The sequence below is a fragment of the Mycobacterium lehmannii genome (assembly GCF_001499925.1).
Classification (GTDB): domain Bacteria; phylum Actinomycetota; class Actinomycetes; order Mycobacteriales; family Mycobacteriaceae; genus Mycobacterium; species Mycobacterium lehmannii.
This window is the reverse complement of record NZ_LQIR01000002.1, coordinates 1-57,005: the sequence shown is the minus strand read 5'-3', so window position 1 is coordinate 57,005 and position 57,005 is coordinate 1. Positions and strand designations below refer to the sequence as shown.

The following is a 57,005-nucleotide window of genomic DNA, read 5'->3' as shown; positions in this document are numbered from 1 at the left end:
GCCGACGCTCAGCGCACCACCTTGATCCGCGATGCGGTCATCGTCGGTGTGTCCATGCTGGTCGCGCTGATCATCGTGGTCCTGGTGGCGCGCACGCTGGTGCGACCGCTGCGGCGTCTGCGCGACAGCGCGCTCAAGGTCGCCCACGAAGACCTCGGCGCAGAAATCGAGCGGGTGCGAGCCGGTGGTGACGCCTCGCAGATCACCCCGATCCCGGTGCACACGACCGAGGAGGTGGGCCAGGTGGCCCATGCCGTGGATGAACTGCACGAGCAGGCCGTCTTCCTCGCCGCCGAACAGTCGCGGTTGCAGCTGCAGATCGGGGACATGTTCGAGACGCTCTCGCGGCGCAGCCGCTCACTGGTTGACCAGCAATTGGCGTTGATCGACCGGTTGGAGCGCAACGAGGAGGACCCCGAGCGGCTCGAGAGCCTGTTCCGGCTGGACCATCTGGCCGCCCGGATGCGACGTAACGGCGCGAACCTGCTGGTGCTGTCCGGCGCGAGGGTTCCTCGCGAGCAGGCCGAGCCGGTTCCGGTCTCCGCGGTGATCAATGCCGCGGCCTCCGAGGTCGAGGACTACACCCGGGTCGTTACCGCGACCGTTCCCGACAGTGAGGTCGTCGGCGCCGTCGCCGGTGACCTGGTCCACCTGCTCGCCGAACTGCTCGACAACGCGCTGCGCTACTCGCCGCCGATCTCACAGGTGCGGGTGTCGGCGGTGCACACCGCCAACGGCGGACTGGTCATCGAGGTGAGTGACATCGGGCTCGGGATGACCGAGTCGGATCTGCGGGTGGCCAACTCCCGTCTGCAGTCGGGCGGACAGGTCGACCCCTACACCGCGCGGCACATGGGGTTGTTCGTCGTGGGGCGCCTCGCCGCGCAGCACGGGCTGGTGGTCCGGTTGCGGTCCACGATCGGTGGCGAGCCGGATTCGGGCACCACCGCCGGTGTGTATGTTCCGAGCGAGTTGTTGAGGCGGCCCGGGGAGCCGCATCAGTTCAGCGAGCCCGAGTACGCCACGCCCGCCGACGCCCATTCGGGGATCGCGACGGCGCTGGCGCTCGATGAGCCGAGGCACGCCAATGGCCACTCTGATGCGCCGATCGCGGTCCTGCCGCAGCGCAACCCCGGCGCCAGCGGTATCGCGGCCACCCCGGATGAGGAAGTCGAGGAGCCGGAACCGGCCGGCCGGCCGACGGACACCTCGAGCTTCTTCGCGGCGCGGACACAAGCGGCGGAAACGGCCGATGCCGACGACTCGATCTACCAGAGCATGCTCTCGGAGTGGCTGGTCGACCCGACCGAACTCGCCAACAGCGAGGACCTGAACTGGGAATCGGTCTGGGACCACGGCTGGTCGGCCGCGGCCGCCGCTGACGAGGCCCCGGTCACCGAAGTCACCGACGACGGGCTTCCGGTGCGCACTCCGGGTGCCCGCCTCGTGCCGGGCGCCGCGCAGACCGGCGAGGTAGCATCGGCGGCTGAGTTGGGCGCCGAACCGGGAGCCAAGCAACGCGATCCTGACGCCGTTCGCGCCAGCATCAGCAGCCACTTCGGCGGGGTGCACGCCGGCCGCTCGCACGCACGAGAGACCAGAGGAACCGATACCGAATGACGTACCCGGCCCGTTCGACGCAGCGTGACTCGCTCGACTGGCTGGTCTCCAAATTCGCCCGCGAAGTGTCGGGGGTGACGCACGCGGTGCTGGTGTCCGCCGACGGGCTGCTGATGGCGGCCAGTGAGCACATCCCGACCGAGCGGGCCGACCAACTCGCGGCCGTGGCCTCCGGACTGGCGAGCCTGTCCACGGGTGCGGCGCAACTCTTCGACGGCGGCCACGTGCTGCAGTCGGTGGTCGAGATGGAGAACGGCTACCTGCTGTTGATGCGCGTCGGCGACGGCTCGAACCTGGCGACCCTGGCGGCACGCAACTGCGACATCGGCCAGATCGGTTACGAGATGGCGGTATTGGTCGAGCGGGTGGGCACCGTCGTCCAGTCGGCGCGCCGGCGCGCACGCCAACATTCGTGAGCCGCCGATAAACCAATGGGAGGGCGACGTCGCGGCCGAGCCGAGCCTGGTCCGGCCGTACATCCTGACCGCGGGCCGCACCGACTCCCGCGTCTCGCTGCCGCTGGAAGCGCCGATCGAGGCGGTCGACTCGGCCAAGCCGCCGCGCTGGCCGGGTAACGACGTGCGCGGGCAGATCGTGGCGATATGCGTCGACCGCCCGTCGGTTACCGAGATCGCTGTGAAGTTATCGTTGCCGCTCGGCGTGGCGCGGGTGCTCATCGGGGATCTCGTGACGCAGGGTTATGTGGCGGTCGGCAGCACCCTGGGCGAGTCGACCGACATCGACGAAAGACGTGAGTTGATAGGAAGGACACTGCGTGGCCTCAAGGCACTTTGAGGAGCGCCGAGCACCGAAACCCTCGGGCCAGCCGGCTTCTTCCAAGATCGTCATCTCGGGCGGCTTCGGCGCCGGGAAGACGACGTTCGTCGGCGCGGTCTCCGAGATCGTGCCGCTGCGGACCGAGGCCTTGGTGACCGCCGCCTCGGCGGGTGTCGACGGGCTGGAAGCCACGCCCGAGAAGAACACGACGACGGTGGCGATGGACTTCGGTCGCATCACCTTGGCCGATGACCTGGTGTTGTACCTGTTCGGCACGCCCGGTCAGCGCCGGTTCTGGTTCATGTGGGACGACCTCGTCCGCGGCGCGATCGGAGCCATCATCCTGGTCGACGTGCGGCGGCTACAGGACAGCTTCGCCGCGGTCGACTTCTTCGAGGCGCGTAACCTGCCCTTCCTCGTCGCAATCAACGAGTTCGACAGCGCGCCAAGGCATCCCGCCGCCGCGGTACGCAAGGCGTTGGCGTTGGGCGAGCACGTTCCGGTGATCACCGTCGACGCGCGTGACCGGCAGTCCGCCAAGGCGGCGTTGATCGCGATCACCGAGTACGCTCTGGCGAACCTGACCTCCCTGCCCGGTTGACCGAGTGCGTCCCGACGAAACACTGTGGAGCGACGAGCACTACACCGGCCGCGACTTCCGCGACGACGACCTCAGCAGGCTGCGCACCGAACGCGTGGTCTTCGACGAATGTGATTTCCGCGGGGTCGACCTCACCGAATCCGAACATGCCGGTTCGGCGTTTCGGAACTGCCGGTTCGAGCGAGCGACCCTGCACCACAGCGTATTTCGACAATGCAGCATGCTCGGATCGGTATTCACCGGAAGCCGCCTTCGGCCGATGACGCTGGTCGACGTCGACCTGACAATGGCCGTCCTCGGCGGATGTGATCTGCGGGGTGTGGATCTCACCGGATGCCGGTTGCGTGAGGCAGGCCTCGTCGACGCCGATCTGCGCAAGGCGGTGTTGCGCGGCGCGGATCTGAGCGGGGCGCGGGTGCAGAACCTGCGACTCGACGAGGCCGACCTTCGCGGCGCCAGGACCGACCCGACACTGTGGACCACCGCTGGCCTCACCGGCGTGAAGATCGACGTCGACCAAGCGCTCGCGTTCGCCGCCGCGCACGGCCTGAACATCCACGGGGAATGATGCGGCGGCGGATGCCGCGAATCGCCTGATCAAAAAACCGCAGCGTACGTGGTGTTTAAGCACACATCGGGAAAACTCGCATCCGCAATACCGAATTACTACGTTCTGTCGTATGCAGCTCACTCGGTTCACCGACCTCGGTCTTCGGACCATGATGCTGCTCGCCGCCGGCGAAGCAGAGGACCGCCGGGTCACCACCCGGTCGATCGCGGTCGGTGCGAACGCCTCGGAGAACCACGTCGCCAAGGCGGTCGCCCGATTGGCCGATCTCGGCGTGGTGAACACTCAGCGCGGCAGGGTCGGCGGGCTGACCCTGACCGCGGCCGGCCGCGAAGCGTCACTCGGTTGGCTCATCCGGCGCCTCGAGGGTGACCGGGAGGTCATCGACTGCGACGGCGCCCACCCGTGCCCATTGGTGTCGGCATGCCGGTTGCGCCGTGCGCTCGCCGACGCCAAGGAGGCGTTCTACCGCGAGCTCGACCGCCACACCATCGCCGATTTGACAAGGGATGCAGGGCTTCTCCTGATCCACGGGCCACCGCTCAAGGGCGCCGACCCAGAACCTCTTCCCCAACCCGCCGAAAGGGCCCCCCGATGACCGCCATTGCCGCCGCACCCGCTGAACTCGATCCGCAACACGCCGAGATCGTTTCGGTCACGCTTCCTCTGATCGGTGCGCACATCGACGAGATCACCACGGAGTTCTACCGCCGCCTGTTCGCCAACCACCCGGACCTCTTGCGCAACCTGTTCAATCGCGGCAACCAGGCCCAAGGTGCTCAGCAGCGGGCCTTGGCGGCGTCGATCGCGACCTTCGCCGCCCACCTCGTCGACCCACAGCTTCCGCACCCGGCCGAACTGCTGTCCCGGATCGGGCACAAGCACGCGTCACTGGGCATCACCGCCGAGCAGTACCCGATCGTGCACGAGCATCTCTTCGCCGCGATCGTCGCGGTACTCGGCGCTGACACGGTGACCGACGAGGTGGCCGCCGCGTGGGACCGGGTCTACTGGATCATGGCGCAGACCCTGATCGACATCGAGCGCGCGCTCTACGCGGCCGCGGGGGTCGCCGACGGTGACGTCTACCGTCGCGTCCGTGTCGTCTCCCGGCTCGACGACCCGTCGGGAGCGGTGCTGCTGACCGTCCGCCCGGTCGGTGGCGGGTTCCCGGAATTCCTTCCGGGACAGTATGTTTCGGTGGGCGTCACGATGCCCGACGGTGCGCGTCAGCTGCGCCAGTACAGCCTCGTCAACGCTCCGGGAGAGGACCTGACGTTCGCGGTCAGACCGGTCGCCGCCGTTGGCGATCAGCCCGCCGGCGAGGTGTCCACCTGGATCGCGTCGAACGTCTGCGTCGGCGACATCCTCGACGTCACCGTGCCATTCGGTGATCTGCCCGCGCCCACGGGGGACCAACCACTGGTGCTCATCTCGGCCGGGATCGGCATCACCCCGATGGTCGGCATCCTGGAGTACCTCGCGGCCAACGCGCCCGCCACCCCGGTGCAGGTGTTGCACGCCGACCGCAGCGACGTCAGCCACCCGCTGCGAGAGCGACAGCACGAGCTGATGGCCCAGCTGAAAAACGGCTCGCTGGACGTCTGGTATGAGGACGGCCTGACCGCTGGACGGGCGGGCGTGCATCCGGGGCTGCTCACGCTGGACGGCATCGAGTTGCCTGCGACCGCCGAGATCTACCTGTGCGGCAACAACGGTTTCGTGCAGGCGGTCCGTACTCAGTTGCTCGCGCGGGGTGTGCCGGCCACGCGGGTGCACAGTGAGCTGTTCTCACCCAACGACTGGCTGCTGTCATGAGCGGGTGCGGCCAATAGCGCCGAAACCGCATGCGGCCATCTGTCCGGAGAAAGAATGGGCAGATGGCCGCCACATGGGACACCCTCGATCGCTACGTCGTCATCTCCACCGACACCCACGCGGGGGCCGACCTGCGCGACTACAAGGCCTACCTGCCCGCCCGGCTGCACGACGACTTCGACGCATGGGCCGCGACCTATGTCAGCCCGTTCGACGACCTGATCATCGCCACCGCGCAGCGCAACTGGAGCCATGAGCTTCGGATTTCGGAGATGGACGCCGACGGGGTGGCGGCCGAAGTGCTGCTTCCCAACACCGTCCCGCCGTTCTTCCCGACCACCCCGAACATCACCATCACGCTGCCGCGCACCCGCGACGAGTTCGAGAAGCGATGGGCCGGTGTGCAGGCCCACAACCGGTGGCAGATCGACTTCTGTTCGTTGGCGCCGGCGCGGCGCCGGGGGCTGATTCAGGTGTTCCCCAACGATGTCGACCTGGCGCTCGAGGAGATCCGCTGGGGCGCCGAGAAGGGCTGCTTCGGCGGCGTGCTGCTACCCGCCGTCTCACCCGGTGACCCCAACGTCGCACCGCTGTTCCACACCCGCTACGAACCGATCTGGGCGCTGTGCGCGGAACTCGACCTGACCGTGGTTCAGCACGCCGGAGCCGGCAGCCCGCTGATGCCGATGGATCAGCCGGCGTCGAATGCCGTGCTGGTCACCGAGATGGCGATGTGGGCGCAACGCACGGTTTCGCACCTCATCCTCGCCGGGGTGTTCGAGCGTCATCCGACCCTGCGGTTCGTGCCGACCGAGCAGGGAACGCTGTGGCTGCAGGACCAGATGATGCTGCTCGACGTCATGGTGCCCTCGATGAAATCCGAAGCGGGGAACCGCACGTACGGAATGTTCGGCGGCTCGTCGATCGACGAATTGACCATGGAGCCCAGCGATTACGCCAAGCGGAACTGCTACCTGGCATCGGAGTTGACGCCGTACGAGTCGTCGACCATCGACTACCTCGGTGCCGACCACGTCATGTGGGGCAGCGACTACCCGCACGAGGAAGGCTTCGCGCCGCACTCCAAGTTGGCGATCCGCTGGGCACTGCACGACCAACCCGAGGACGTGTGCCGCAAGATCCTCGCCGGGAATGCCGCCCGGCTGTACCGGTTCGACCTGGACGCCCTCGTCCCGGTCGCCTCCGAGATCGGTCCGACGGTCGCCGAAGTGCATACACCGCTGGGCGATACGGGTTATGTCTCGCCGCCCGCGTTCGGTTACCGCCCGTTCGAGGGCGGTCTCGCCCTCAAGCGGCTCGCCCCTGCCCGAGGCTAGGTACTGCTCAGCCGAATCCGCCAGCGCACGAACGCCGTGTAGCCGATGGAGATCAGCGCCAGCATGCCCATGTCGAACAGCCATGTGCCCGCGCTGTGTTCCCAGTGTCGGTCGTTGGGCGTCAATGGGCCAGGCACCAACCGGATCAGGTCGATCGTCGAGGCCGAAGCCGCGAAACCCCAACGGGCAGGGGTGAACCAGGACATCTGATCGAGCACGATCCGGTCCGTCACCGGGATCATGCCGCCCGAGAACACCAGCTGGGACATGATCGCCACCACCAGCAGCGGCATGATCTGTTCGTTGGACCTGGCCAACGCCGAGAGCGCCAGGCCCACCATCGCCGCGGCCACCGTCGTCACCGCGATGTCGACGAACAACTCGATGCTGCGGTTGCCGATGAGCGCGCCGCTTTCGACGGCCCCGGGACCCCAGCCCTTACCGATGATCGCGATCGCCGTGACGATCGCCGACTGGACGATCGCGAACAGGGTGAACACGAACACCTTCGCCAAAAGGTATGCGGTCGTTGACAATCCGACGGCCTGCTCGCGGCGGAAGATCGCCCGTTCGCCGATCAGCGCCCGGATGGTCAGCGCGGTGCCCATGAAGATGGCGCCGACGTTGAGCATGACCAGGATCTGGCCCGGCTCGTTGGGTGCCGGGCCGCCCTGTATCGCAGGCACCGGCACGCCGAACCCGACGTCACCGGGCACGGAGAGCGACAGCACGCCCATGATGAACGGCAGCAGCATCAGGAACGCGAAGTAGCCGCGGTCGGACACCACCAGTCGCACCTGTCGGCGCGCGATCGTCGAGAACTGTCGCCGTACGCTCGTGCTCGTCGGGCTGCCCAGATCGGACGGCTCCTCGGTCGGCGGCGGCGGTGGCGGAGGCCCGTGCTGGGACAGGAAGCGTTCGTTGGCCGCCTCGGGGTCGCTGGCCACCGAGCTGAAGATGTCGGCCCAGTTGGTGCTGCCCATCGACGGGCCGATCTGGCTGGGCGGGCCGTAGAACGCGGTCTTTCCGCCGGGCGCCAGCAGCAGCACCTGATCGCAGACGTCGAGATAGGTCAGCGAGTGCGTGACGACCAGCACGACGCGCCCGGCGTCGGCCAGTTGCCGCAGCATCGTCATCACCTGACGGTCCAGTGCGGGGTCCAGACCCGAGGTCGGCTCGTCGAGGATCAGCAGCGACGGGCCGGTCAACAGTTCGAGCGCAACCGAAGCGCGCTTGCGCTGGCCGCCGGAGAGCTTGTCGACGCGGGTCTCCAGATGGTTGGTCATCTCGAGTTCCTCGAGCACCTGCATGACGACCTGTTCCCGGTCGGCCTTCGTGGTGTCCGGCGGCAGGCGCAGTTCCGCGGCGTACATGAGCGCCTGACGGACGGTCAGCTGACCGTGCACGACGTCGTCCTGGGGGACCATCCCGATCCGGGAGCGCAGCGACGCGTATTCGGCGTGCACGTTGTGGCCCTCGAAGGTCACCGTGCCCGTCGTCGGATGGGTATAGCCGGCGACCAACCGGGCGAACGTCGACTTGCCGGCGCCCGACGGGCCGATGACCGCGGTCAGAGTCCCGGGCCGCGCGGCGATCGAGATGTTGTCCAGCAGCGTCTTGTTGTTCTCGATGGTCCACGTGACGCCGTGAACTTCCAGTCCGCCGGTGCGGGTCGCGGCCTCGCTCTCGCTGCGGCGGACCAGTGTGCCGCCGGAGAAGACGAGGTCGATGTTGCCGATCGTGACCGTATCCCCGTCGCGAAGCAGCGCGGACTCCACGCGTGCACCGTTGACGAACGTGCCATTGATGCTGCGGTTGTCGATGATCTCGGTACCGGCCGCCGTCGGCACCAGCGTGGCGTGGTGGCGCGACGCCAGCACGTCGGGTACGACGATGTCGTTGTCGGTGGCTCGACCGATCTTGACTGCGCCGGGGACGTTGTCCGGCGGCCTGGTTCCCGGCCGCAGAATCTTGAGCATGCTCGTGGCGAGGTTGCCCTCGCTGGAGCGCGGAGCCGCGGTCGGTCCCATCATCGTCGCCGACTCGAGCGCCGGGGACGATATCACCTGACGCACCGGCTGTTGAGGGCTCGTATAGGCCGCGGGCTGCGGCGTGCTGGGATGCCGGGGCGGGGGAGGCGCACTCGGATAGGTCGGTTGTGGACGCGCCTGACCCGGCGGCGGACCGTACGGCCGCGCGGTGTGCGGAGCCGAGTGGGGTCCCGAAACCGGCGGGGGTGGCGGCGCGGTGGGGTAGTTGCCCGTCGGTCGCTGGTTGGCGATCGGCACCGCCACGGTCGGTGTCCGGCCGACCGCGCCCTGATGGCGGCCGATCTCGAAAGTCAGCCGCGGACCGTCGGGATTGCCGATGTTGATCGTCTGACCGTCGTGGATGTCGACCGCGGAAACCCTGCGGTTGTTGACGAACATCCCGTTGAGGCTGCCGTTGTCGATCGCCACCCAGCGGCCCTGGTCGAAGCGCAACACCAGATGCGCACGGGAGATCAACGGATGGGCGATGCGAACGTCGGCGCGCAGATCGCGGCCGATGACGACGTCATTGCCCGCCGCGAAGGTTCGGGTCGATCCGTCGTACCGAACGGTGAGCGCGGGTGAAGCAGCTCGGCTCGTCGGAGCCGGACCGCCGGCGACATTGGACATCGTCGCCAACTCTAACGGTAGGCATGTCCGACCCGGTGCTCCGACCACGAAAGTTTGCCGGTCGTACGGCGAGTCGCGCGCTTATGGCGACGAAACGTGGTCACCATAGGTCATGGTGTCTCGGGCGCCTTTCCTGGTCTTCGGCATTGGCGGGCTCTGTGTCGTAGCGGCGTTCCTGGCGCCGACGGTCGATGCGCAAGGCGCCATCGCGATCGACGCCCGTGGGTTCGTCGACTCCGAAGCCCGTTGCGAGGCCCCATGGCAGCCAGCGGCTTTGGGCCGTACCCAGTTCGCGCTCGTCGCGATCTGCGAACGTGGCAGCAGCTACGAGTACCGCGGGGTGCGGATGAGCGACGGTCTGGTGCTGACCGCGCCTGCCGTCGAAGACAGTGACGGCGTCTTCACCGTCGAGAACGAGGGCGCCACATATACGTTTTCGCCCAAGGAACTCGTCGTGACCGCCGGAGACCAGGTGCTGGTGACCGAACCGATGGTGGCCTACGTCGAGCCGCGGCCCGCCGTCGACGGCTGATAGTTGTCCGGCGCCCCGGTCAGCACACAGCGGGTGTGGCTGTAGATCGTCGGCATGCACTTGTTGCAGTGATCGCAGATCGACTGCACCGAGCTGTCGGCCTGGATGCGGTTGATCAGGTCCGGTTCGGCCAGCAGCGCGCGTCCCATCGCCACGAAGTCGAATCCCTCGGCCATCGCGAGGTCCATCGACTCTCGGTTGGTGATGCCGCCCAACAGGATCAGCGGCATCTTGAGTTCGGCGCGGAACTTCTGGGCGTGGCGCAACAGGAACGCGTCGCGGTAGGGGTACTCGCGCAGGAACTTCTTGCCGGTCATCCGGATGCCCCACCGAATCGGCGGCTTGAACGCATTTGCGAACTCCTTGACCGGCGCGTCGCCGTGGAACAGGTACATCGGGTTGACCAGCGAGCTGCCCGCCGTCAGCTCGATGGCGTCCAGCCCGCCGTCCTCCTCGAGCCACTTCGCGGTCTGCAGCGACTCCTCGATCGGGATACCGCCGCGCACACCGTCGGTCATGGTCAGCTTCGCAGTCACCGCGATAGGGGCACCTTCCTTCTCCACCGCGCGCCGCACCGCCATGACGGCGCCGCGGGCCACTTTGGCGCGGTTCTGCAGGGAACCGCCGAACTCGTCGGTGCGGCGGTTGAGCAGCGGGCTGAGGAACGAACTGGCCAGGTAGTTGTGGCCGAGATGGATCTCGACCGCATCGAAACCGGATTCGATCGCGAGGCGCGCGGCGTTGGCGTGGGCCTCGGTGACGTCGCGGATGTCCTCACGTGTGGCCTTTTTGGCGAACCGCATCGACAGCGGGTTGAAGAAGCGGATCGGCGCCAGCGCCTTGGCCTTGTTGGTCCGCGCATTCGCCACTGGGCCGGCATGGCCGATCTGCGCGCTGATCGCCGCGCCCTCGGCATGGACCGCTTCCGTCAGCCGCTTCAGGCCGGGCACCGCCTCGGGGCGCATCCAGAGCTGCCAGCCGTCGGTGCGCCCGCCGGGGGCGACCGCGCAGTAGGCGACCGTCGTCATCCCGACTCCGCCGGCGGCGGGCAGTCGGTGGAAGTTGATCAGTTCGTCGGTGACGAGCGCGTCCGGCGTCGACGCCTCGAACGTCGCCGCCTTGATGATCCGGTTGCGCAGCGTCACCGGGCCGAGCTTGGCCGGGGTGAACACATTGGGCTGAGTGTTCATGGTCTCAGAGCATGCCAGACTGTGACCCGTGGGTGCGATCACACTGGACGGCAAGGCCACGCGCGACGAGATCTTCGTCGACCTCACCGAACGGGTCGCGGCGCTGACCGCGGCGGGACGTACGCCGGGGTTGGGCACGGTGCTCGTCGGCGACGACCCCGGGTCTCAGGCCTACGTGCGCGGTAAGCACTCCGACTGCGCGAAGGTCGGCATCAACTCGATCCGCCGCGACCTGCCTGCCGACATCAGCCAGGCCACGCTCGACGAGACGATCGACGAGCTCAACGCCAACCCCGAGTGCACCGGTTACATCGTGCAGTTGCCGCTGCCCAAGCACCTCAACGAGAACGCCGCCCTGGAGCGCGTCGACCCGGGCAAGGACGCAGACGGTCTGCATCCGACGAACCTCGGCAGGCTGGTTCTCAACGAACCGGCACCGCTGCCGTGCACCCCGCGCGGGATCGTGCACCTGCTGCGCCGCTACGAGGTGGAGATCGCCGGCGCGCAGGTCGTCGTCATCGGCCGCGGTGTGACGGTCGGTCGCCCGCTCGGACTGCTGCTGACCCGTCGTTCGGAGAACGCGACGGTGACGTTGTGCCACACCGCGACTCGCCATCTCCCGGAGCTGGCCCGAGAGGCTGACATCATCATCGCCGCGGCGGGCATGCCGCATATGGTGACCGCCGAGATGGTGCGACCCGGCGCGGCGGTCGTCGACGTCGGGGTCAGCCGCGACGAGAACGGCAAGCTCGTCGGTGACGTCCACCCCGACGTCTGGGACGTCGCAGGCCACGTCTCGCCTAATCCGGGTGGCGTTGGCCCGCTGACGCGGGCGTTCCTTCTGACGAACGTGGTCGAGCGCGCGGAGGCACTGGCGGCGACGTGACGCCAAAGGAGTTCGCGCGCAAGGTTTTCGCGAGTCAGTGGCCGTTCTGGTCGGTCGGGCTGATCTTCGCCGCCGCGTTCGTCCTGGTGGTCGCGGGATATTGGCGACGCGGCGCGCTGGTGATGGCGATCGGGGTCGGGGTGGCTGCCGCGCTGCGGCTGATGTTGAGCGACGAACGGGCGGGGCTGCTGGCGGTTCGCAGCCGAGGTGTCGATTTCGTCACCACCGCGACCGTCAGCGCGACGATGCTCTATGTCGCCTGGACCATCGACCCGCTGGGCACCAGCTAACGCTGCAATCGCCGAGACTTACGATTTGGCGGGTTTTCCTCGACCATTTCCGCCAATACGTCGATCTCGGCGCGGCTGTCAGGCCAGCGTCGCCCGGATGCACACCGTGACGTACGGCAGCGCCAGCCCGGTGGAGTTGGCCAGCGCCGGGTGGGTCGCCAACAGCTCGCGCACGCGGTCCAGCGTCCTGGTGCGCACCTGCTCCGGTGAGGTGATGCAGTAGCTGCGGGACGCCACGAGGTCGATAAGCGCCTGGGGGGTCAGGTAACTGGTCCACTCGACCTGATGACGTTGCACATCGGTGAACGGTTCGGGCAGCGACACGGTGTTGCTGAACGGATCGTGTTCGTGACCGATGATCCGGCCGAGGTCTTTGACCCAACCGAGCCGCTCGTCGCGGGTGTTCCACACCAGGCCCAGCCGACCGCCGGGGCGCAGCACGCGGGCGACCTCCTTGACCGCGATCTCGGGATCGAACCAGTGCCAGGCCTGGGCCACCAGCACGGCGTCCACGCTGTCGTCGGGCAGCGGGATCTCCTCGGCCGTGCCGAGCAGCGCGGGCGTCTCGGGAAGCGAACGACTCAGCAGGTCAAGCATTTCGGGAATCGGATCGACGGCGACGACGTCGAGGCCGCGCTCGACGAGGCGCGTGGTCAACTTGCCCGTGCCCGCGCCGAGGTCGAGCACCTTGGCGGCGGCCGACGGCAGCAGCCAGTCGATCGCCTCGGGCGGATACGACGGCCTACCGCGTTCGTAGGCTGCGGCTTCCGCGCCGAACGACAGCGAGCGATCCTGTTCCAGCCCGCTCACCGAGATGCCAGCTCCAGCGTCCGGCGGATGAGCTTGTAGACCGCGTCGGTCTCCACCAGGAAGCCGTCATGCCCGTAGATCGACTCGACGACATCGAGTCCGGCGCAGCCGGGCAGCAATTCGGCCAGCTCCTCCTGCAGCCGAAGCGGGTAGAGCCGGTCGGAGGTGATGCCGCCGACCACGGCAGGCACACCACAGCCACGCAGCGCGGCCTCGACGCCCCCGCGGTTCCGTCCGACGTCATGGCTGGACAGCGCCTCGGTGAGGGCCACATAAGTGCCCGCATCGAACCGCGACACCAGCTTTCGGCCCTGATGCTCCAGATAGCTCTGCACGGCGTAGCGGCCGCCGACGCCGGGGTCCTCGTCGTCCTGCGGATCGTTGGCGAACCGGGTGTCGAGCTCGAGTTCGCCGCGATAGGTCAGGTGGGCGAACCGGCGGGCGATCTCCATGCCGAGGTCGGGGGACAGCCCCGTGCCGTAGTAGTCGCCGTTCTGCCAGTTCGGGTCGGCCTTGATCGCGGCGACCTGCGAGCTCTGCGTGCCGATCTGGTCTGCGGTGGCACGCGCGCCGACGGCCAGCACCAGCCCCGCGCGCACCCTGTCGGGGTGGCCGACCATCCACTCCAGTGCGCGGGCGCCGCCCAACGAGCCGCCCATTACCGCCGCGACCTCGGTGATCCCGAACGCCTCCAACGCGGCGATGTCGGCGCGCACCTGGTCGCGGACGGACACGACCGGGAAACGCGAACCCCACGCCTTGCCGTCGGGATGCGGTGAGCTCGGGCCGGTCGAGCCGCGGCACCCGCCGAGCACGTTGGTGGCCACCGCGCACCAGCGGTCGGTGTCGATGGGTCCGCCGGGACCGGCGACGCCGTCCCACCAGCCGGGGGTCGGGTGGTCGGGCCCTGCCGGACCGGTGATGTGGGAGTCGCCGGTCAGCGCGTGCAGCACCACGACGACGTTGTCGCGCTCGGGCGACAGCTTGCCCCAGCGCTGCACGGCGATCGACACGTCGTCGATGACCGCGCCGTTCTCCAGGGTCAGCGGGCCGATGTCGACCACGCCGATCTCGCCTTCCGCGGGCAGATTCAGGAGCGGCACCTCGACTTCCAGGTCGGAGAGGGTCATCAGAACGCCGCCGTGGCGTTCGGATCGGACTTGCCTGCGGAGCTGAACGGCTTGGCGGCGGCGAAGCCCCGCTCCAGATCGGCCAGGATGTCGTCGATGCCCTCGATGCCGACCGCCAGGCGCACCAACCCGGGCGTGACGCCGGTGGCCAACTGCTCCTCCGGCGCCAACTGCGCGTGTGTGGTGGACGCCGGGTGGATCACCAGCGACCGCACGTCGCCGATGTTTGCGACATGGCTGTGCAGGGTCAGCGCGTTGACGAAGGCCTTTCCGGCGTCGACCCCGCCCGCCAGTTCGAAGGCGAGCACGGCGCCGGTCCCCTTGGGCGCCAGCTTCTTTCCGAGCTCGTACCACGGGGACGAGGGCAATCCGGCGTAGTTGACCGAGAGCACGTCGTCGTGCCCCTCGAGGTACTCGGCGACCTTCTGCGCGTTGGCGACGTGCCGCTCGACGCGCAGGCTCAGCGTCTCGATGCCCTGGGCCACCAGGAACGCGTTGAACGGCGACGCCGCGGAACCCAGGTCACGCAGAAGCTGCACCCGCGCCTTGAGCGCGTATGCGGGCGGGCCGAGTTCGGCGAACACCACACCGTGGTAGCTCGGGTCGGGCTCGGTGAAGCCGGGGAATCTGCCGTTGGTCCAGTCGAACGTGCCGCCGTCGACGATCACGCCGGCGATGGCGGTGCCGTGCCCGCCGAGGTACTTGGTGGCCGAGTGCACGACGATGTCGGCGCCGTGGGCCAGCGGCTGGATCAGGTACGGGGTGGCGATGGTGTTGTCGACGATCAGCGGGACGCCGGCGTCGTGGGCGACCGCCGCGACGTTGGGGATGTCGAGGATGTCGATCTTCGGGTTGGAGATCGACTCGGCGAAGAACGCTTTCGTGTTCGGCCGCACCGCGGCACGCCACGAGTCGAGGTCGTCGGGGTCCTCCACGAAACTGACCTCGATGCCGATCTTGGGGAACGTGTAGTGGAACAGGTTGTACGTGCCGCCGTAGAGCCGCGGGCTGGACACGATGTGGTCGCCGGTGTTGGCGATGTTGAGGATCGCGAGGTGTTCGGCGGCCTGACCGGAGGCCAGGAACAGCGCCGCCACACCACCCTCGAGCGCCGCGATGCGCTGCTCGACGGTGTCCTGGGTGGGGTTCATGATCCGCGTGTAGATGTTGCCGGGCTCGGCGAGGCCGAACAGCGCGGCGGCGTGATCGGTGCTGTCGAACGTGTACGACGTGGTCTGGTAGATCGGCAGCGCCCGGGCGTTGGTCGCGCTGTCGGGGGTCTGTCCGGCGTGGACCTGCTTGGTTTCGAACGCCCACCGCGCGGTCGGGTCATCGTGTTCGGTGCTCATAGCTTCTCCTGTTGTGAGGGGCCGATAAGGGGCTTTCACGCACTCAGCGGTAACTGCGCACGCCGGACCTCCGCTGTCTTCTCTGGGGGCCCGTCACAACGGACCCGCGCTTGCCGGTAACCGCTTGTCAGCGGGTACTCAACCTGGTCATCACCCGGGGCACCCCACCGCGGTTGGAGGGTTGCCGACCAGCAAGCCGGGGCTTGTCGCTGGCACTCATGACCGATGAGAAGCCTATCGCACGTCACCTGCGTCGTGCCAGCGAGGCATGCCGATGGCGGGCTACCCACCAGTAGCGGATCACAGTCCTGTCGGCGGACCCCCTGGCTCACACAGAGCGTCGGGTACGGCGCAATACTGGTAGTCGACTGACCGAGGCCTGACCGATTAGCGAGCCGGAGAACCCCACATGACTGCCGAGCAGCCGACCATCATCTACACGCTGACCGACGAGGCGCCGCTGCTGGCGACCTACGCGTTCCTGCCGATCATCCGCACCTTCACCGAACCGGCGGGCATCAACGTCGAGACCAGTGACATCTCGGTGGCCGCACGCATTCTCGCCGAGTTCTCCGACCGCCTGACCGACGAGCAGCGCGTGCCCGACAACCTGGCGCGGCTCGGGGAGCTCACCGAGAAGCCGGACACCAACATCATCAAGCTGCCCAACATCAGCGCCTCGGTGCCGCAGCTGCTGGCCGCGATCAAGGAGCTCAAGGCCAAGGGCTACGACCTTCCCGACTATCCCGGCGACCCCAAGAACGACGAGGAAGAAGAGATTCACGACCGGTACGCCAAGATTCTCGGCAGCGCGGTCAACCCTGTTCTGCGGCAGGGTAACTCGGATCGGCGCGCCCCCAAGGCGGTCAAGGAGTACGCGCGTCGGCATCCGCACAGCATGGGTGAGTGGTCGATGGCGTCGCGCACACACGTGGCGACCATGAAGACCGGCGACTTCTATCACGGCGAGAAGTCGATGACGCTGGACAAGGACCGCAAGGTCAAGATGGTGCTCGAGACAAAGAGCGGCGAGACGATCGTGCTCAAGCCGGAGGTGGCTCTCGACGACGGCGACATCATCGACAGCATGTTCATGAGCCGCAAGGCGCTCTGCGAATTCTTCGAAGAACAGATCGAGGATGCCTACAAGACCGGCGTGATGTTCTCGCTGCACGTCAAGGCCACGATGATGAAGGTGTCGCACCCGATCGTGTTCGGCCACGCGGTGAAGGTGTTCTACAAGGACGCGTTCGCCAAGCACCAGAAGGTGCTCGACGAACTCGGCGTGAACGTCAACAACGGCATGTCCGATCTCTACGACAAGATCCAGGCGCTGCCCGCCTCGCAGCGCGAGGAGATCGTCCAGGACATCCACGCCGTGCACGAGCACCGCCCGGAACTGGCGATGGTGGATTCGGCCCGCGGCATCACAAACTTCCACTCGCCGAGCGACGTGATCGTCGACGCGTCGATGCCCGCGATGATCCGTCTCGGCGGCAAGATGTACGGCGCCGACGGGCGGACCAAGGACACCAAGGCGGTCAACCCCGAGTCCACGTTCAGCCGGATCTACCAGGAGATGGTCAACTTCTGTAAGACCCACGGGCAGTTCGATCCGACGACCATCGGCACCGTGCCCAACGTGGGGCTGATGGCGCAGAAAGCCGAGGAGTACGGCAGCCACGACAAGACGTTCGAGATCCCCGAGGACGGCGTCGCCAACATCGTCGACGTCGACACCGGCGAGGTGCTGATGACCCAGAATGTCGAGACCGGCGACATCTGGCGCATGCCGGTGGTCAAGGACGCCGCGATCCGCGACTGGGTGAAGCTGGCCGTGACGAGGGCCAGGGCCGCCGACATGACCGCGCTGTTCTGGCTCGACACCGAGCGTCCGCACGAGGTGGAGCTGCGCAAGAAGGTCAAGGAGTACCTCAAGGACCACGACACCGAGGGCCTCCACATCCAGATCATGCCGCAGGTGTGGGCCATGCGGTACACCCTGGAACGGTTGATCCGCGGCCAGGACACCATCGCCGTGACCGGAAACATCCTGCGCGACTACCTGACTGACCTCTTCCCGATCCTGGAGCTGGGCACCAGCGCGAAGATGCTGTCGATCGTGCCGCTGATGGCCGGCGGCGGGATGTACGAAACCGGCGCCGGTGGCTCCGCGCCCAAGCACGTCCACCAGCTGGTCGAGGAGAACCACCTGCGCTGGGATTCGCTCGGCGAATACCTCGCTTTGGGAGCATGTTTCGAAGACATCGGGCGCAAGACCGAAAACAAGCGGGCTGTTCTGCTGGGTAAGACGCTGGACTCGGCCATCGGAAAACTGTTGGACAACAACAAGAGCCCGTCACGCAAGACCGGTGAGCTCGACAACAGGGGCAGCCAGTACTACCTCGCGATGTACTGGGCGCAGGAGCTGGCCGAGCAGACCGACGACAAGGAGCTCGCCCACCACTTCGCCGATCTCGCAAAGTCGCTGGCCGACAACGAGGATGCGATCGTCAACGAACTCGTCGAGGTGCAGGGCGACTCGGTCGACATCGGCGGGTACTACTACCCGGACCCGGAGAAGACCACCGCGGTGATGCGTCCCAGCAAGACGTTGAACTCGGTGCTGGAGGGCGCGACGAGCGAGCCGGTGACGAAGCTCTAACCGCCGAGTGCCTCACGCGGCTCGGCGGCGTGGCCGTCGACGAAGGCGACGATCAGGTCGGCCACACGCTGGGGCGCTTCGTACATCGGGATGTGGCCGACGTCGTCGAGATGCGTGACCTGCGTGCTCGACGGCAGCTGCTGGGTGAAGTGGCGGGTGAACCGCGGATGCGGCAGCACCCGGTCCTTCTCGCAGATCACCAGGTGGGTGGGGCACGCGCTTTCGGCCAGTTCCATCAGGCCCGGGGTCAGCAGCGACTTCACCAGCAGCTGGTAGTAGGCCGGGCAGTGGGTGACGTCGTCGATGATGTCGACGAGGTCGTCGTCGGACAACCGGTCCGGCGTGGCGCTGATCGGAAAGTGCGCCAGCCAGCGCGTGAACGGCAGCTTCAAAACGCGTTGCCGGAACGCCAGCGTGAACACCCACACCGGGAAGCCGGCCAGGAACTTGCCGACGATCTCGAATTTCGCCGGGGTGAACTTGCTCCAACCGCCCGCCGGTGCGATCCCGGTCAGCGTGCGGGCCCGGCCGCGGCGCTCCAACTCGAAGGCCACCCAGCCGCCCAGCGAGTTGCCGACGATGTGCGCGGTGTCCCAGCCCAGCGCGTCCATTCTGCGTTCGACGTCGTCGGCCAGCTCGGCGGTGTCCAGGAACCGGTGCCCCTTCACCCCGCCGTTGTGCCCGGGCATCGTCGGGGCCAGCACCTCGTAGCGGCCGGTGTCGGCGATGAGCGGGGCGACCTTCTTCCACACGTTCTGCGACATCATGAACGGGTGTAGGAGGACGATGGGCTCGCCTGAGCCGACGTGGATCGGTGCGCGCTCGGTCATCAGCCCGACAGTAAAGGTGATACCGGCGGTACCGCAAGTGCGTCGGTATGGTCTGCCGCTGTGACCTCGCTGATCGTCAGCACCATCAACGTCAACGGCATCCGCGCCGCGGTCAAAGAGCGCTCACCGCTGAACCGCGGCGTGCTGCCGTGGCTGGCGTCGACCACCGCCGACGTGATCTGCCTGCAGGAAACCCGCGCCGACGATGGCCAGCTGACCGCCGCATTGGCGCCCGCCCTGGATGACGGGTGGCGCCTCGCGTCGGCCGAACCGCATATCAAGGGCCGCAGCGGCGTGGCCGTGCTGTCGCGCCACCCGATCTCGGCGTCGCGGCTGCTCGAGTCCGACGAGTTCGGCGGGCACGGCCGCTATCTGGAGGTCGACACCGCCGGGGTGACGGTCGCGAGCGTCTACGTCCAGACCGGCGAGGCAGAGACGGACCGCCAGCTGGAGAAGGAACGGTTCATGGCCGAGCTCGCCGCGCGGATGGCGACGCTGACCGACCGCGAGGCCGTCGTATGCGGCGACTGGAACATCGCTCACACCGAGAACGACATCAAGAACTGGAAGGGGAACCTCAAGAAGTCCGGGTTCCTGCCGGGTGAGCGACAGTGGCTCACCGAACTGCTCGCCTCGGGTTGGGTGGACGTGGTTCGCGAGTTGCACCCCGACCAGCCGGGTCCGTATGCGTGGTGGTCGTGGCGGGGCCGCGCCTTCGACAACGACGCCGGCTGGCGCATCGACTACCAGTTGGCCACCAAGGCGTTGGCGGAGCGGGCCGTCGCCGCCCGGGTGGAGCGCGCCGAGGCGTATGCGCTGCGCTGGTCGGACCACGCGCCGGTGACGGTCGAATACCGGTCGCGTGAAATGATCGGGCGATCATGAGCAGTTCGCCGAAACCCGTCGTCTTCTCCGGGGTCCAACCGACCTCCGATTCTCTGCACCTCGGCAATGCACTGGGAGCGATCCAGCAGTGGGTCGGCCTCCAGGACGACCATGACGCGTTCTTCTGCGTGGTGGACCTGCACGCGATCACGATCCCGCAGGACCCCGAGCGGCTGAGGCGGCGCACGCTGGTCACCGCCGCGCAGTACCTCGCGCTGGGCATCGACCCGGCCCGGGCCACGATCTTCGTGCAGAGCCACGTTCCCGCGCACGCCGAATTGGCCTGGGTGCTCGGCTGTTTCACCGGTTTCGGGCAGGCATCGCGGATGACGCAGTTCAAGGACAAGTCGCAGAAGGAGGGCAGCGAGGCCACCACCGTGGGGTTGTTCACCTATCCGGTGCTGATGGCCGCCGATGTGCTGTTGTACGACACCGAGCTCGTCCCGGTTGGGGAGGATCAACGCCAACATCTGGAGCTGGCACGCGATGTGGCGCAACGGGTCAACTCCCGCTTCCCGGACACCTTCGTCATCCCCGAGCCGATGATCCCGAAGGCGACGGCCAAGATTTACGACCTGCAGGACCCGACGTCCAAGATGAGCAAATCCGCGGGAACCGAGGCAGGCCTGATCGGCCTGCTCGACGAGCCGAAGGCCTCGGCCAAAAAGATCCGCTCGGCCGTCACCGACAGCGAACGCGAGGTGCGTTACGACCTCGACGCCAAACCCGGCGTCTCGAACCTGCTGACCATTCAGTCTGCGGTCACCGGCACCGACATCGACAAGCTCGTCGACGGTTACGCGGGACGCGGATACGGCGACCTCAAAGCCGACACCGCCGAAGCCGTCGTCGAGTTCGTGACACCGATCAAGGCCAGGGTCGACGAACTGCTCGCCGATCCGGCCGAGTTGGAATCGATTCTGGCGGCGGGGGCCGAAAGGGCCCGCGACGTGTCTGCGACGACGCTGCGGCGGGTATATGACCGGTTGGGGTTTCTGCGGCCGGGGGGCTGACGTGGGGAGGCTGGCGTGACACCTCCGGGGGAGCCGGAAGAGAAGCGGGGCTTCGTCGACCGCCTGCGCGCGCGGCACGAATGGTTCGACCACGTCATGCGGGCGCAGGAGCGCTACAAGGACAGCAAGGGTGACTTCTACGCGGCAGGCATCACCTACTTCACGGTCTTCGCGATGTTCCCGCTGTTGATGGTCGGCTTCGCCGTCGGCGGTTTCATCCTGGTCAGGCAGCCCGAACTGCTCGCCGAGATCCAGGATCGGATCAGGGCGTCGGTGTCCGGCGACGTCGCCACACAACTCGTGGAGCTGATGGACTCCGCGATCGAGTCCCGCACCTCGGTCGGCATCATCGGGCTGGCCACCGCGGCATGGGCCGGGCTCGGCTGGATGGCCAATCTGCGCGAGGCGCTGAGCCAGATGTGGGGCCTGATGCGACGCGACACCCCCGGCTTCGTGCGCACGAAGCTGTCGGATCTGACGGCCATCGCCGGCTTGTTCCTGGCGATCGCGGCCACCATCGCGCTGACCGTGGTGAGCAGCTCCGGGCTGGCCCGCAAGGCCGTCGAATGGGTTGGGCTGGGCGATGTTCCGGGCATGAGCATTCTGCTGCGGGTGATCTCGCTGGCCATCTCGGTGCTGATCAGTTGGCTGCTGTTCACCTGGATCATCGCGCGGTTGCCCCGCGAGTCGATCAGCTTCAGTTCGGCGATGCGGGCCGGGGTGCTCGCGGCGGTGGCGTTCGAGGTCTTCAAACAGGTGGCGTCGATCTACTTACGTTCGGTGGTGACCGGCCCGGCCGGAGCGACGTTCGGTCCGGTGCTCGGCCTGATGGTGTTCGCCTACATCACCGCCCGGCTCATCCTCTTCGCCACGGCGTGGGCGGCGACGTCGATCGAGAACATGGAGGCCGCACCGCTCCCGCCGCCCGGGCTCGTGCAGATCACCCCCCGGGTGCAGGTGCACGAGGGTGTCGGCGTCGGCGGCGTGCTGGCGGCCGTGGCGGCGGGAGCGGTTGGCGCGTTGGGAATTTCGCGACTGCGACGGCGTCAGTGACCCTGGCTGACCAGCTGCAGGCCGACCACGCAACCGACGATGCCGAGCAGCAGTGCCACCTTGATCGGTGATGCGCTCTCCTCGCCGGTGGCCAGCGCATAGACGACGGTGAGCGCGGCGCCCACGCCCACCCACACCGCATAACCGGTGCCGACGGGCAGATCCCGCAATGCGATACCCAGACCGCCCATCGAGATGATCAGTGCCACAACGAAAACCGCTATCGGAATCGGCCGGCTGAAACCTTGCGACTTGCTCAGTGCGACGGCCCACACGGCTTCGAACGCACCCGACACGATGAGGATGACCCAGGGCATGAAGCAACACCTCCGAAACGCCGTCTTGTCGCTGGCCGGGTACGGCGCCGCTCGTCCGGTGTCAACTGCTGACAGGGCCACCGTAGCAAAGCGGTAACGTCGCGTCCGTGCCCCTTGCGACGCCCTGGTCCCGCCGGATGGGACTCGACGCGCCGATCGTGAATGCGCCGATGGGCGGCACCGCGGGCGGCGTCCTGGCCGCAGCGGTGTCCCGGGCGGGCGGCCTCGGCATGATCGGCATGGGCAGTTCGGCCACCGCCGCGAAGTTGGCGGCCGAGCTCCCGCACGTATCGGCGCTCGAGCGTCCGTTCGGGATCGGGCTCGTGCACTGGGTGACGGCGGCCGAGCCCGAACTGTTGGAGGTCGCGCTCGCCGCGAAGCCCGCGCTGCTGGCCGTCAGCTTCGGCGACGACTGGTCCTGGGTGGGGCAGGCTCACGACGCCGGCGTACCGGTCGCCGCGCAAGTGGCCGATGTGACCGGCGCGCGACGGGCGGTCGACGCCGGTGTCGACGTGATCGTCGCGCGCGGGGCTGAGGGCGGCGGGCACGGCGAGCCGCGCATGGGCACTCTGCCGTTGCTCGCCGAGGTGCTCGACGCGGTGACGGTGCCCGTACTCGCCGCCGGTGGTATCGGCTCGGGCCGCGGCCTGGCCGCGGTGCTGGCCGCCGGAGCCTCGGGCGCCTGGCTGGGGACCGCATTCACGACCTGTACCGAAGCGACGACGTCCGATGGTGCGCGCCGGCAGCTGTTGCGCGCATCCGGCGACGATACGGAGACGACCCGCGTCTTCGACATCGCACTCGAGTATCCCTGGCCGGCAACGCTTCCCGAGCGGGTGCTCCGCAACGAATTCGTCGACCGCTTCGACGGTCGCGACGAACTCATCGATGCCGACGCCCGCGCCGAACTCGCCGCCGCTGCGGCCGCCGAGGACTACCGGGTGGCGCCCGTCAACGCCGGGCAGGGCGTCGGCATGGTCGCAGAATCGCGCTCCGCGGCGGAGGTGATCGAACGGCTCTGCGCCGATGCGGAACTGTTGTTGCGCCGCTGGTGCTAGTGCTGCGGGCGCCGGTTCAGCGACCGTGCGCCCATGATCAACGAGAACACGATCACGCTGCCGACCACCCCGACGCCGACCCGCACCGGCATCGCGTCGATGTCCGACATCATCGGGGCCGCGCTGACCGCGGGGTTGGTGCCATCGCCGTCCGGTTTGGTTCCCAGCAACGACGGGTCGGGCTCGATCAGTGTGCCGACGCTGGTGCCCGGCGCCGTCGCGAAGCCGTAATCGAGCAGATGCGCGGCTTGCTCCCACGGTGCGATCGGCTGGCGGGTGCCCTTGAGGAGCACCGCGACGAGCCGACGGCCGTCGCGGTCGGCGGCACCGACGAACGTCTGCCCGGCGTCGTCGGTGTAGCCGGTCTTACCACCCAACGCACCGGGGTAGTTGAGCAACAGCTTGTTGTCGTTCTCGATCGGGTAGCCGCCATCGCCGCGGCCGGGGAAGTCGAATGCGCGGGTCGACACGATGTCGCTGAAAACCGGGTTGCGCCAGGCATACCGGTAGAACAGGGCCATGTCGTAGGCCGAGGTGCTCATGCCGGGACCGTCGAGCCCGGACGGCGTGGCGACCCGGGTGTCGAGGCCGCCCAACTTGCGGGCCAGGTCGTTGAGCTTGTGCAGCGCGGCGTCCCAGCCACCCATCTGGCGAGCCAGTGCGAACGCGGCGTCGTTGCCCGAGTACATCAGCAGGCCATGCAGCAGGTCGTTGATCGAGTAGTGGCCGCCCTCGCCGACGCCGACCTTAGTGCCCTCCTGGGCGGCGTCCTCGGCGGTGCCGGGCACGACCTTGTGGAGCGGCAGTTCCTTGATCGCCTGCATGGCGGTCAACACTTTGACGATGCTGGCGGGCCGGTGCCTGCCGTGCGGATCCTTGGCCGCGATGACGTCACCGGAGTCGAGATCGGCCACCAGCCACGCCTCAGCGGAGATGTCGTTCGGTAGCGGCGGCGTGCCCGGCGCGGTGATGACCCCACAGCCGGAGAGCTTCTCACCGCCCATCGGCGTGGCCGGCACCGGCAGCGGTGCGGGCGGTGCCTGACCGGGCTTGGGGACCTCGGAGGCGTCGACCGCGGGTGGTGTCACCTCGCGGTACGGGCATGCGCTCGCCTCGGGGGCCGCCGGCGGCTGCGCGCTTGCCACGGCCGGTCCCGCGGCCACGAACAAGGCCGTGGCCAGTACGGCGGCGCGTTGCAGCGGAATTCGAAACTTCGCCATCGTGACCGCACATTAAGCCGCGAACGGGCTGATCGCGCGTAGGCGCGCTGTGACTGGTGTTACTTGAGTTTCATTTGTGACTTAGCGGAGCGACAGCGACGCGATGTCGACGTGCGCGACGGCGGGGAACCCGATGCTGCCCATCCACAGCCGGCCCTCGGACTCGACCAGACCGGTCACCATGCCGAACCGCGGATGCTCGCAGCGGATGCCCGCGACGACGTCACCGGTTTCCGGATCGAACGCCACCGCCCACACCTCGGGCTTGATCTGGGGCTGCAGCTTGTCGGGCAGCTTCCACAGCAGCTTGCGCATCGCGGGCCAGCGCGGCGCGAGCCATTCGGCGGCGGCGTTGAGCGGCGAGACCATCGCGCACCAGATGCGGCCGTCGGCGCCGGTGGACAGGTTGTCGGGATGGCCGGGCAGGTTCTTTCGAAGCGGGGTCACCGACCCGGCGCGCTCGCCGGTGAGCCAGAACTTCGACAACCCGCGCCCCATCGTCTCGGCGAAGACCAACGCCGACCCGTCGGCGGTGGGGGTCACGCCGTTGGCGAAATACAGCCCGGCGACCGCGGTGAGCACGGTGCCGTCGGCATCGCGCCGGAACAGGCTGCCGCGCGGGCGCGCCTCCATCACCGCACCCTTGAAATGGGCGTAGTCGAACGCGCTCGTCGACTCGGTGAAATAGATTGTGCCGTCCGGTGATTGGGTGACGTTGGAACAGAACATCAATCGCCGGTCGTCGACGTCAGCCACGAGCGTCTCCACCGTGCCGCTGGCCGGGTCGAGCGACAGCAGGCCGCCGGGACTGGTGCAGACCAGGATGCGGCCGTCGTGGGCGACGTGCATGCCCAGCGGCCGGCCCTCGGTCGTGGTGACGACGACCGGGTCCCCACCGCCGGGGGTGATGCGCAGGATGCGGCCGTCGTCGACGCCTGCCCAGATGGCGCCGTCGGCGTGGACGACCACGTCCTCGGGCGCGTTGCCCGGAAGCGGGATGACGGTCAGGTCGGCCGACGGCAGATCCGGAAGCGGATCGACGGGCGGCGGCTGCCAGCGGACGGGATCGATCGGCGGCTTGGGTTGGGTACGTTCGGAGGCCACGTCGCCCGACGCTACGCTCCCATTCGCCGCGAAATTGTGTTCCAGCAGGCAGTTACTCGTACTTTCGCTGCTGGAATGCAATTTCGCGCAAATTCAGATGCGGCGGCCGGCCTCGGCGAGCACATCGCGCATGATCTGGTAGATCGCGTCGAATTCCTTCTGGCCGCTGATCAGTGGCGGGGCCAACTGCACGACCGGATCGCCGCGGTCGTCGGCGCGGCAGTACAGGCCTGCCTCGAACAGCGCCGGGGTCAAGAAGCCGCGCAGCAACCGCTCGGACTCCTCGTCGCTGAAGGTCTCCTTGGTGGCCTTGTCCTTCACGAGTTCGATGCCGTAGAAGTAGCCCTCGCCGCGAACGTCACCGACGATCGGCAGGTCGTACAACTGCTCGAGGGTGGCCCGGAATCTCGGCGCGTTCTCCTTGACGTGGTCGTTGAGGCCCTCGCGCTCGAAGATGTCGAGGTTGGCCAGCGCCACCGCCGACGACACCGGATGCCCGCCGAACGTGTAGCCGTGCGCGAACGTGGTCTTGCCGTCGTTGAACGGCTCGAACAGCCGGTCGCTGGCGACCATCGCGCCGATCGGCGAGTAGCCGGACGTCAAACCCTTTGCGCAGGTGATGATGTCGGGCACGTAACCGAAATCGTCACAGGCGAACATCGACCCGATCCGGCCGTATGCGCAGATGACCTCGTCAGATACCAGCAGCACGTCGTACTCGTCGCAAATCTCCCGGACCCGCTCGAAATAGCCTGGTGGGGGCGGGAAGCAGCCACCCGCATTCTGCACCGGTTCGAGGAAGACGGCCGCGACGGTGTCGGGCCCCTCGAATTCAATGGCTTCGGCGATGCGGTCGGCGCAGTACTGCCCGAACGCCTTCTCGTCGTCCTGGTACGGCGCGGGGGCGCGGTAGAAGTTGGTGTTGGGCACCCGGAAACCGCCGGGCGTCAGCGGCTCGAACGGTGCCTTGAACACCGGCAACCCGGTGATGGCCAGCGCGCCCTGCGGGGTGCCGTGGTAGGCGATGGACCGCGAAACCACCTTGTGCTTACCGGGTTTGCCGGTCAGCTTGAAGTAGTTCTTGGCCAGTTTCCACGCCGACTCGACGGCTTCGCCGCCGCCGGTGGTGAAAAACACCCGGTTCAGGTCGCCGGGCGCATAATTGGCGACCCGTTCGGCGAGTTCGATCGCGGTCGGCGTGGCGTAGGACCACAGCGGGAAGAACGCCAGCTGCTCGGCCTGTTTGGCAGCGGCCTCGGCCAATTCCTGGCGGCCGTGACCGACCTGTACGACGAAAAGCCCCGACAGCCCGTCGATGTAGCTCTTGCCGTTGCTGTCCCAGATCGTGATGCCCTCACCGCGGGTGATGATCGGCGGGGTGATACCGGCGCCGTGCCGGGCGAAGTGACCCCACAGGTGGCGGTTGGCTTTCGCGTCGAGCTCGGCCGAAACCTCCCGCGCGATATCGGTCGTAGTCATCTAGTGCCCCAATTATATTGCTGCTTAACAAGTTTCAAGTACACGAGGGTTTCGGTGGATATCACTCCCGGCAGGGCACGGATCTGGGTGTTGAGAAGGTCGAGCAGGTCGTCGTCGTCCTCGCAGACCACCTCGACGATGGCGTCGAAGGATCCGGCGGTGAGCACCACGTAGTCGACGGATTCGATGGCGGCCAGCTTCTCGGCGATCTTGGTGGTGTCGCCGGTGCAGCGGATGCCGATCATCGCCTGGCGCGCGAAGCCCAGCTGCATCGGATCGGTGACGGCGACGATCTGCATGACGCCGGCGTCGACCATGCGTTGCACCCGCTGCCGGACGGCGGCCTCCGACAGCCCGACCGACTTGCCGATGCCCGCATACGAGCGTCGTCCGTCCTGCTGCAGCTTCTCGATGATCTGCTTGCTCAGATCGTCGAGCTGGAACGCAGCACCGGGACGGGACTGGTTGAGTCGGAACGAAACGGGGCCGAGACCGTGCGTAGCACCCGGGGTAGGCATGCCAGTGATTGTGCACGGAATCCGTCGTCAGGGGCAACCACAGCCATGAATTCACTTGTTCGAGGCGCGTTCGGCTATGGGAAAGCGTAGGGGATTGCGTGGCTCGTGGCCGTCGGGTCCGTTAGCGTATGGCCATGACTGCGACATCTGTTTCCACCAGTGTGGCGGGCAGCTGGATCGACGGCGCCGCGGTGGCCACCGGTGGCGCTGCGTTCCACGTCGTCAACCCCGCAACCGGTGAGGCTGTGGCCGAGTACGCAGTGGCCACACCCGATGACGTGGACACCGCGGTGGCGTCTGCTCGAGGCGCGCTGTCCGAGTGGTCGGGCGCCACGCCGGCCGAGCGCTCGGCGGTGCTGTACAAACTGGCGCAGTTGGCCGGCGCGAGCACCGACGCCCTGGTCGCCGAGGAGGTCAGCCAGACCGGTAAGCCGGTGCGGTTGGCCGCCGAGTTCGACGTGCCCGGCAGCGTCGACAACATCGACTTCTTCGCAGGCGCGGCCCGTCACTTGGAGGGCAAGGCCAGCGCCGAGTACTCCGGCGACCACACCTCCAGCATCCGTCGCGAGGCCGTCGGCGTGGTCGCGACGATCACGCCGTGGAACTATCCGCTGCAGATGGCGGTGTGGAAGGTGTTGCCCGCGTTGGCCGCCGGCTGTTCGGTGGTGATCAAACCGTGTGAGCTGACGCCGTTGACCACGTTGACGCTCGCGCGCCTCGCCAAGGAGGCGGGTCTACCCGACGGCGTCTTCAACGTGGTCACCGGGTTGGGCGGCGACGTCGGCGCGGCGCTGGCCGGGCACCGCGACGTCGACGTCGTGACGTTCACCGGCTCGACGCCGGTGGGGCGCAAGGTGATGGCCGCGGCGGCGGTGCACGGCCACCGGGTGCAGCTCGAGCTCGGCGGTAAGGCACCGTTCGTGGTGTTCGACGACGCGGACCTCGACGCCGCCGTCCAGGGCGCTGCGGCCGCCGCATTGATCAACACCGGTCAGGACTGCACGGCCGCGACCCGGGCGATCATCGCGCGCGAGCTCTACGACGATTTCGTCGCGGGTGTCGGCGAGGTGTTCTCCAAGGTCGTCGTCGGCGATCCGCACGACCCGGACACCGATCTCGGACCGCTGATCTCGATGGCGCACCGGGCAAAAGTGGCAGGCATGGTCGAGCGCGCCCCCGGTCAGGGCGGGCGAATCGTCTGCGGCGGGTCGGCCCCGGACCGGCCGGGTTCGTTCTATCTACCGACCGTGATCGCCGACGTCGACGAGCGCTCGGAGGTGTATCGCGACGAAATCTTCGGGCCAGTTCTGACGGTGCGCTCGTTCACCGACGACGACGACGCGCTGCGGCAGGCCAACGACACAGACTACGGGCTGGCGGCATCGGCGTGGACGCGTGACGTGTACCGCGCGCAGCGGGCCTCGCGGGAGATCAAGGCCGGTTGTGTGTGGATCAACGACCACATCCCGATCATCAGCGAGATGCCGCACGGCGGTGTCGGCGCGTCAGGGTTCGGCAAGGACATGAGCGACTACTCGCTCGAGGAGTACCTCACGGTCAAGCACGTGATGAGCGACATCACCGGGGTGGCCGAAAAGGACTGGCACCGCACGGTGTTCACGAAGCGCTAACCGTGCTGAGCCACCGGCTCCGCGGACGTCGGCTCGGCGGTCCAAGATGCTTGTATCCGGTCGAGCGCGGCACGTTGTTGGGCCTTGACCGCCTTGGCGGCTGCGCGGCCACCGGCCTTTTTCGCCGCCTTTTTCAGGGCGCGGCGCCGGCGACGCGTCGGCAGCGAGTCCAGAAGGTCGTCGCGGATGCCGGAGAACTCGCCGCTGGCGCGGCCCGCTTGGATGCGGGCGACCACCCAGCGCCGCTCGTCACGCAGTAACAGGGCCGCGACGATCAGGAAGAACACCAGGCCGCCGAGTATCTTCAGCGGCATCGCCGCCACCGGACCCGGTGCGTTCCAGATGAAGTGCAGCAGTGGGCCGCTCAGCAGCAGTCCGCATGCGGTGGCCAGCCGCCGACCGGTCGGCCAGTGCGACGCGCTACGGAACGTCGGGAGCAACATCAGCACGCCGACCGACGTCAGCGCCGTGTAGGTCCAGTGCGCCGGCACGGCGGTGAAGAACCGCACGAGGAGATTGCCGCCCGCGCCGACCACATCCGAGTCGAGATCCTGCAGTGCACTGTTGGCGGCGTAAGACAGGTCCTCCATCAGGTCGAAACCGAAGCCGACGAACATCCCGAGCATCAGTGCGTGCGAAATCCGCTGCAGCACATGCCCGCACAGCACCAGCACCACCGCTGCGCACAACGCCTTGGACGCCTCTTCGATGATCGGCGCGGTGATCGAGGCCTGCCAGGCGGTCAACGTCTCCGGTGGGAGCACCAGACTCCACAGTTGGCCGAGCGCATCGTTGCCGATCATCGCCATCGCCACCGCTGTGGTGCCGCCCAGCGCGAACCCGGCCACGAGTGCCTGCGGATGACGCCGACCGCTGCGGAACGGGTCGAACCGGAAAATCAACCACACCATGAAGACGATGAACAGCAGCCACAGCCACGCCAGGTCGAGGTGGGCGTCGAGGGTGGCGCGGATGACGGACCAGGAGTCGTCGAGCAAGAGAAGCGTGCCGGCGATCAGGGCCACCACGAACACCCAGAACACCGCGGACTCAGGGCGGTACACCACAGGACGCGTTGCTTGCACGGTATCGCCGGTCACGGCTGGTCCCTTCTGATCGGTGCCACGACGACGTCCAGTGGCGGCGCGGGCTGGTCGGCGGTGCCGAGGGTCTGGACCCACACGATCACCTCGTCGTCGGCCAGAAACGCGCATTCGCCCAACCGGTCGCCGGCCACGAGTTCACACGCCTCACCGGTCAGGGTGCCGTCGGCGGTGGTGATGGTCTCGCCTGTCATCGCGGCGCTGGAACCGGTGACGCGGTCGGCCCGCATGAGCCGGCGTGCGACAGCATCCACGTCGCGCCCACCCCGGTCGAAGACCTGCACGATGACGAGCTCGTCCCCTGAGCGGTAGCCGATCCCGTTGCCGAACTCGCGGGCGTCCCAGCCGGACGGGCCGACGACGACGACCTGGTTGCCGTCCTCGCTGGCCACCTGCGCGGTCTCGGAGCCCGGCTGCCAGGCGTCGTCGTCGACCATGGCCGCCGCTGCCATCGGGATCCCCGGTACCGCAATCAGTCCCGCCGCCAGCAGCAGCGCTGCCCGAACCTGAATCAACCGCGTCCCCCTCCATAAGTCCGGGTATGTCGACAGCCGAACCTAGCAAGTGGAGTGCGGCGCCGCGGGCGCGCCACGCTGGAAGTATTGGCGCGGACTAGGCTGGCTGAATGACCGCCAGCGCGCGGGTCGACGAGTTCGAGGAGCTGCGGCCGCACCTGCTGTCCGTCGCCTACCGGCTCACGGGCACGATGGCCGACGCCGAGGACATCGTCCAGGACGCCTGGTTGCGCTGGAGCGCCGCCCACCACGAGTCGATCAAGGATCTGCGGGCCTGGCTCACGACGGTGGTCAGCCGATTGGGCCTGGACCGGCTTCGTTCGGCGGCGCATCGGCGTGAAACCTATGTCGGCCAATGGCTTCCGGAGCCGGTGGTCACCTCGCTGGACGGTGACGACCCGTTGGCGGCGGTGGTCGCCGGTGAAGACGCCCGGTTCGCGGCGATGGTGGTGCTCGAACGGCTCAACCCCGATCAGCGGGTGGCGTTCGTGCTGCACGACGGCTTCTCGGTGCCGTTCGGGGAGGTCGCCGACGTACTCGGTGTCAGTGCGGCGGCGGCGCGCCAGCTGGCCTCCCGGGCACGGCGTGCCGTCGCCGACGCGCCACCGCCGGTATCCGACGACACCCACAACGAGGTCGCCGGAGCGCTGATGGCAGCCCTCGCTGCGGGTGATATGGAAGCCGTTGTGGCACTGCTACATCCCGATGTCACCTTCACCGGTGACTCGAACCGCCGCGCGCCGACCGCGCCGCGCGTCATCCACGGCCCGGAGAAGGTGGCCCGGTTCCTGTTCGGGCTGGCCCGCCGCTATGGACCGGGCTGGCTCGAGACGGGTGTGCCCGCTTTGATCAACGGTCAGTTCGGCAGCTGGACTCCCGGGGCACCCGCCCACGACGGCTATGCGGAGATGATGCCGCGGGTCACCGCGATGACCGTGCGCGACGGCAAGGTCTGCGCGATATGGGATGTCGCCAACCCGGACAAGTTCACCGGCTCGCCGCTGAAGACTCATCGGTAACCCACGGGACCCGGCACGCATCGCCCGAACCGAAGCCCTGCTCGGTGATGCCCAGCGCCGAGTACATCCGTGCGCGCATGTTCTCCACGCCGATCTGATACGTCAGCTCGATGACGCCGTCGTCGCCGAACCGCTGGCAAAGGTCGTCGACCTGTTCGTCGGTGATCGTGTGCGGATCACCGGTCATCGCGTCGGCGTAAGCGATCGCGGCGCGCTCGTCGTCGGAGAACAGCGGCGACGTCGCGTATTCGTCGATGTGCTTGAGGCGGTCGACGTCGAGGCCGTCGAGGCGTTGCAGCATCGCGCCGAAATCCACACACCACGAGCATCCGACCGTCCGGGCGGCCCAGAACACCGCGAGCTCACGGACGCTGGTGGGCAGCTTCTTCGACCCGGACTGCAGCATGCCTTCGTGCACGACGTTGGCGATCATGAGCCGCGGATGGTGCGCGGCCACGGCGAACGGTTCGGGCACCTCGCCGAAGCGGCGCTTGGCCACCCGGTACAGGAGCTTGGTCAGCAGCGTCGCGCGCTGCGGGGGCAGGGGTTCGATACGTGATGTCGTCATACCTTGCAGACGAGACAGCCCGCCGAAGTGTGACCGCGCGCAGGAAATGAGCCCCGATTCGCGGTCAGGCCCGCGGAGCGGTCGCGTCACGCACGTGTTCTGCGAGCAGGCCGTACATGCGCCGCGTCACATCGGAGTTGTCGCTTCGGACGTTGTAGGCGTGGTCGACGCCGAGGACGTCGTGGTGGCGCACCAGCGAGCCCGCGGCGTCCAGCTCGGCGGCGTACCGGACGCCTTCGTCGCGGAGCAGGTCGAACTCGGTGGTGATGACCACCGCTGGGGCGATCCCGGCGAGGTGGTCGGCGTTGGACCCCCACACCGGCGAGGCGAGTCGGTGTTTGCGATCCTCGCGCCGCGGGATGTAGGCCGTATCGAAGACCTCGGCCATCCACGGTTTGAGAACGGCGTCGCGGCCCAGCGGGGAGTGCTTCTTCGCCGCCGGTGTCACCAGGTCCAGCACCGCATAATGCAGCACCTGCAACGCAATCGCCGGGCCGCCTTGCTCGAGGGCCATCCGGCTGATCGCGGCCGACAGGTTCCCCCCGGCGCTCTGTCCGCCCACGCACAACCGGCTGCCATCCCAGTCCCGTTCCTCGGCGGCGGCCCACCGCACCACGTCGAGCAACTGTTCGGCCGCGGTGGGAAACCGGTGACCGGGCGCGAGCACGTAGTCGGTGTTGACGACGACCACCCCGGCGTGCGCGGCCAGGTAGCGGCACCACGGATCGTCCTGCTCCTGGCGCCCGGCCACAAAACCACCGCCGTGGATGTTGACGTAGACGCCCGCACGTTCGGTCGCCGCGGCCGGCGGCCGGTAGATCGTCACCGCGGTGGGGCCGTGCCGGGTGCCGACGACGTCGGTGCTGGTATCACCCTCGATCTCGGGGAATCGCACGCCCGGCTTCGGTTCGGTGTTGAAGGCTCGGGCGAACAGGCGCGCCACGCCGTCGGCGACGGGCTGCCAGGACAGTATCGACACTGTGCTCCTCTTCGTTGCTGTAGTGGATACAACGGCGAAAGGAGCGTTCTGGTTCGCAGACCCGTGGAGTCGCAGCGCTCGCGGAAGGAGATCAGCGCGCGAACATCAGCGCGCGCTTGACCTCCTGGATGGCCTGCGTGACCTGGATGCCGCGCGGGCAGGACTCGGTGCAGTTGAACGTGGTTCGGCAGCGCCACACCCCGTCGACCTCGTTGAGGATGTCGAGCCGCTCGGCGGCGGCCTCATCGCGGCTGTCGAAGATGAAGCGGTGCGCGTTGACGATCGCGGCGGGACCGAAGTAGGACCCTTCGCTCCAGTAGATCGGGCAGCTCGTCGTGCAGCACGCACACAGGATGCACTTGGTGGTGTCGTCGTAGCGGGCCCGGTCGGTCTGGCTCTGAATACGTTCGCGCGTAGGGGGATTGCCGCTGGTGACCAGGTACGGCTTGATCGCGCGGTAGGCGTCGAAGAACGGCTCCATGTCCACGATCAGGTCCTTCTCCACGGGCAGTCCGCGGATCGGCTCGATGGTGATGGTGAGCTGCTTGTTGGGGTTCTTCGGCAGCATGTCGCGCATCAGCACCTTGCACGCCAGCCGGTTGACGCCGTTGATCCGCATCGCATCCGAACCGCACACGCCGTGCGCGCACGACCGTCGGAACGTCAGCGTGCCGTCCAGGTACCACTTCACGTAGTGCAGCAGATTGAGCAGCCGGTCGGTGGGCAGGCACGGAACGCGGAAGCTCTGCCAGCCATCCGAGTCGGCGTAGGCGTCGGGCTCTTCCGGATTGAACCGGGCGATCTTCAGCGTCACCATCACCGCGCCCTCCGGCACGGGCGGCAGTTCGGGATCCTTGGTCTCGACCTCAGGCGCGATTGTCATCAGTACTTCCGTTCCATCGGCTCATAGCGGGTCTGGACCACGGGTTTGTAGTCCAGCCGGATGTCGGACAGAAGGTCGGTGCCCTCCTTGTAGGCCATGGTGTGGCGCATGTAGTTGGTGTCATCGCGGTTGGGGTAGTCCTCGCGGGCATGGCCGCCACGGGACTCCTTGCGGTTCAACGCCCCGACCACGGTGACCTCGGCGAGCTCGAGCAGGAAGCCGAGCTCGATCGCTTCGAGCAGATCGCTGTTGTAGCGCTTGCCCTTGTCGTGCACCGTTATTCGCGAGTACCGCTCCTTGAGTGCGTGGATGTCGGTCAGCGCCTGCTTCAGCGTCTCCTCGGTGCGGAACACCGCGGCGTTGTTGTCCATCGACTGCTGCAGGGCGCCGCGGATGTCGGCGACGCGCTCGTTGCCGTGCTCGGAGAGGATGTCGCCGACCCAGTCGACCACCATGCCCGCCGGATTCTGCGGAAGCGGGACGTGGTCGTGTCCCAGTGCGTAATTGGCCGCGGCGATGCCGGCGCGCCGGCCGAACACGTTGATGTCCAGCAGCGAGTTGGTGCCCAGGCGGTTGGCGCCGTGGACGGACACGCACGCGCATTCACCCGCGGCGTAGAGGCCGGGAATGATCGTCGTGTTGTCGCGCAGCACCTGGCCGTTGACGTTGGTCGGGATGCCGCCCATCACGTAGTGGCACGTCGGGTAGACCGGCACCAACTCCTTGACCGGGTCGACGCCCAAATACGTGCGGGCGAACTCGGTGATGTCGGGCAGCTTGGCCTCGAGCACGTCCTCGCCGAGGTGGCGTACGTCGATGTAGACGTAGTCCTTGTTCGGCCCCGCGCCGCGGCCCTCGAGCACCTCGAGCACCATCGACCTGGCGACGATGTCGCGCGGGGCCAGGTCGACGATCGTCGGCGCGTAGCGCTCCATGAAGCGCTCGCCATCACCATTGAGCAACCGGCCGCCCTCACCGCGCACCGCCTCGGAGATCAGGATGCCGAGGCCGGCGAGGCCGGTCGGATGGAACTGGTGAAACTCCATGTCCTCCAAGGGAAGTCCCTTGCGGAAGACGATGCCGAGACCGTCCCCGGTCAACGTGTGCGCATTGGAGGTCGTCTTGTACATCCGCCCCGACCCGCCGGTGGCGAACACGATGGCCTTGGCGTGGAAGACGTGGATGTCACCGGTGGCCAGCTCATAGGCGATGACGCCGGTGGCCACGGGGCCGGACTGCGTCTCGGTGATCGAGATGTCCAGCGCGTAGAACTCGTTGAAGAACTCGACGTCGTGCTTGACGCAGTTTTGATACAGCGTCTGCAGGATCATGTGGCCGGTGCGGTCGGCGGCATAACAGGCCCGGCGCACGGGAGCCTTGCCGTGATCGCGGGTGTGCCCGCCGAAGCGGCGCTGGTCGATGCGGCCCTCGGGGGTGCGGTTGAACGGCATCCCCATCTTTTCGAGGTCCAGCACCGCGTCGATGGCTTCCTTGCACATGATCTCGACGGCGTCCTGGTCGGCGAGGTAGTCGCCGCCCTTGACGGTGTCGAAGGTGTGCCACTCCCAGTTGTCCTCTTCGACGTTGGCCAGCGCCGCGCACATCCCGCCCTGGGCCGCGCCGGTGTGGCTGCGCGTCGGGTACAGCTTGGTCAGGACCGCGGTGCGCGCTCGCGGTCCCGCCTCCACCGCCGCGCGCATACCGGCCCCGCCCGCACCGACGATGACGACGTCGTAGCGATGTTCCTGAATCATGTGTTGCTCACCCTCATGAGATGTTCGCGTCGAAGGTCACCAGCACGTAGCTGCCCAGCACCAGGGTGAATCCGGTCGCCAGCAGCAACAGCGAGTTCAGCCAGAATTTCGTGGTGTTCTTGCGCGCGTAGTCACCGATAATCGTGCGCAGCCCGTTGGCTCCGTGCAGCTGGGCCAGCCACAGCAGCGCCATGTCCCAGATCTGCCAGAACGGCGACGCCCAGCGTTCGGCGACGTAGTTGAAGTCGATGCGATAGACCCCGTCCTCCCACATCAGCATCACGAACAGGTGGCCGAGCGCCAGAAAGACCAGCGCGACACCCGAGAACCGCATGAACAGCCACGCGTATTTCTCGAAGTAGGGGATGCCGCGCGGACGCCGAGGTGCCCGCGGGTGGTCCAGGCCGGCCGGCCTGTCGTGCTCCTTCTGCATCACCGGGGCGATGCGGCCCTCGCGGTGGTGCGGCGTCCAGGCTCCCGCGGGCCCGCCGGCTGGCGCGCTCACAGGAACCGCTCGGCCATGTGCATGCCGATGATGCCGAGGGACGGGATGAAGATCGCCAGGAAGACGCCGACCACGATCCACAGCATCACCCGCTGATAGCGCGCGCCGTGCTGCCAGAAGTCGATGAGGATCACCCGGATGCCGTTGAGGGCGTGGTAGAGCACGGCGACGACGAGCCCGATCTCCATCAGCCCGATCAGCGGCGTCTTGTAGGTCTCGATGACCTCGTTATAGGCCTGCGGGCTGACCCGCACCAGCGCCGTGTCGAGCACGTGCACGAACAGGAAGAAGAAGATCGTCGCACCGGTGATGCGGTGCAGGACCCAGGACCACATCCCGGGATCGCCGCGGTAGAGGGTTCGTCTGCGCGACGGTCGCGATCGTGGAGCCGCGGAGGATCCCGGCGGTCCCCCGGAAATCTGAGTACTCATCTGGCCTCCAACGCCTTCGGTGGACGATTGGGCTTCGGAGCTGCACCGGGCGGCAGGCTTCTTCCTGGCGGTCGGTTCCGGTTCGTGCACTTCACCCAAACCTCGGGGCGACTCTAAACCCAGTTGTACTGCTAAACGAACTACGGTTTAGCCGTCGATGTCTTGAAAAACGCCGAAGTTAGGGTTGCCTATACCGATTCCCGGCTCCGCGGAGGGGACATCGGAATGCATTCAGAACCGGCCTGGCGAGGGTGGGACGATGTCGGAGATCAACTGGAATATGTTGCGCCACAGGGCAACTGAAGTTTCCAGGGCAGCTTACGCGCCATATTCGGGGTTTGCGGTCGGCGCGGCCGCCCTGGTCGACGACGGGCGGGTGGCGACTGGTTGCAATGTGGAAAATGTCTCATATGGCCTTGGTCTCTGTGCGGAGTGCGCGGTGGTCTGCGACCTGCATTCGGGCGGTGGCGGGCGACTGATCGCGCTGTCGTGCGTGGACGCGGCGGGGGAGCTGCTCATGCCGTGCGGCCGGTGCCGTCAGGTGCTGCTCGAGCACGGCGGGCCGGGGATGCTGATCGACCATCCGAACGGACCGCGCCCGCTGGCCGACCTGCTTCCCGACGCGTTCGGCCCGCAGGACCTGGCTCGCCGCGATCGGCCGCGGGATGGGGAAACTCCGTGACGCAGTTCACATTTGATGCACCGACGGTGATCCGGACCAAGCGTGACGGTGGGGTGCTCTCGGACGCGGCGATCGACTGGGTGATCGACGCCTACACCCATGGCCGCGTGGCCGACGAGCAGATGTCGGCGTTGCTGATGGCGATTTTTCTGCGCGGTATGACGGCAGCCGAGATCGCCCGTTGGACGGCGGCGATGGTCGACTCCGGCGAGCGGATGGACTTCAGCGATCTCCGTCGTGGCGGAAGGCCTCTGGCGTTGGTGGACAAGCACTCCACCGGCGGTGTCGGAGACAAGACCACCATCCCGCTGGTGCCCGTCGTGATGGCTTGCGGCGGCGCGGTGCCCCAGGCCGCCGGACGAGGCCTCGGGCATACCGGCGGCACGCTCGACAAGCTGGAGTCCATTGCCGGGTTCACCGCTGAGATCTCCAAACACCAGATCCGCCAACAGCTTTGCGACTTGGGCGCCGCGATCTTCGCCGCCGGTGAACTGGCCCCCGCCGACCGCAAGATATATGCGCTGCGCGACATCACGGCGACCACGGAGTCGCTGCCGTTGATCGCGAGTTCGGTGATGAGCAAGAAGATCGCGGAGGGCGCCAACGCATTGGTGCTCGACACCAAGGTCGGTTCTGGTGCCTTCCTGAAGACGGAGGAGGAGTCGCGGGAGTTGGCCCGCACGATGGTCGAACTGGGCACCGCGCACGGCCTGACCACCCGGGCGGTGCTGACCGATATGTCCACACCGCTGGGCTGCGCCATCGGCAATGCCGTGGAGGTGGCCGAATCGCTGGAGGTGCTCGCCGGTGGCGGTCCGCCCGACGTGGTCGAGCTCACGGTCACCCTGGCCGCCGAGATGCTCGATGCCGCGGGCCTCGACGGTGTCGACCCGGCCCAGACCCTTGCGGACGGCTCGGCGATGGACCGGTTCCGCGATCTCGTCGCCGCGCAGGGCGGTGATCTGGGCCAGGACCTGCACGTCGGTCCTCACGCCGAAACCATCACGGCGCCGCGCGATGGCAGGATGGAGAGCATCGACGCGATGGCGGTGGGTCTGGCGGTGTGGCGGCTCGGAGCGGGCCGCTCCGCTCCTGGTGAGCGGGTCCAGCCGGGCGCGGGGATGTACATCCACCGGCGGGTGGGCGAACCGGTGAGCGCCGGGGAGCCGCTGTTCACGCTGTACACCGAGACCCCCGACCGTTTCGAGGGGGCGATCGCCGAACTGGACGGCGGCTGGGCCGTCGGCGACGCCGCACCGCCGGCGCGTCCGCTGATCATCGACCGAATCACGAGCGGAGACTGAACCGGAGACCGACATGACGACGCTTTCGCTGGACTCGATCAGACAAGCGCCCAAGGCGCTGCTGCACGACCACCTGGACGGCGGGTTGCGGCCCGCGACCGTCCTCGAGCTGGCCGAGGCGACGGGTTACGACGACCTTCCGGCCACCGATGTCGACGAGCTGGCGACGTTTTTCCGCACCGCCGCACACAGCGGATCGCTGGTGCGCTATCTGGAGCCGTTCGCTCACACCGTCGGCGTCATGCAGACACCCGAGGCGCTGCACCGGGTGGCCTACGAATGCGTCGAGGACCTCGCCGCCGACAACGTGGTTTACGCCGAGGTCCGCTTCGCGCCGGAACTGCACATCGACGGCGGACTGTCGCTGGACGCCGTCGTCGACGCGGTGATGGCCGGGTTCGCCGACGGTGAGAAGGCCGCCAGCGCCGAAGGGCGGACCATCACCGTGCGGTGTCTGGTGACCGCGATGCGGCACGCGGCGCGCTCGCTCGAGATCGCCGAACTGGCGGTCCGGTTCCGCGACAAGGGCGTTGTCGGTTTCGACATCGCGGGCGCAGAAGCGGGCCATCCGCCCACCCGGCATCTCGACGCGTTCGAGTACATGCGAGGCAACAACGCGCGCTTCACCATTCACGCGGGGGAGGCCTTCGGTCTGCCGTCGATCCACGAGGCGATCGCCTACTGCGGCGCCGACCGCCTCGGCCACGGCGTTCGGATCGTCGATGACATCACCGTCGCACCCGACGGCACCGCGCAACTGGGCCGGCTCGCGGCACTGCTGCGCGACAAGCGGATTCCGTTCGAGATGTGCCCCTCGTCCAACGTGCAGACCGGGGCGGTGGCCAGCATCGCCGAGCATCCGTTCGACCTGTTGGCCCGGCTGCGCTTCCGCGTCACCGTCAACACCGACAACAGGCTGATGAGCGATACGACGATGAGCCAGGAGATGCTGCGCCTGGTGGAGACTTTCGGCTACGGCTGGAGCGATCTGCAGCGGTTCACGATCAACGCGATGAAGTCGGCGTTCGTCTCGTTCGACGAGCGACTGTCGATCATCGACGACGTCATCAAGCCGCGCTACGCCGTCCTGATCGGCTGACCTCCGCTAGGCAACCCCCCGCGAGCGGCCGTGTTTGCCCGTCGACACGCCGCGTGCGCGTGACAGTTTGCGGTCGCTCGCGGTCGACGAGTGACCCTATTCGGGACGCAGCCGCGACTCGACGAACGCCTCCAACGCCTCCCACTGTTCGACGGCCTTGGCGTACGGCGGGCTCGGTGCCCGGACGGTGTCGGGTTCCAGGACGTGCGCGATCAGCCTTCCGAGCGGCTGGTCCGGATCGAGGGTCTGATCGACGGTCGTGTCTTCCGAGTAGTCGCCGACGTCGCGGAGCAGTTCGACAGCTAGCTCCAATTGGTCGCGGTCCAGCGCATCGGGTCCGTCCGCGAGGTCGTCGACGATGCCCGTCAACACGTAGACGTTGTCGTCGGTGATCTCGACCTGCAGCGAGCCGTCGGTGGCGGCCGTGCGGATGTCGTCGTAGGTGGCAAGACCGGACAGGTCGTGGTCGTGTTCGTCGGCCAGGTAACGCGCCAGCGCCCGCTCGGAGCCGAACACGCTGATGCGCCCGTTTCGGCCGAGGAAGACCGGCTGATCGTCGAGGTAGCAGCGCAGCGTGTAGTAGGTACCCGCGCTCGTCATCAACCGGACCGGGTCGATGCCGACCTTGAGCCAGAAGTCCTCGTCGCTGCCCAGCACCTGGCTCTGCGCCTGAGAGCTCAGGGCGTCGGACTCGTCCGCATCCTCCTCGGTGCCCTCGGACACCCCGTCGACCAGCTCGTCCTCTTCGGGTTCCGGCGCCGGCTCGGCCAGCTCGGCTTCGGCCTTCTGCGAGGCGGTGGTGTCGACGTCGGGCGTCGTGATCACCTCGTCGAGTGCGTCGACGACGTTGTCCCAGGCCCGCGCGATGACCGCCTCGATCTCGCCCCATCGCTTACGTCCGCTGCGGCCGGAGAAGGCTTCGATCCCGCCACCGAGTGTGCCCAGCACTGGATTGCCGTTGAAAAACCTTGTGACGACCGGGAGTTCGCACACCGAGCCGAGCGACGAGACGATCACAAGTGTGCGGTGCAGCTGCCGAACCGCCTCTTCGCTGACCTTTTCCGCGACGATCTCCGGCACGCCGATGACGTCGTACTGGTGCTCCTCGGCCGGATCCAGGCGGTGGGCGTTGGCCTCGGTGATCTTGGTCCATGCGGGGTGATCGGCCAGGTCGTTGTCCTTGTCGGTCCGGACGAACGCGACGAGGTCGGCGACGGACTCGAACCCGTACAGATCCTCGTCCTTGCCGAGGAAGGCCTCCCACTCGTCGCCGCCATCACGCCAGCGTGGAGCCCATAACGTGTACAGGTCGCCCTTGGTCAAGCCGAGCCGGATCGCCACGATGTCAGCAGCCATGGCGGACAGCCTAACGATCGAAACCTGGGGCGAAGCTGGCACAGTGCCCTCACGCCGTCGGGCGCCAGAACCCCTGGAAGCCCTGCCCGGCGTTGGAGGTCCGGATCGGCGACAGCTTCACCGGGTCGCCGGCCTCGATCATCTGGCCGTTGCCGACCACCATCGCCACGTGCCCGTCCCACACCGCGAGGTCACCGGGCCGCAGGCTCCCCGCCGCGACCGGGGCACCGACGTCCTGTTCCTGCGCCAACCGTGGCAGGGCCAAACCGGCTTCGGAGTAGGCCCACTGCGTCAAGCCGCTGCAGTCCAGGCCGACGCCCGGCGTGGTGCCGCCCCAGTCGTACGGCACTCCCAACTGTGTCAGGGCGTACCTGACGGCGCTCGCCGCCGTCGCGTTCGGTGCGGTCGCCGTGCTGCCGTCGGGCAACCGCACCGCCACACCGTCACCGAAGGTTGCCGCGTCCGGTGTCGGAGCCTGCGGCCGGGTCAGCTCCGCGACGTCGCGCATCAGCGAGCCCAGGCCCGCCGAGTTCGCACCGGAGCCGGCTCCGAGACCGCCAGCGCCAGCACCCAGCCCTCCGGCACCGATCGGCAGTCCCGCGCCACCACCGCCGAAACCCGACGGCGCGGTCGGTGCCGGCCCGGCAGCTGGCGTCGACGGTGCAGTGGGAAGACCTGCGGCATACCCGTCCAGCTCGGCGCGCAATTCCTCGACGACCGCCAGGGCCTCTTCTAATGATCGCCGGGCCTCGGCGACCAGCTCCTCCGCCACACCCGGCGAGTCGAGGAACGGCTCGAGCGCGGCCGCCCGCGCCTCGAAGGTGTCCACGATGTCGCTCAGGCGCTCACGAGCGCGCGCCACCGCGGCGTCGGCCGCCTCAGCCGCCGTGCCGAGCCGCCCCACCCGCTGCGCGAGCTCGTCGGTTTGTGCAACGGCGGCGGTGAATACGCCCGCGGCCGCATCAGCACCCGCGCCCGCCCAGTGCTGCGCCGCGCGACCCCACGCCTGGCCGACTGACGCCGACACCTCCCGCAGGGCGTTGTGCACATCGCGCAGCGCGGTCGTGAGCTCGGCACCCGAGCCCGATCCGACCAGCGACTGGACATCTCGCAGGGGCGCCGCCAGCCCAGCGACCAACGCATTGGGCATCGTCAGACGCCGAGGACCCTGGCGCCCGCGCGGTCGTCGGCGTCGTCATAGGCGAGCGCCGTCCGGTGTGCGGCCTCACCGCTCGCCGACGCGTGATCGCGCAGCGAAGCCACCATGCGGGCCTCACGCTCGACGGCGTCGGCCAGCGCCGCGAGGAACGGCCGGCCGACGGGTCCGAATGCAGCAGCAGATGAGGTGAGGGCGGCGAGCTTCGAGGCGATGGCGGACAGTTCGTCGGCATGCGCGGCGGTGGTCGCGGCCAATGCTCGGACCGCGTCGGTGTCAGCGTGCATATGGAGTAGGACGCGGCGCGGCGGCCCTCGGTTCCCGCTATGGTCGCCCCATGGATGTGCGCGTGGTCGATCACCCGCTGGCGGCCGCACGACTGACCACTCTGCGCGACGAGAACACCGACAACGCCGCCTTCCGGGCGGCACTGCGCGATCTCACGCTGATGCTGGTGTACGAGGCCACCCGCGACGCCGCGGTCGAAACCGTCCCGGTGCGCACCCCGCTCACCGAGACGACCGGCTGCCGGCTGGCCAATCCGCCGTTGCTCGTGCCGGTGTTACGCGCCGGCCTCGGCATGGTGGACCAGGCCCACGCGCTGATACCCGAGGCGCGGGTCGGCTTCGTCGGTGTGGCGCGCAACGAGGAAACCCATCAGCCGACACCGTATTTGGAGTCTCTGCCCGAGGATTTGAGCACACAGCCGGTGATCGTGCTGGACCCGATGCTCGCGACGGGCGGATCGATGGTGCACACCGTCGAATTGCTGTATTCGCGCGGGGCCGTTGACGTCACGGCGGTCTGCGTCGTCGTGGCCCCCGAAGGTCTTGCCGCACTGGAGAAGGCGGCTCCGAACGTCCGGCTGGTCACCGCGACCATCGACGAATGCCTCAACGACATCGCCTACATTGTCCCGGGTCTCGGCGACGCGGGGGACCGCCAGTTCGGTCCGCGTTAGTGCCTGGCGGTCACCAACGCGCGGCGACCTCGCGCAGCTCGTCCTGCAGGCGTCGTGCGCGCTCCTGGGCCCCGCCCAGATCGTTGACGTCGCTACAGCGAACCTCGATGTAGGACTTGACTTTCGGCTCGGTGCCGGAGGGACGCACGACGATGCGCACCGAGACGTCGTCGTCGCCTCCGGACATGACCAATGCGTCGGTGCCATCCTCGGGCAGCAGGTCGGTGACGGCCACGTCGTATCCGGCGATGCTCTCGGGTGGTGTCTCCCGCAGACGTTTCATCACCTCGGCGGCCTCGTGGGTGTCCTCGACGGTTCGTGACACCGCGGTGGTGGTGTGCACACCGTGGCGGCGGGCCAGGTCCTCGAGTGCATCGAGCAGTGTGTGCCCGCGGTCGCGCAGCGCGACGATCAGATCGCAGATCAACACCGCCGCGCTGATGCCGTCCTTGTCCCGGACCGCGGACGGATCGACACAGTGCCCGATCGCTTCTTCATAGGCGTACACCAGCGTGCTGCCGGGCAGGTCGACGTCGGCTCGGGAGAGCCACTTGAAGCCGGTGGGTGTCTCGACGTGCTGTGCTCCGTGCTCACGCGCGATCGCCGAGAGCATGCGCGACGACACCAGGGTGCTGGCCACGACCGTCGTCTCCATGACCGGTCCCGGCTCGATCTGCGAGAGGATGTAATCGCCGAGCAGCCAACCCGTTTCGTCGCCGGAGAGCATCCGCCACCCATCGGACGTGGGAACGCCGACCGCACATCGGTCGGCGTCGGGGTCCAGTGCTATTGCGACTTCTGCGTCGACGTCGCCGGCCAATCTCAGGACCGCTTCGACCGCCTCGGGTTCTTCGGGGTTGGCCGTGGAGACGGTGGGGAAGTCGGGGTCGGGTGCGAACTGCTCGTCGACGACGTGCACGTCGGGCAGTTCGGCGCGCACGAACGCGTCGAGCGCAAACTCCCCGCCCACCCCGTGCAGCGGGGTGAACGCGATGCGGACCGCGCCGTGGGTGTGCCGGACATTCGCGGCGCGTTCGACATAGCGCTGTACTTCGTCGACGCCGCCGGGAGTGACCTCCTGCCGGGGGATCTCGTCGGCGTGCGGCGCCTCGGCCATGGCCGCCTCGATCTCGCGGTCGGTTGGCGAGTTGATCGGGAAGCCGCCACCGAAGAACACCTTGAAGCCGTTGTCGGACGGCGGATTGTGCGAGGCGGTGATCTGGATACCCGCCGCCGCGGGGCGATGGCGCACGGCGAACGCGAGTGTCGGGGTTGGCACGGCGGTGAAGAACAAGGTCACGGGAAAGCCCTGCGCGGCAAGCACTTCAGCGGCAGCCAGCGCGAAGTCGTCGGACCCGTGCCGGGCGTCGCGGCCCACGATCACGTCCTGGCCGGCCAGGCCCCGGTCCTTGAGCACCTTGGCCACAGCCCAGCTGGCCCGCAGCACGACGGCGAGGTTCATCCCGCCGGGGCCACCGCGCAACGGCCCGCGCAGACCGGCGGTGCCGAACGTCAAGGGGTGTGCGAACAGCTGCTCGAGCTCTTCATCGGAACACTCCGAGAGCTCGGCGGCGGTCTTGGGATCCGGGTCATGGGAGATCCACTCCTGCGCAGTACTTGTGGCCGGCGACGCAGTCATGCGGTTAGTGTGCCCAATTTCACGGCCGCATATTCCGGCGACTTCGACCTCAGAGCCGGGCGATGACCGCGGCGAGCAGGGTGCCCATCCGCGTCGCCGACTGACGGCCGGCCTCCAGCACCTCTTCATGATTGAGCGGCAGCCCCGTCATGCCCGCCGCGAGGTTCGTCACCAGCGAGACTCCCAGCACCTGCGCGCCGGCTTCGCGGGCGGCGATGGTCTCGTGCACGGTCGACATCCCGACGAGGTCGGCGCCCACGATGCGCAGCATCCGGATCTCGGCGGGCGTCTCGTACTGCGGCCCCGGCAGGCCGGCGTAGACGCCGTCGACCAGCGTCGGGTCGATCTCCCTGGCGAGCTCGCGCAGGCGCGGGGCGTACGCGTCGACCATGTTGACGAACCGAGCGCCCACCAGCGGCGAGCGTCCGGTCAGGTTGAGGTGGTCGCCGATCAGAACCGGCTGTCCGACGGTGAAGTCCTCGCGCAGCCCACCCGCGGCGTTGGTCAACACGATCGTGTGCACTCCGGAAGCGCAGGCGGCGCGGACCGGATGCACGACGTGGCGCAGGTCGTGGCCCTCGTAGGGGTGGATGCGGCCCACGAAGACCAGCACTCGGTGATCGGCGATGCGCATCGACAACACCTGGCCACCGTGTCCCTCGGCCGTCGGTGGCGCGAACCCCGGCAACTCCGCGACCGGAACCACGGCGACCGGATCGCCCAGCCGTTCCACCGCAGGCGCCCAGCCCGAACCGAGCACGACGGCGACGTCGTGGCGGTCGACGCCGGTGCGCTCGGCCAGCGCTACGGCCGATTCGACGGCCACTGCCTGGGCATCGGTCACAGTGGGCGAGCTTATCTGTCGGACCCGGCGCCCGGCCGCAGTGAGATACTGCCAAGATGCCAGCACCCACCGCGTCGGACGTCGTTGAGGACGCCGCCCGCCGACGCCGTGACGACCTGGTCGAACTTTCGCATTCCATCCACGCCGAGCCGGAACTCGCGTTCGCCGAACACCGCAGCTGCGCCAAGACCCAGACGCTGGTCGCCGAATACGGATTCGAGGTGACACGGGCGCCCGCGGGGCTCGAGACGGCGTTTCGCGCCGAATACGGCAGCGGGCCGCTCGTCATCGGCGTCTGCGCCGAGTACGACGCGCTGCCCGGTATCGGGCACGCCTGTGGGCACAACATCATTGCGGCCTCAGCCGTCGGCGCCGCCCTGGCCTTGGCCGACGTGGCCGACCGGCTGGGATTGACGGTGGTGCTTCTCGGCACGCCTGCCGAGGAGGCGGGCGGCGGGAAGGTGCTGATGCTGAACGCAGGCACGTTCGACGACGTCGCCGCCTCGGTGATGCTGCACCCCGGTCCGCTCGACATCGCGGCCGCGCGGTCGCTGGCACTGTCGCAGGTCGCGGTCCGGTACGAGGGCAGGGAAGCCCATGCCGCCGTGGCGCCGTACCTCGGCGTCAACGCCGCCGACGCGATCACAGTCGCGCAGGTGGCGATCGGGCTGCTGCGCCAGCAGATGGCGCCGGGCCAGATGGCGCACGGCATCGTCACCGACGGCGGCCAGGCCACCAACGTCATCCCGGCACGCGCCGAGATGCAGTACACGATGCGGGCCAACGACGCGACGTCGCTGCGCGACCTCGAACAGCGGATGGCGAACTGCTTCCTGGCCGGGGCGGTGGCCACCGGTTGCGGCCACGACGTCGCCGAGACCGAACCCAGCTACCACGAACTGACCCCGGACACCTGGCTGGCCGAGACGTTCCGCGCTGAGATGCAGCGGATGGGCCGCGACCCGGTTTCCCCGGAACTGGAGGCGGCGTTGCCGCTGGGCAGCACCGATATGGGCAACGTCACGCAGGTGATGCCCGGAATCCACCCCATCGTCGGCATCGACGCGGGCGGTGCGTCGGTGCACCAGCCCGCGTTCACCGAGGCCGCGGCGAGCCCGAGCGCCGACAAGGCGGTCGTCGAGGGCGCGGTCATGCTGGCCCGCACGGTTGTGCGGTTGGCCGAGACGCCCCGCGAACGCGACCGGGTGCTGGAACTGCAAGCGAGGCGGGCGTCGTGAGCGTGCTGCCCCACGCCGCCGCCCGGTGGCTGTCGGCCCACTTCGACGACCTCGTGGAGTGGCGCCGCCACATTCACATGCATCCGGAGTTGGGGCGCCAGGAGTTCGCCACCACGCAGTTCGTCGCATCGCGGCTGGCCGACGCGGGCCTGAACCCGAAGGTACTGCCCGGCGGCACCGGCCTGACGTGCGACTTCGGGCCCGAGCACGGGCCGCGGATCGCTTTGCGTGCCGATATGGACGCGCTGCCGATGGCCGACCGGACCGGCGCGGCGTACGCGTCGCTGGTTCCGGGCGTATCGCACGCCTGCGGGCACGATGCGCACACCGCGATCCTGCTGGGCGCCGCGCTGGCGCTGGCGTCGGTGCCCGAACTCCCCGTCGGGGTGCGGCTGATCTTCCAGGCCGCCGAGGAGCTGATGCCGGGCGGCGCGATCGACGCGATCGCCGCGGGCGCGCTGTCGGGTGTGTCGCGGATCTTCGCGTTGCACTGTGACCCGCGGCTGGCGGTCGGAAAGGTGGCGATGCGGCCCGGGCCGATCACGTCGGCCGCCGATCAGCTCGAGGTGACGTTGCATTCGCCCGGTGGCCACACCTCGCGACCGCATCTCACCGGCGATCTCGTTTACGGGCTCGGCACGTTGATCACCGGGGTGCCTGGCGTGTTGTCGCGTCGCATCGATCCGCGCAACAGCACCGTGATGGTGTGGGGTGCGGTGAACGCGGGCGTCGCCGCCAACGCAATCCCGCAGACCGGAACGCTGGCCGGCACCATCCGGACCGCGAGCCGCGACACCTGGGAAACACTCGAAGACATTGTGCGGGAGATCATTTCGTCTTTGTTGGCGCCGCTACACATCGAGTACACGGTGCAGTACCGTCGCGGTGTGCCGCCGGTGGTCAACGAGGAGATCTCGACGCGCATCCTCACCCACGCGATCGAGGCGATCGGACCCGACGTGCTGGCCGACACCCGGCAGTCCGGTGGCGGCGAGGACTTCTCGTGGTACCTGGAGGAAGTGCCCGGCGCCATGGCCCGGCTGGGTGTGTGGACCGGCCGCGGACCTCAGTTGGATTTGCATCAGCCGACGTTCGACCTCGACGAGAGGGCGCTCGCGGTTGGGGTGCGGGTGCTCGTCAACATCATCGACCACGCCGCCGCGTTCTAATTTCCGCGAGCGACCGTGTCTGCCCCGCGACACGCCGCTATGAGCGGACAGTAAGCGGTCGCTCGCGGCGGTTGATCGTCCCCAAAGCGCGCTTCATCCACATTCGCGTGCGACACCCGCGGCCGATGAGCGTTCGTCGTTGACGATCGGCGGGTGAACCCAGAGTTGCTGCGACTCTTCAGCGCCCAGGCAGGACTGGCGTCCAGCGGCCAGATTCTGCAACACATGACCAGACGGCGTTTCGAGAAAGCGCTCGAAACCGGCCCACTGCAACGACTTTGGCCGGGCGTCTACTGCCTGGACGAACCCGACGACATGTTGCGGTTGCGGGGACTGGACTTCCGCTGCGGAAGGCCGGTCGCCGCGTGCCTTCACACGGCCGCGGCGTTGTATGGCTTCGATACCGAGGAGCCACGCGATCTGCATGTGCTCAGCCCGCCGGGCTCACGGTTGCGGTCGAGCGACGGCTTGGTCGTTCATCGTCGTGAGGGTGCGCCGTTGACCGTCGTCGACGGCAGACCGGCAACCGCGCCGGCGTGGACCGCCGTGGAAGTGGCCCGCTCACAACGCCGACCCAGGGCGCTGGCCACCTTGGACGCGGCTCTGCGCAGCGGCACCTGCAATCGGACCGAGTTGTGGCGCGCCGCGGTCGCCCAGGCGGGGCGGCGCGGCATCGTCGCCGTGCGGGAATTGGTCGCCCTGGCCGACGCGCGTTCGGAGTCGCCGATGGAGAGCGAGGCGCGGCTGGCGATGATCGACGGTGGCCTGCCGACACCCGAGCTGCAGTACGAGGTCGTCGACGGTAACGGCGAGCTTCCGCGCCTGGACTTCGCGTGGCCCGACGTGCACGTGGCCGTCGAGTACGACGGCGTCGACTGGCACAGCGGCCCCGAGGCCATGCGGCGTGACCGCAGGCGGAGTGCAGCGCTGCTCGATGTCGGCTGGACGGTCATTGCGATCGTTTTCGACGACGTCCGTCAGCGTCCGCAGGAGTTCGTCGACCGCATCGACAGGCAGCTTCGGCGCGCTCGCGCGGCGTGAGCGACCGTAGATTGTCGTGATGTGGCGGCGTGTCGGGGGACAAACACGGTCGCTCGCGGCACAGGGGCTAGGAGCCCGGGCCGATGTTGAGTGCGGGTCGGGTCCGCAGGTGGTGGACGTACTCGGCTGGCGCGCCTGCAATTTCGGCGGCGTCGGCCATCACGCCGAGATAGCGCGCCGACGGCAAACCACCCTCCCACGCGTCCACCACGTACAGCCAGGCGAGCACGGGCTCGAAGTCGGTGTCCGACGAGATCCGATGCACCCGGCAACGGATCTTCTTGTGGAAACCGAGTTCCGAGCCTTCCCAGCGATCCAGGTTGGACTCGTCGTCCTTGGTCATGTCGTAGAGCACGACGAAGACCTTCGACGTCGGATCCTCGACGACGGTGGCGAGCGCACCCTCCCAGCCGATGTCCGCCCCGCCGAACGTCAGACGCCAGCCGTACAGCCAGCCCGTTCCCGCCATCGGAGAATGAGGTGCGCGCTGCAACATCTGCTCCGGATGCATGTTCGATCCATAAGCGGCATAGAGCGGCACCAGGAAAGACTAAGGGTTCGCGCGCCGCGCGGGCGATCAACCTCCCGCTTCGTTAGGTTGGGGACGTGGCAACCCGCATCGTGATCATCGGCGGCGGGCCCGCCGGCTATGAGGCCGCACTGGTCGCCGCGGCCCGTGGACCCGAAGTTGCCGAGGTCACCGTCATCGACTCCGACGGCATCGGCGGCGCCTGCGTGCTGTGGGATTGCGTCCCGTCCAAGACATTCATCGCGTCCACCGGTGTGCGCACCGAACTGCGTCGGGCCCCCGACCTCGGGTATGCGCTGGAGTTCTCCGATGCCGAGATCGCGCTGTCCAAGCTCAACGAGCGGGTCAAGACGCTGGCCGCCGCGCAGTCGGCCGACATCGCCGAACGGCTGCGCAGCGACGGCGTCACGCTGATCGCCGGTCGCGGTGAACTGGTCGACGACATGGCGGGGATGGCGACCCACACGGTCAAGGTGACCGAGCACGACGGCACCGTCAGCACGATCAAGGCTGACGTCGTGCTGATCGCCACCGGCGCCAGCCCCCGCGTGCTGCCCGGCGCCGAACCCGACGGCGAACGCATCCTCAACTGGCGCCAGCTCTACGACCTCGACGAGCTGCCCGAGCACCTCGTCGTCGTCGGCTCCGGTGTCACCGGCGCGGAGTTCGTCAACGCCTACACCGAACTCGGGGTCAAGGTGACGGTGGTCGCGAGCCGCGACCAGATCCTGCCGCACGAGGACTCCGACGCCGCCGCCGTGCTCGAGGACGCTTTGAGCGACCGCGGTGTGACGTTGGTCAAGAACGCGCGGGCCCAGTCGGTCACGCGCAACGGCTCCGGTGTGCTGGTCACGATGACCGACGGGCGCACCGTGGAGGGCAGCCACGCGTTGATGACGGTCGGGTCGGTGCCCAACACCAGCGGCCTTGGCCTCGAACGGGTGGGCATCGAGCTCGGTGATGGTGACTATCTGAAGGTCGACCGGGTGTCGCGCACCGGGGTGCCCGGCATTTACGCCGCCGGTGACTGCACGGGCCTGATGCTGCTGGCCTCGGTGGCCGCCATGCAGGGCCGCATCGCGATGTACCACGTGCTGGGCGAGGGGCTCGAACCGATCCGGTTGCGGACGGTAGCCGCGGCGGTGTTCACCAGGCCCGAGATCGCCGCGGTGGGGGTGCCGCAGTCCAGGATCGACGACGGTTCGGTGGCCGCGCGAACGATCACGCTGCCGCTCAACACGAACGCCCGCGCCAAGATGTCGAGCCTGCGTCGGGGTTTCGTCAAGATCTTCTGCCGCCCGGCGACCGGAGTGGTGATCGGCGGTGTGGTGGTTGCGCCGATCGCATCGGAGCTGATCATGCCGATCGCGCTGGCCGTGCAGAACGGCAACGACGTCGAGGATCTGGCGCAGACGTTCTCGGTCTACCCGTCGCTGTCGGGGTCGATCACCGAAGCGGGCCGCCGCCTGATGGCGCACGACGATCTGGACTGAGTCCACGTAGCCTGGACGGGGCGAGCGTACCCACGAGTAACTAGGAGCCAATCCGGTGAGTGACCCGATCCCGGCGAACGGGCAGACGCTTCTGGGTCCCCAGCAGCGGGCCGAGGCCTGGGAGCGGCTCGGCAGCGAGCAGTTCGATGTCGTCGTGATCGGCGGGGGAGTCGTCGGGGCGGGTGCAGCACTGGATGCGGCCACGCGCGGTCTGAAGGTCGCGCTCGTCGAGGCGCGCGACTTCGCGTCGGGCACCTCGAGCCGGTCGTCGAAGATGTTCCACGGCGGGCTGCGTTATCTCGAGCAGTTGGAGTTCGGGTTGGTGCGCGAGGCATTGCACGAACGCGAACTGTCGCTGACGACGTTGGCACCGCATCTGGTCAAACCGCTGCCGTTTCTGTTTCCGCTGACCAATCGGTGGTGGGAGCGTCCGTACGTCGCGGCGGGCATCTTCCTCTACGACCAACTGGGCGGCGCGAAATCGGTCCCGGCGCAGAAGCATCTGACGAAGTCCGGAGCGCTGCGGCTGGCACCGGGGCTCAAGCGGTCGTCGTTGATCGGCGGCATCCGGTATTACGACACGGTGGTCGACGACGCACGCCACACGATGACCGTGGCGCGCACGGCCGCGCACTACGGCGCCGTGGTGCGGACCTCGACGCAGGTGGTTGCGTTGCTGCGGGAGGGTGACCGCGTCACCGGCGTGGAGGTCCGCGACTCCGAGAACGGCGCCGTGACCGAGGTGCACGGGCACGTCGTCGTGAACGCCACCGGCGTGTGGACCGACGAGATCCAGGCATTGTCCAAGCAGCGTGGGCGATTTCGGGTGCGCGCCTCCAAGGGCGTGCACATCGTGGTGCCGCGCGACCGGATCGTCAGCGAGGTGGCGATCATTCTGCGCACCGAGAAGTCGGTGCTGTTCGTGATTCCGTGGGGCACGCACTGGATCATCGGGACCACCGACACCGACTGGAATCTGGACCTGGCGCACCCCGCGGCCACCAAGGTCGACATCGACTACCTCCTCGAAACCGTCAACACGGTGTTGGCGACGCCGCTGTCCCACGACGACATCGACGGCGTTTACGCCGGGCTGCGGCCGCTGCTGGCCGGCGAGAGCGAGGAGACCTCGAAGCTGTCGCGCGAGCATGCCGTCGCGGTGCCCGCCCCGGGATTGGTCGCGATCGCCGGCGGCAAGTACACGACCTATCGGGTGATGGGTGAGGACGCCATCGACGCTGCGGCCGAGTACATCCCGGCGCGGGTGGCGCGCTCGATCACCGAGAAGGTCCCCCTGATGGGCGCCGACGGCTACTTCGCGCTGATCAACCAGACCCAAAGCGTCGGAAAGCATTACGACTTGCATCCGTACCGCGTGCGCCACCTGCTGGACCGGTACGGCTCGCTGATCGGCGAGGTGCTGCAGATGGCCGAGGGCAATCCAGAATTGCTGACCCCCATCACCGAGGCGCCGGTCTACCTGAAGGTCGAGGCCTTCTACGCCGCGGCCGCCGAGGGCGCGTTGCATCTGGAGGACATCCTGGCCCGGCGGATGCGGATCTCGATCGAGTACCCGCATCGCGGCGTGGACTGCGCGCGAGAGGTCGCCGAAGTGGTTGCGCCAGTGCTGGGTTGGAGCGACGAGGACATCGACCGCGAGGTCAACACCTACCTGGCGCGGGTGGATGCGGAGATTCGCTCGCAGCAGGAACCCGACGACGAGTGCGCCGATGAGTTACGGGCGGCGGCGCCGGAGGCGCGCGCCGAGATCCTCGAACCCGTTCCGCTCAATTGAGGCGCAGGCATTGAGGCGCCCGGCGCCGCTGCCCGTGCGCGACGGGTTGGGGCCGGCACGGGTGCGGCTGCGTGGCGGCGCGGTCCTGGTCGAGTTGGCCGACCGGTTCGGTGAGGCGGCCGCGGCAAAAGTGCTTGCGGGGGAGGTGGTGACCGCCGACGGCGACGTCGTGACCGCGGGGACCGTATTGCCGCCCGGTGCGTTCGTGTACCTGTACCGCGAACTGCGCGACGAGGTTCCGGTGCCGTTCGACATCCCCGTCTTGCACCGCGACGACGACATCGTGGTGGTCGACAAACCGCACTTCCTGGCGACGATGCCGCGCGGTCGCCACGTTGCGCAGACGGCGCTGGTGCGGTTGCGCCGCGAACTGGAGTTGCCGGAGTTGTCGCCGGCGCACCGCCTGGACCGGTTGACCGCCGGCGTGCTGCTGTTCACGACGCGGCGTGAGGTGCGCGCGGTATATCAGACCATGTTCGCGCGCGGTGAGGTGCGCAAGACGTATCTGGCACGGGCCGGAATCGATCCGGCGCTCGAGTTTCCGATGACGGTGCGAAGCCGAATCGTCAAGCGGCGCGGGCAACTACAAGCGGTGGAGGAGCCGGGCGAACCGAACGCCGAGTCGGTGATCGAGCATCTCGGCGATGGGCTGTACCGGCTGACACCGCGGACCGGGCGCACGCATCAGCTCCGGGTGCACATGGCCTCGCTGGGCCTGCCGATCGTCAACGATCCGCTGTACCCGGCGGTGACCGACGTCGCACCGGACGACTTCTCGCGCCCGCTGAAGCTTCTCGCGCAACGCCTCGAGTTCACCGACCCGCTCAGCGGACGTCAATGCGACTTCGTCAGCACCCGGACCTTGTGACTCAGCGACGCTCGACCGGCTCGTCGACCTTTGCCCCCGCGGCGATCACGGCGCGGTTGCGTTCGGCGACCGTCCGCAGCGACATCTTGACCAGCCAGCGGTCGTAGGTCATGTACCCGTTGACCTCGTTCTCGACGTCGGTGGTCTGGGTATAAATGGCGCCGGACAGGCCGCCCTTTCGGACCTCGTCCTCGAGGTCGCGGCTCACCTGGACGTAGCGCTCGGTCAATCGCGCTCGGCTGTCGGTCATTTCGTAGGCCTGCGGCTTGCCCGGCCAGCGATTGCCGTGGGGGATCAGCCCCAGCCCGCCATACTCGCCGTTCACCACCACCCGGTGCTCGAGCGGTATCGGACGGTTGCCGAGCATCGTGCGCTCGTCGCGCGGGGTGGCCGGGTTGTCGTGCAGGACCGGGCGGCCGGGGCCGACGTAGGTGTGGTCGTCGTAGACGTCGCCGGCCCTGCTGTCGGGCCGCGACTTGCAGCAGTTGACCCCGCTGTTGGCGTTCACCATCCGGGTCGGGTCGGCCGCCTTGGCCACACCCGCGATCCGCGCGGTGTCGAACTCGCCCCACCCTTCGTTGAACGGGACCCAGCCGACGATCGAAGTGACGCTTCGTAACTGATCGATCATCTCGACGAGTTCGCGCTCGAAGTTGGCCTTCGCCGCAGGCGACGGCTCCGGTGCGGGACCGACCGGGACGTCGAGGGACACGTCCAGTGACGGCATGTCCTGCCACACCAGCAGCCCGAGCTTGTCCGTCCAGTAGTACCAGCGCGCCGGTTCGACCTTTGCGTGCTTGCGCACGAAGTTCATGCCGAGCGCCTTGGTTCGTTCGAGGTCGAACTTCAGCGCGTCGTCGGTGGGAGCGGTGAAGATGCCGTCGGGCCAGTAACCCTGGTCCAGCGGGCCGTGCAGGAACGTGATCTTGTCGTTCAACGCGATTCGCGGACGGCCCTGCGGGTCTCTGACCGTGCTGATGGTGCGCAGACCGCCGTAGCTGGCGACCTCGTCGACGACCTTGCCTTCGGGCGTGACCAGCCGCACCTGCAGGTCGTAGAGGTACGGGTCGTCCGGTGTCCACAGGCGTGGGTCCGGAACCTGCACGCGCACCGGCTTGCCCGGTTCCCCGTAGTTGCGGGCCAACGTCGGACCGTCGGGCGCCGACACGATCACCTCGGCGCGTTCGTCGGTCGTCCCCGTGGAGCGCGTTGTGACGGTGAAACCCTCCAAATCGGCTGTAACGTCGAGCTTCTCAACGTGGGCGGCGCGTACGGGTTCCATCCACACCGTCTGCCAGATGCCGGACGCGCCGGTGTAGAAGAGACCCTCGGGATCGTTGCGCTGCTTGCCGACGGCGAAGGGTGCGGCTTCGTTGCGGTCCTCGGCGCGCACGGCGATCTCCTGGGTGCCCGACCAGCGCAGCGCGTCGGTGATGTCGGCGCTGAACGCGGTGAACCCGCCTTCGTGGTGGGCGACACGCTTGTTGTTGACCCACACCGTCGCGGTCTGGTCGACCGCGCCGAAGTGCAGCAGTACCCGCTGTCCGCGCCAGGTGCCCGGCACCTGAAAGTTCTTGCGGTACCACATCTGGTCGTCGTGACGCTTGATCCCCGACAGCGCCGACTCCGTGGGGTAGGGAACCAGGATCTTCTCGTCGAACTCCTTGGCCGACGGCGGCGTCGTCACCGCGGTGTCCTGCGAGCGCCCGGTGTAGGCCCAGACCCCGTTCAGGTTCAGCCAGCGCGCCCGCGCCATCTGCGGACGGGGGTATTCCGGCAGGGCGTTGTTGGGTCCGACGAGATGCGTCCACGGTGTCGACAGCGGCGGGCTCTGCCGCTGCCACGCCTCGGCCGCGTTCGCCGGGGCCGCGCAGATCGCGAAACCCGCCGCCAAGGCCAGCGGTACGGCCGCCATCCGGCTGAGTATCTTGCGCACACGGTGCCGGTTGTTCGACAGCTCGGTGTTCACGGCCACGACTGCTAGTCCCCCCTGCTGGAAACCATCGACGGAAATGCGGTTCGGGTGCTGCGCACCGGACGCCATAGCAAACCTAGTCAGGCGCAGGCCGCGAGGAATCAGGTGTTTCCCTATGCTTTGCATCGGCATGGACGAACCACCCGGTTCGTGCAGGCATCGCGCACCAATCGTGGAAACGATCAAGCTCGCGTGAGTGCGTGAGAGTTGGTGTGCCACACCATAAATGCAAAGTCAAGACGCGCGTCTAGCCTAGCATCGATCTATCGTCGGTGCCACGGGTCGCGCGGCTGTGCGCGCCTTCCGGACCGAGTGTGTCTCGCCGCTGCGCCGAGGCCGGACGATGCGACGGAGCAAATGGTGACTAGGTGAGCTAGATGTACGGCTGGTGATCCTGTTCGGAGCCGGATGCGGCCACCATACAGGAAGGAATGGTTCGGGCATCGCAGTAGACATCGAAGACGCTGAGGGGTTCGTTACGGCGACTCGCCGATCGCGCATTCGGCCCCCTGACGCGTGCGTCACTGCCACAATCGGGTCGGGCGACGGCGCTTGGCACGTCGCCGGAGGGAGGAGATGTGCGCAAGGTAGTGCTGTGCGCTGCTGCGGCCTTGTTCGCCGGGGGATTGGTGACGGTGAACCCGCCGAGCGCCGAGGCGACGCTCTGCGGTTCGGTCGGCGGCAGGTTCGTCGACGTGACCGGCTGCGCGGACCCGCTTTCGTATCTCAACGAGTTGCCGCCACCGCCTCCTCCGCCA

53 protein-coding genes, 2 pseudogenes and 2 riboswitches (1 of these 57 running past the window's edge) are annotated in these 57,005 nt (G+C 68.0%); of the genes and pseudogenes, 29 read left to right on the top strand and 26 right to left on the bottom strand.

Annotated elements, in window-relative coordinates; all coding sequences use genetic code 11:
* The 8 genes from AU192_RS03070 to AU192_RS03035 form a co-directional block, all read left to right on the top strand.
* On the top strand, positions 1-1,620 hold the 3' portion of the coding sequence (locus AU192_RS03070; protein WP_064394261.1) for an ATP-binding protein. The gene continues 891 nt to the left of window position 1, outside the view; 1,620 of the gene's 2,511 nt are visible here — the last part of the coding sequence; its start codon lies beyond the left edge, outside the window; its stop codon occupies positions 1,618-1,620.
* Positions 1,617-2,036, top strand: coding sequence for a roadblock/LC7 domain-containing protein (locus AU192_RS03065; protein ID WP_064394260.1), 420 nt, complete (start codon positions 1,617-1,619; stop codon positions 2,034-2,036). The genes AU192_RS03070 and AU192_RS03065 overlap by 4 nt, the downstream gene beginning before the upstream one ends.
* A gap of 7 nt (positions 2,037-2,043) precedes the next feature.
* A complete protein-coding gene (locus AU192_RS03060; protein ID WP_064394259.1) occupies positions 2,044-2,415 on the top strand; it encodes a DUF742 domain-containing protein in 372 nt (123 codons plus the stop codon).
* Positions 2,396-2,998, top strand: coding sequence for a GTP-binding protein (locus tag AU192_RS03055; RefSeq protein WP_064394258.1), 603 nt, complete (start codon positions 2,396-2,398; stop codon positions 2,996-2,998). Before AU192_RS03060 ends, AU192_RS03055 begins: the two co-directional genes overlap by 20 nt.
* Before the next feature lie 4 nt (positions 2,999-3,002).
* On the top strand, positions 3,003-3,566 hold the full coding sequence (locus AU192_RS03050; RefSeq protein ID WP_064394257.1) for a pentapeptide repeat-containing protein: 564 nt from the start codon (positions 3,003-3,005) through the stop codon (positions 3,564-3,566).
* A 112-nt stretch (positions 3,567-3,678) separates the two neighbouring features.
* Positions 3,679-4,164 (top strand): RrF2 family transcriptional regulator, encoded by a 486-nt coding sequence (locus tag AU192_RS03045; RefSeq protein WP_064394256.1) that lies wholly within the window; start codon positions 3,679-3,681, stop codon positions 4,162-4,164.
* Positions 4,161-5,384, top strand: coding sequence for a globin domain-containing protein (locus AU192_RS03040; protein ID WP_064394255.1), 1,224 nt, complete (start codon positions 4,161-4,163; stop codon positions 5,382-5,384). Before AU192_RS03045 ends, AU192_RS03040 begins: the two co-directional genes overlap by 4 nt.
* Before the next feature lie 62 nt (positions 5,385-5,446).
* Positions 5,447-6,721 (top strand): amidohydrolase family protein, encoded by a 1,275-nt coding sequence (locus tag AU192_RS03035; protein WP_064394254.1) that lies wholly within the window; start codon positions 5,447-5,449, stop codon positions 6,719-6,721.
* Here the strand turns inward: AU192_RS03035 and AU192_RS03030 are convergent.
* Complete coding sequence (locus tag AU192_RS03030) at positions 6,718-9,381, bottom strand: FHA domain-containing protein (protein ID WP_064394253.1); 2,664 nt, start codon at positions 9,379-9,381, stop codon at positions 6,718-6,720. The two genes, AU192_RS03035 and AU192_RS03030, sit on opposite strands and share 4 nt — an antisense overlap.
* Before the next feature lie 115 nt (positions 9,382-9,496).
* On the opposite strand from AU192_RS03030, the gene AU192_RS03025 reads away from it, so the two are divergent.
* Positions 9,497-9,913, top strand: coding sequence for a hypothetical protein (locus AU192_RS03025; RefSeq protein ID WP_131805099.1), 417 nt, complete (start codon positions 9,497-9,499; stop codon positions 9,911-9,913).
* On the opposite strand, the gene AU192_RS03020 is transcribed toward AU192_RS03025, so the two are convergent.
* Complete coding sequence (locus tag AU192_RS03020) at positions 9,880-11,103, bottom strand: NADH:flavin oxidoreductase (RefSeq protein WP_064394251.1); 1,224 nt, start codon at positions 11,101-11,103, stop codon at positions 9,880-9,882. The genes AU192_RS03025 and AU192_RS03020 overlap by 34 nt on opposite strands.
* A gap of 28 nt (positions 11,104-11,131) precedes the next feature.
* Here AU192_RS03020 and AU192_RS03015 point away from each other — a divergent pair, with 28 nt between their 5' ends.
* Positions 11,132-11,989 (top strand): bifunctional methylenetetrahydrofolate dehydrogenase/methenyltetrahydrofolate cyclohydrolase, encoded by an 858-nt coding sequence (locus AU192_RS03015; protein WP_064394250.1) that lies wholly within the window; start codon positions 11,132-11,134, stop codon positions 11,987-11,989.
* Complete coding sequence (locus tag AU192_RS03010) at positions 11,986-12,279, top strand: DUF3017 domain-containing protein (RefSeq protein WP_064394249.1); 294 nt, start codon at positions 11,986-11,988, stop codon at positions 12,277-12,279. The genes AU192_RS03015 and AU192_RS03010 overlap by 4 nt, the downstream gene beginning before the upstream one ends.
* A gap of 78 nt (positions 12,280-12,357) precedes the next feature.
* On the opposite strand, the gene AU192_RS03005 is transcribed toward AU192_RS03010, so the two are convergent.
* Genes AU192_RS03005 through AU192_RS02995 form a run of 3 tightly spaced genes read right to left on the bottom strand, consistent with a single transcriptional unit; the run spans position 12,358 to position 15,568 of the window.
* Positions 12,358-13,089, bottom strand: coding sequence for a class I SAM-dependent methyltransferase (locus AU192_RS03005; RefSeq protein ID WP_165593259.1), 732 nt, complete (start codon positions 13,087-13,089; stop codon positions 12,358-12,360).
* A complete protein-coding gene (metX, locus tag AU192_RS03000) occupies positions 13,086-14,219 on the bottom strand; it encodes a homoserine O-acetyltransferase MetX (protein ID WP_064394247.1) in 1,134 nt (377 codons plus the stop codon). The genes AU192_RS03005 and metX overlap by 4 nt, the downstream gene beginning before the upstream one ends.
* Positions 14,219-15,568, bottom strand: coding sequence for a bifunctional o-acetylhomoserine/o-acetylserine sulfhydrylase (locus AU192_RS02995; RefSeq protein ID WP_064394246.1), 1,350 nt, complete (start codon positions 15,566-15,568; stop codon positions 14,219-14,221). The genes metX and AU192_RS02995 overlap by 1 nt, the downstream gene beginning before the upstream one ends.
* A 101-nt stretch (positions 15,569-15,669) precedes the next feature.
* Positions 15,670-15,792, bottom strand: a riboswitch (SAM riboswitch).
* A gap of 185 nt (positions 15,793-15,977) precedes the next feature.
* Here AU192_RS02995 and AU192_RS02990 point away from each other — a divergent pair.
* The gene (locus tag AU192_RS02990; RefSeq protein ID WP_064394245.1) at positions 15,978-18,233 is read left to right on the top strand and encodes an NADP-dependent isocitrate dehydrogenase; all 2,256 of its coding nucleotides are present in this window, start codon (positions 15,978-15,980) and stop codon (positions 18,231-18,233) included.
* Here the strand turns inward: AU192_RS02990 and AU192_RS02985 are convergent.
* On the bottom strand, positions 18,230-19,063 hold the full coding sequence (locus AU192_RS02985) for an alpha/beta fold hydrolase (RefSeq protein WP_064394244.1): 834 nt from the start codon (positions 19,061-19,063) through the stop codon (positions 18,230-18,232). The genes AU192_RS02990 and AU192_RS02985 overlap by 4 nt on opposite strands.
* A gap of 69 nt (positions 19,064-19,132) precedes the next feature.
* Here AU192_RS02985 and AU192_RS02980 point away from each other — a divergent pair, with 69 nt between their 5' ends.
* From AU192_RS02980 to yhjD, 3 genes are read left to right on the top strand one after another with little or no spacing between them, the layout of a single operon-like run.
* Positions 19,133-19,948, top strand: coding sequence for an exodeoxyribonuclease III (locus AU192_RS02980; RefSeq protein ID WP_064394322.1), 816 nt, complete (start codon positions 19,133-19,135; stop codon positions 19,946-19,948).
* Positions 19,945-20,961, top strand: a complete 1,017-nt coding sequence (gene trpS / locus AU192_RS02975; protein WP_064394243.1) for a tryptophan--tRNA ligase — start codon at positions 19,945-19,947, stop codon at positions 20,959-20,961. Before AU192_RS02980 ends, trpS begins: the two co-directional genes overlap by 4 nt.
* Positions 20,962-20,976: 15 nt before the next feature.
* Positions 20,977-22,014 carry an inner membrane protein YhjD gene (yhjD, locus tag AU192_RS02970; protein WP_064394242.1) on the top strand — a complete coding sequence of 346 codons (1,038 nt, stop codon included), beginning with the start codon at positions 20,977-20,979 and terminating at the stop codon, positions 22,012-22,014.
* Here the strand turns inward: yhjD and AU192_RS02965 are convergent.
* Positions 22,008-22,331, bottom strand: coding sequence for a DMT family transporter (locus AU192_RS02965; RefSeq protein WP_064394241.1), 324 nt, complete (start codon positions 22,329-22,331; stop codon positions 22,008-22,010). The genes yhjD and AU192_RS02965 overlap by 7 nt on opposite strands.
* 14 nt (positions 22,332-22,345) lie before the next feature.
* Positions 22,346-22,409, bottom strand: a riboswitch (guanidine-III (ykkC-III) riboswitch).
* Between the two features lie 59 nt (positions 22,410-22,468).
* Here AU192_RS02965 and AU192_RS02960 point away from each other — a divergent pair.
* Entirely contained in the window at positions 22,469-23,389 is a 921-nt protein-coding gene (locus AU192_RS02960; RefSeq protein WP_207544902.1) for an NAD(P)H-dependent flavin oxidoreductase, read from the top strand.
* On the opposite strand, the gene AU192_RS02955 is transcribed toward AU192_RS02960, so the two are convergent.
* The 4 genes from AU192_RS02955 to AU192_RS02940 form a co-directional block, all read right to left on the bottom strand.
* Positions 23,386-24,609: a D-alanyl-D-alanine carboxypeptidase family protein gene (locus AU192_RS02955; protein ID WP_064394239.1), complete on the bottom strand. Its 1,224-nt coding sequence runs from the start codon at positions 24,607-24,609 to the stop codon at positions 23,386-23,388. The genes AU192_RS02960 and AU192_RS02955 overlap by 4 nt on opposite strands.
* 81 nt (positions 24,610-24,690) lie before the next feature.
* Positions 24,691-25,713: an SMP-30/gluconolactonase/LRE family protein gene (locus tag AU192_RS02950; RefSeq protein WP_064394238.1), complete on the bottom strand. Its 1,023-nt coding sequence runs from the start codon at positions 25,711-25,713 to the stop codon at positions 24,691-24,693.
* A gap of 93 nt (positions 25,714-25,806) precedes the next feature.
* The gene (locus tag AU192_RS02945; RefSeq protein WP_064394237.1) at positions 25,807-27,192 is read right to left on the bottom strand and encodes an aspartate aminotransferase family protein; all 1,386 of its coding nucleotides are present in this window, start codon (positions 27,190-27,192) and stop codon (positions 25,807-25,809) included.
* A complete protein-coding gene (locus tag AU192_RS02940; RefSeq protein WP_064394236.1) occupies positions 27,189-27,710 on the bottom strand; it encodes an Lrp/AsnC family transcriptional regulator in 522 nt (173 codons plus the stop codon). The genes AU192_RS02945 and AU192_RS02940 overlap by 4 nt, the downstream gene beginning before the upstream one ends.
* Before the next feature lie 134 nt (positions 27,711-27,844).
* Here AU192_RS02940 and AU192_RS02935 point away from each other — a divergent pair, with 134 nt between their 5' ends.
* Positions 27,845-29,341, top strand: a complete 1,497-nt coding sequence (locus AU192_RS02935; protein ID WP_082694892.1) for a gamma-aminobutyraldehyde dehydrogenase — start codon at positions 27,845-27,847, stop codon at positions 29,339-29,341.
* Here AU192_RS02935 and AU192_RS02930 read toward each other — a convergent pair.
* Both AU192_RS02930 and AU192_RS02925 read right to left on the bottom strand, forming a co-directional pair.
* Positions 29,338-30,441, bottom strand: coding sequence for a PrsW family intramembrane metalloprotease (locus tag AU192_RS02930; protein ID WP_064394234.1), 1,104 nt, complete (start codon positions 30,439-30,441; stop codon positions 29,338-29,340). The two genes, AU192_RS02935 and AU192_RS02930, sit on opposite strands and share 4 nt — an antisense overlap.
* Complete coding sequence (locus AU192_RS02925) at positions 30,438-30,959, bottom strand: hypothetical protein (protein WP_064394233.1); 522 nt, start codon at positions 30,957-30,959, stop codon at positions 30,438-30,440. Before AU192_RS02925 ends, AU192_RS02930 begins: the two co-directional genes overlap by 4 nt.
* A 110-nt stretch (positions 30,960-31,069) precedes the next feature.
* Between AU192_RS02925 and AU192_RS02920 the strand changes: the two genes are divergently transcribed.
* A complete protein-coding gene (locus AU192_RS02920; RefSeq protein ID WP_064394232.1) occupies positions 31,070-31,978 on the top strand; it encodes a sigma-70 family RNA polymerase sigma factor in 909 nt (302 codons plus the stop codon).
* Here the strand turns inward: AU192_RS02920 and AU192_RS02915 are convergent.
* From AU192_RS02915 to sdhC, 6 genes and pseudogenes are all read right to left on the bottom strand, one after another.
* Positions 31,947-32,591: pseudogene (locus AU192_RS02915) on the bottom strand (carboxymuconolactone decarboxylase family protein); the annotation flags it as partial. The gene AU192_RS02920 and the pseudogene AU192_RS02915 overlap by 32 nt on opposite strands.
* A gap of 19 nt (positions 32,592-32,610) precedes the next feature.
* Positions 32,611-33,441, bottom strand: a complete 831-nt coding sequence (locus tag AU192_RS02910; protein WP_064394321.1) for an alpha/beta hydrolase — start codon at positions 33,439-33,441, stop codon at positions 32,611-32,613.
* Between the two features lie 175 nt (positions 33,442-33,616).
* The gene (locus tag AU192_RS02905) at positions 33,617-34,408 is read right to left on the bottom strand and encodes a succinate dehydrogenase iron-sulfur subunit (protein WP_064394230.1); all 792 of its coding nucleotides are present in this window, start codon (positions 34,406-34,408) and stop codon (positions 33,617-33,619) included.
* Positions 34,408-36,162: a succinate dehydrogenase flavoprotein subunit gene (sdhA, locus tag AU192_RS02900; protein WP_064394229.1), complete on the bottom strand. Its 1,755-nt coding sequence runs from the start codon at positions 36,160-36,162 to the stop codon at positions 34,408-34,410. Before sdhA ends, AU192_RS02905 begins: the two co-directional genes overlap by 1 nt.
* Before the next feature lie 13 nt (positions 36,163-36,175).
* Entirely contained in the window at positions 36,176-36,595 is a 420-nt protein-coding gene (locus tag AU192_RS02895) for a succinate dehydrogenase hydrophobic membrane anchor subunit (protein WP_064394320.1), read from the bottom strand.
* A gap of 68 nt (positions 36,596-36,663) precedes the next feature.
* The gene (gene sdhC / locus AU192_RS02890; protein ID WP_082693738.1) at positions 36,664-37,098 is read right to left on the bottom strand and encodes a succinate dehydrogenase, cytochrome b556 subunit; all 435 of its coding nucleotides are present in this window, start codon (positions 37,096-37,098) and stop codon (positions 36,664-36,666) included.
* 259 nt (positions 37,099-37,357) lie between these two features.
* Here sdhC and AU192_RS02885 point away from each other — a divergent pair, with 259 nt between their 5' ends.
* The 3 genes from AU192_RS02885 to AU192_RS02875 are packed head-to-tail and all read left to right on the top strand — an operon-like array spanning position 37,358 to position 40,183.
* Complete coding sequence (locus tag AU192_RS02885; RefSeq protein WP_064394227.1) at positions 37,358-37,780, top strand: cytidine deaminase; 423 nt, start codon at positions 37,358-37,360, stop codon at positions 37,778-37,780.
* Positions 37,777-39,084 (top strand): thymidine phosphorylase, encoded by a 1,308-nt coding sequence (locus AU192_RS02880; protein WP_064394226.1) that lies wholly within the window; start codon positions 37,777-37,779, stop codon positions 39,082-39,084. The genes AU192_RS02885 and AU192_RS02880 overlap by 4 nt, the downstream gene beginning before the upstream one ends.
* A gap of 13 nt (positions 39,085-39,097) precedes the next feature.
* On the top strand, positions 39,098-40,183 hold the full coding sequence (locus AU192_RS02875; RefSeq protein WP_064394225.1) for an adenosine deaminase: 1,086 nt from the start codon (positions 39,098-39,100) through the stop codon (positions 40,181-40,183).
* A 96-nt stretch (positions 40,184-40,279) separates the two neighbouring features.
* Here AU192_RS02875 and satS read toward each other — a convergent pair whose 3' ends face one another.
* From satS to AU192_RS02860, 3 genes are read right to left on the bottom strand one after another with little or no spacing between them, the layout of a single operon-like run.
* Complete coding sequence (gene satS, locus AU192_RS02870; RefSeq protein ID WP_064394224.1) at positions 40,280-41,539, bottom strand: protein export chaperone SatS; 1,260 nt, start codon at positions 41,537-41,539, stop codon at positions 40,280-40,282.
* Positions 41,540-41,588: 49 nt separating this feature from the next.
* Positions 41,589-42,689, bottom strand: a complete 1,101-nt coding sequence (locus AU192_RS02865) for a C40 family peptidase (RefSeq protein WP_064394223.1) — start codon at positions 42,687-42,689, stop codon at positions 41,589-41,591.
* Between the two features lie 2 nt (positions 42,690-42,691).
* The gene (locus tag AU192_RS02860) at positions 42,692-42,982 is read right to left on the bottom strand and encodes a type VII secretion target (RefSeq protein WP_064394222.1); all 291 of its coding nucleotides are present in this window, start codon (positions 42,980-42,982) and stop codon (positions 42,692-42,694) included.
* Between the two features lie 50 nt (positions 42,983-43,032).
* Here AU192_RS02860 and upp point away from each other — a divergent pair, with 50 nt between their 5' ends.
* On the top strand, positions 43,033-43,656 hold the full coding sequence (gene upp, locus AU192_RS02855; protein ID WP_064394221.1) for a uracil phosphoribosyltransferase: 624 nt from the start codon (positions 43,033-43,035) through the stop codon (positions 43,654-43,656).
* Between the two features lie 10 nt (positions 43,657-43,666).
* Here upp and AU192_RS02850 read toward each other — a convergent pair whose 3' ends face one another.
* Entirely contained in the window at positions 43,667-45,295 is a 1,629-nt protein-coding gene (locus AU192_RS02850; RefSeq protein ID WP_064394220.1) for a phospho-sugar mutase, read from the bottom strand.
* Positions 45,296-45,344: 49 nt separating this feature from the next.
* Complete coding sequence (locus AU192_RS02845; RefSeq protein WP_064394219.1) at positions 45,345-46,139, bottom strand: purine-nucleoside phosphorylase; 795 nt, start codon at positions 46,137-46,139, stop codon at positions 45,345-45,347.
* Between the two features lie 56 nt (positions 46,140-46,195).
* On the opposite strand from AU192_RS02845, the gene AU192_RS02840 reads away from it, so the two are divergent.
* From AU192_RS02840 to AU192_RS02830, 3 genes are all read left to right on the top strand, one after another.
* Positions 46,196-47,377 carry a M20 family metallopeptidase gene (locus AU192_RS02840; protein WP_064394218.1) on the top strand — a complete coding sequence of 394 codons (1,182 nt, stop codon included), beginning with the start codon at positions 46,196-46,198 and terminating at the stop codon, positions 47,375-47,377.
* Positions 47,374-48,546: an amidohydrolase gene (locus AU192_RS02835; RefSeq protein ID WP_064394217.1), complete on the top strand. Its 1,173-nt coding sequence runs from the start codon at positions 47,374-47,376 to the stop codon at positions 48,544-48,546. The genes AU192_RS02840 and AU192_RS02835 overlap by 4 nt, the downstream gene beginning before the upstream one ends.
* Before the next feature lie 153 nt (positions 48,547-48,699).
* Entirely contained in the window at positions 48,700-49,587 is an 888-nt protein-coding gene (locus AU192_RS02830; RefSeq protein ID WP_064394216.1) for a DUF559 domain-containing protein, read from the top strand.
* A 67-nt stretch (positions 49,588-49,654) separates the two neighbouring features.
* On the opposite strand, the gene AU192_RS02825 is transcribed toward AU192_RS02830, so the two are convergent.
* Positions 49,655-50,128 carry a gamma-glutamylcyclotransferase family protein gene (locus AU192_RS02825; protein WP_064394215.1) on the bottom strand — a complete coding sequence of 158 codons (474 nt, stop codon included), beginning with the start codon at positions 50,126-50,128 and terminating at the stop codon, positions 49,655-49,657.
* 65 nt (positions 50,129-50,193) lie between these two features.
* Here AU192_RS02825 and AU192_RS02820 point away from each other — a divergent pair, with 65 nt between their 5' ends.
* The 3 genes from AU192_RS02820 to AU192_RS02810 are packed head-to-tail and all read left to right on the top strand — an operon-like array spanning position 50,194 to position 54,272.
* Entirely contained in the window at positions 50,194-51,609 is a 1,416-nt protein-coding gene (locus tag AU192_RS02820) for an NAD(P)H-quinone dehydrogenase (RefSeq protein ID WP_064394214.1), read from the top strand.
* Positions 51,610-51,664: 55 nt separating this feature from the next.
* Positions 51,665-53,404 (top strand): glycerol-3-phosphate dehydrogenase/oxidase, encoded by a 1,740-nt coding sequence (locus tag AU192_RS02815; RefSeq protein ID WP_064394213.1) that lies wholly within the window; start codon positions 51,665-51,667, stop codon positions 53,402-53,404.
* 10 nt (positions 53,405-53,414) lie between these two features.
* Positions 53,415-54,272, top strand: a complete 858-nt coding sequence (locus AU192_RS02810) for a pseudouridine synthase (RefSeq protein ID WP_242656891.1) — start codon at positions 53,415-53,417, stop codon at positions 54,270-54,272.
* Between the two features lies 1 nt (position 54,273).
* Here the strand turns inward: AU192_RS02810 and AU192_RS02805 are convergent, their stop codons facing one another.
* Positions 54,274-56,187 carry a glycoside hydrolase family 2 protein gene (locus AU192_RS02805; RefSeq protein WP_064394319.1) on the bottom strand — a complete coding sequence of 638 codons (1,914 nt, stop codon included), beginning with the start codon at positions 56,185-56,187 and terminating at the stop codon, positions 54,274-54,276.
* A 638-nt stretch (positions 56,188-56,825) separates the two neighbouring features.
* On the opposite strand from AU192_RS02805, the pseudogene AU192_RS02800 reads away from it, so the two are divergent.
* Positions 56,826-57,005 (top strand): annotated as a pseudogene (locus AU192_RS02800) (RNA-binding protein); the annotation flags it as partial.

Excerpts from the sequence above, each read along its gene's own strand:
- AU192_RS03065 (WP_064394260.1), top strand. The coding sequence starts at position 1,617 with ATGACGTACCCGGCCCGTTCGACGCAGCGTGACTCGCTCGACTGGCTG.
- AU192_RS03045 (WP_064394256.1), top strand. The coding sequence starts at position 3,679 with ATGCAGCTCACTCGGTTCACCGACCTCGGTCTTCGGACCATGATGCTG.
- AU192_RS03040 (WP_064394255.1), top strand. The coding sequence starts at position 4,161 with ATGACCGCCATTGCCGCCGCACCCGCTGAACTCGATCCGCAACACGCC.
- AU192_RS03035 (WP_064394254.1), top strand. The coding sequence starts at position 5,447 with ATGGCCGCCACATGGGACACCCTCGATCGCTACGTCGTCATCTCCACC.
- AU192_RS03030 (WP_064394253.1), bottom strand. The coding sequence starts at position 9,381 with ATGTCCAATGTCGCCGGCGGTCCGGCTCCGACGAGCCGAGCTGCTTCA.
- AU192_RS03020 (WP_064394251.1), bottom strand. The coding sequence starts at position 11,103 with ATGAACACTCAGCCCAATGTGTTCACCCCGGCCAAGCTCGGCCCGGTG.
- metX (WP_064394247.1), bottom strand. The coding sequence starts at position 14,219 with ATGACCCTCTCCGACCTGGAAGTCGAGGTGCCGCTCCTGAATCTGCCC.
- AU192_RS02995 (WP_064394246.1), bottom strand. The coding sequence starts at position 15,568 with ATGAGCACCGAACACGATGACCCGACCGCGCGGTGGGCGTTCGAAACC.
- AU192_RS02990 (WP_064394245.1), top strand. The coding sequence starts at position 15,978 with ATGACTGCCGAGCAGCCGACCATCATCTACACGCTGACCGACGAGGCG.
- AU192_RS02985 (WP_064394244.1), bottom strand. The coding sequence starts at position 19,063 with ATGACCGAGCGCGCACCGATCCACGTCGGCTCAGGCGAGCCCATCGTC.
- trpS (WP_064394243.1), top strand. The coding sequence starts at position 19,945 with ATGAGCAGTTCGCCGAAACCCGTCGTCTTCTCCGGGGTCCAACCGACC.
- AU192_RS02965 (WP_064394241.1), bottom strand. The coding sequence starts at position 22,331 with ATGCCCTGGGTCATCCTCATCGTGTCGGGTGCGTTCGAAGCCGTGTGG.
- AU192_RS02960 (WP_207544902.1), top strand. The coding sequence starts at position 22,469 with ATGGGACTCGACGCGCCGATCGTGAATGCGCCGATGGGCGGCACCGCG.
- AU192_RS02955 (WP_064394239.1), bottom strand. The coding sequence starts at position 24,609 with ATGGCGAAGTTTCGAATTCCGCTGCAACGCGCCGCCGTACTGGCCACG.
- AU192_RS02945 (WP_064394237.1), bottom strand. The coding sequence starts at position 27,192 with ATGACTACGACCGATATCGCGCGGGAGGTTTCGGCCGAGCTCGACGCG.
- AU192_RS02940 (WP_064394236.1), bottom strand. The coding sequence starts at position 27,710 with ATGCCTACCCCGGGTGCTACGCACGGTCTCGGCCCCGTTTCGTTCCGA.
- AU192_RS02935 (WP_082694892.1), top strand. The coding sequence starts at position 27,845 with ATGACTGCGACATCTGTTTCCACCAGTGTGGCGGGCAGCTGGATCGAC.
- AU192_RS02920 (WP_064394232.1), top strand. The coding sequence starts at position 31,070 with ATGACCGCCAGCGCGCGGGTCGACGAGTTCGAGGAGCTGCGGCCGCAC.
- AU192_RS02905 (WP_064394230.1), bottom strand. The coding sequence starts at position 34,408 with ATGACAATCGCGCCTGAGGTCGAGACCAAGGATCCCGAACTGCCGCCC.
- sdhA (WP_064394229.1), bottom strand. The coding sequence starts at position 36,162 with ATGATTCAGGAACATCGCTACGACGTCGTCATCGTCGGTGCGGGCGGG.
- AU192_RS02895 (WP_064394320.1), bottom strand. The coding sequence starts at position 36,595 with ATGCAGAAGGAGCACGACAGGCCGGCCGGCCTGGACCACCCGCGGGCA.
- sdhC (WP_082693738.1), bottom strand. The coding sequence starts at position 37,098 with ATGAGTACTCAGATTTCCGGGGGACCGCCGGGATCCTCCGCGGCTCCA.
- AU192_RS02885 (WP_064394227.1), top strand. The coding sequence starts at position 37,358 with ATGTCGGAGATCAACTGGAATATGTTGCGCCACAGGGCAACTGAAGTT.
- AU192_RS02875 (WP_064394225.1), top strand. The coding sequence starts at position 39,098 with ATGACGACGCTTTCGCTGGACTCGATCAGACAAGCGCCCAAGGCGCTG.
- satS (WP_064394224.1), bottom strand. The coding sequence starts at position 41,539 with ATGGCTGCTGACATCGTGGCGATCCGGCTCGGCTTGACCAAGGGCGAC.
- AU192_RS02865 (WP_064394223.1), bottom strand. The coding sequence starts at position 42,689 with ATGCCCAATGCGTTGGTCGCTGGGCTGGCGGCGCCCCTGCGAGATGTC.
- AU192_RS02860 (WP_064394222.1), bottom strand. The coding sequence starts at position 42,982 with ATGCACGCTGACACCGACGCGGTCCGAGCATTGGCCGCGACCACCGCC.
- upp (WP_064394221.1), top strand. The coding sequence starts at position 43,033 with ATGGATGTGCGCGTGGTCGATCACCCGCTGGCGGCCGCACGACTGACC.
- AU192_RS02850 (WP_064394220.1), bottom strand. The coding sequence starts at position 45,295 with ATGACTGCGTCGCCGGCCACAAGTACTGCGCAGGAGTGGATCTCCCAT.
- AU192_RS02840 (WP_064394218.1), top strand. The coding sequence starts at position 46,196 with ATGCCAGCACCCACCGCGTCGGACGTCGTTGAGGACGCCGCCCGCCGA.
- AU192_RS02805 (WP_064394319.1), bottom strand. The coding sequence starts at position 56,187 with ATGGCGGCCGTACCGCTGGCCTTGGCGGCGGGTTTCGCGATCTGCGCG.